General features: G+C 71.2%; 50 protein-coding genes, 1 rRNA gene and 1 pseudogene. 32 read left to right on the forward strand and 20 right to left on the reverse strand.

The window, feature by feature from the left end; genetic code table 11:
* The 7 genes and pseudogenes from rrf to recN form a co-directional block, all read left to right on the forward strand.
* Window positions 1–93, forward strand: a 5S ribosomal RNA gene (gene rrf, locus DFR74_RS31880); the annotation flags it as partial.
* An 878-nt stretch (window positions 94–971) separates the two neighbouring features.
* Window positions 972–1,949, forward strand: a pseudogene (locus DFR74_RS31885) (tetratricopeptide repeat protein); the annotation flags it as partial.
* A 717-nt stretch (window positions 1,950–2,666) separates the two neighbouring features.
* Window positions 2,667–3,548, forward strand: a complete 882-nt coding sequence (locus tag DFR74_RS31890; RefSeq protein ID WP_067511514.1) for an HAD-IIA family hydrolase — start codon at window positions 2,667–2,669, stop codon at window positions 3,546–3,548.
* A 13-nt stretch (window positions 3,549–3,561) separates the two neighbouring features.
* Complete coding sequence (locus tag DFR74_RS31895; protein ID WP_195126311.1) at window positions 3,562–3,864, forward strand: hypothetical protein; 303 nt, start codon at window positions 3,562–3,564, stop codon at window positions 3,862–3,864.
* A gap of 1 nt (window position 3,865) precedes the next feature.
* Window positions 3,866–4,687 carry a TlyA family RNA methyltransferase gene (locus tag DFR74_RS31900; protein ID WP_067511510.1) on the forward strand — a complete coding sequence of 274 codons (822 nt, stop codon included), beginning with the start codon at window positions 3,866–3,868 and terminating at the stop codon, window positions 4,685–4,687.
* A complete protein-coding gene (locus tag DFR74_RS31905) occupies window positions 4,684–5,661 on the forward strand; it encodes an NAD kinase (protein WP_067511509.1) in 978 nt (325 codons plus the stop codon). The genes DFR74_RS31900 and DFR74_RS31905 overlap by 4 nt, the downstream gene beginning before the upstream one ends.
* The gene (gene recN, locus DFR74_RS31910) at window positions 5,639–7,414 is read left to right on the forward strand and encodes a DNA repair protein RecN (protein ID WP_067511508.1); all 1,776 of its coding nucleotides are present in this window, start codon (window positions 5,639–5,641) and stop codon (window positions 7,412–7,414) included. Before DFR74_RS31905 ends, recN begins: the two co-directional genes overlap by 23 nt.
* A gap of 44 nt (window positions 7,415–7,458) precedes the next feature.
* On the opposite strand, the gene DFR74_RS31915 is transcribed toward recN, so the two are convergent.
* The 4 genes from DFR74_RS31915 to DFR74_RS31930 form a co-directional block, all read right to left on the reverse strand.
* Window positions 7,459–7,884 (reverse strand): SRPBCC family protein, encoded by a 426-nt coding sequence (locus tag DFR74_RS31915; RefSeq protein ID WP_067511507.1) that lies wholly within the window; start codon window positions 7,882–7,884, stop codon window positions 7,459–7,461.
* 94 nt (window positions 7,885–7,978) lie between these two features.
* Entirely contained in the window at window positions 7,979–8,203 is a 225-nt protein-coding gene (locus DFR74_RS31920; RefSeq protein WP_067511506.1) for a lipopolysaccharide assembly protein LapA domain-containing protein, read from the reverse strand.
* 147 nt (window positions 8,204–8,350) lie between these two features.
* Window positions 8,351–8,746 carry a nuclear transport factor 2 family protein gene (locus tag DFR74_RS31925; RefSeq protein ID WP_067511505.1) on the reverse strand — a complete coding sequence of 132 codons (396 nt, stop codon included), beginning with the start codon at window positions 8,744–8,746 and terminating at the stop codon, window positions 8,351–8,353.
* 66 nt (window positions 8,747–8,812) lie between these two features.
* Complete coding sequence (locus DFR74_RS31930; protein ID WP_084537933.1) at window positions 8,813–9,481, reverse strand: TetR/AcrR family transcriptional regulator; 669 nt, start codon at window positions 9,479–9,481, stop codon at window positions 8,813–8,815.
* 146 nt (window positions 9,482–9,627) lie between these two features.
* Between DFR74_RS31930 and steA the strand changes: the two genes are divergently transcribed.
* Both steA and DFR74_RS31940 read left to right on the forward strand, forming a co-directional pair.
* Complete coding sequence (gene steA, locus DFR74_RS31935; RefSeq protein WP_067511504.1) at window positions 9,628–10,842, forward strand: putative cytokinetic ring protein SteA; 1,215 nt, start codon at window positions 9,628–9,630, stop codon at window positions 10,840–10,842.
* A 9-nt stretch (window positions 10,843–10,851) separates the two neighbouring features.
* The gene (locus DFR74_RS31940; protein ID WP_067511503.1) at window positions 10,852–11,796 is read left to right on the forward strand and encodes a copper transporter; all 945 of its coding nucleotides are present in this window, start codon (window positions 10,852–10,854) and stop codon (window positions 11,794–11,796) included.
* Window positions 11,797–11,947: 151 nt separating this feature from the next.
* Here the strand turns inward: DFR74_RS31940 and DFR74_RS31945 are convergent, their stop codons facing one another.
* Window positions 11,948–12,793, reverse strand: a complete 846-nt coding sequence (locus DFR74_RS31945; protein ID WP_067511502.1) for an alpha/beta fold hydrolase — start codon at window positions 12,791–12,793, stop codon at window positions 11,948–11,950.
* A 76-nt stretch (window positions 12,794–12,869) separates the two neighbouring features.
* Here DFR74_RS31945 and DFR74_RS31950 point away from each other — a divergent pair, with 76 nt between their 5' ends.
* The 10 genes from DFR74_RS31950 (at window position 12,870) to der (ending at window position 23,473) form a co-directional block, all read left to right on the forward strand.
* Window positions 12,870–13,292: a MarR family winged helix-turn-helix transcriptional regulator gene (locus DFR74_RS31950; RefSeq protein ID WP_170160839.1), complete on the forward strand. Its 423-nt coding sequence runs from the start codon at window positions 12,870–12,872 to the stop codon at window positions 13,290–13,292.
* Between the two features lie 282 nt (window positions 13,293–13,574).
* Entirely contained in the window at window positions 13,575–15,296 is a 1,722-nt protein-coding gene (locus DFR74_RS31955) for a CTP synthase (protein WP_067511500.1), read from the forward strand.
* Complete coding sequence (locus DFR74_RS31960) at window positions 15,297–15,944, forward strand: NUDIX domain-containing protein (protein WP_113975381.1); 648 nt, start codon at window positions 15,297–15,299, stop codon at window positions 15,942–15,944.
* Between the two features lie 13 nt (window positions 15,945–15,957).
* Window positions 15,958–16,908 (forward strand): site-specific tyrosine recombinase XerD, encoded by a 951-nt coding sequence (xerD, locus tag DFR74_RS31965; protein WP_113975382.1) that lies wholly within the window; start codon window positions 15,958–15,960, stop codon window positions 16,906–16,908.
* Between the two features lie 470 nt (window positions 16,909–17,378).
* Entirely contained in the window at window positions 17,379–18,323 is a 945-nt protein-coding gene (locus tag DFR74_RS31975) for a ParA family protein (RefSeq protein ID WP_067511482.1), read from the forward strand.
* Complete coding sequence (locus DFR74_RS31980) at window positions 18,320–19,243, forward strand: segregation and condensation protein A (RefSeq protein ID WP_067511481.1); 924 nt, start codon at window positions 18,320–18,322, stop codon at window positions 19,241–19,243. The genes DFR74_RS31975 and DFR74_RS31980 overlap by 4 nt, the downstream gene beginning before the upstream one ends.
* Window positions 19,244–19,512: 269 nt before the next feature.
* Complete coding sequence (gene scpB, locus DFR74_RS31985) at window positions 19,513–20,181, forward strand: SMC-Scp complex subunit ScpB (protein WP_067511498.1); 669 nt, start codon at window positions 19,513–19,515, stop codon at window positions 20,179–20,181.
* Between the two features lie 9 nt (window positions 20,182–20,190).
* Entirely contained in the window at window positions 20,191–21,324 is a 1,134-nt protein-coding gene (locus DFR74_RS31990) for a pseudouridine synthase (protein WP_084537931.1), read from the forward strand.
* 65 nt (window positions 21,325–21,389) lie between these two features.
* The gene (gene cmk / locus DFR74_RS31995) at window positions 21,390–22,061 is read left to right on the forward strand and encodes a (d)CMP kinase (protein ID WP_067511497.1); all 672 of its coding nucleotides are present in this window, start codon (window positions 21,390–21,392) and stop codon (window positions 22,059–22,061) included.
* Entirely contained in the window at window positions 22,058–23,473 is a 1,416-nt protein-coding gene (der, locus tag DFR74_RS32000) for a ribosome biogenesis GTPase Der (protein ID WP_067511479.1), read from the forward strand. Before cmk ends, der begins: the two co-directional genes overlap by 4 nt.
* 197 nt (window positions 23,474–23,670) lie before the next feature.
* Here the strand turns inward: der and DFR74_RS36810 are convergent, their stop codons facing one another.
* Genes DFR74_RS36810 through DFR74_RS36820 form a run of 3 tightly spaced genes read right to left on the reverse strand, consistent with a single transcriptional unit; the run spans window position 23,671 to window position 24,463 of the window.
* The gene (locus DFR74_RS36810) at window positions 23,671–24,030 is read right to left on the reverse strand and encodes a hypothetical protein (protein WP_198161815.1); all 360 of its coding nucleotides are present in this window, start codon (window positions 24,028–24,030) and stop codon (window positions 23,671–23,673) included.
* Complete coding sequence (locus tag DFR74_RS36815; RefSeq protein ID WP_198161814.1) at window positions 24,009–24,254, reverse strand: hypothetical protein; 246 nt, start codon at window positions 24,252–24,254, stop codon at window positions 24,009–24,011. The genes DFR74_RS36810 and DFR74_RS36815 overlap by 22 nt, the downstream gene beginning before the upstream one ends.
* Window positions 24,251–24,463 carry a hypothetical protein gene (locus DFR74_RS36820; protein WP_198161812.1) on the reverse strand — a complete coding sequence of 71 codons (213 nt, stop codon included), beginning with the start codon at window positions 24,461–24,463 and terminating at the stop codon, window positions 24,251–24,253. Before DFR74_RS36820 ends, DFR74_RS36815 begins: the two co-directional genes overlap by 4 nt.
* A 156-nt stretch (window positions 24,464–24,619) precedes the next feature.
* Here DFR74_RS36820 and DFR74_RS32010 point away from each other — a divergent pair, with 156 nt between their 5' ends.
* Window positions 24,620–25,171 (forward strand): carboxymuconolactone decarboxylase family protein, encoded by a 552-nt coding sequence (locus tag DFR74_RS32010; RefSeq protein WP_067511496.1) that lies wholly within the window; start codon window positions 24,620–24,622, stop codon window positions 25,169–25,171.
* Between the two features lie 28 nt (window positions 25,172–25,199).
* On the forward strand, window positions 25,200–25,958 hold the full coding sequence (locus tag DFR74_RS32015) for an acyl-[acyl-carrier-protein] thioesterase (RefSeq protein ID WP_067511494.1): 759 nt from the start codon (window positions 25,200–25,202) through the stop codon (window positions 25,956–25,958).
* A 2-nt stretch (window positions 25,959–25,960) separates the two neighbouring features.
* On the opposite strand, the gene DFR74_RS32020 is transcribed toward DFR74_RS32015, so the two are convergent.
* Complete coding sequence (locus DFR74_RS32020) at window positions 25,961–27,472, reverse strand: putative glycoside hydrolase (RefSeq protein ID WP_067511495.1); 1,512 nt, start codon at window positions 27,470–27,472, stop codon at window positions 25,961–25,963.
* Window positions 27,473–27,634: 162 nt separating this feature from the next.
* Between DFR74_RS32020 and DFR74_RS32025 the strand changes: the two genes are divergently transcribed.
* Window positions 27,635–28,639, forward strand: coding sequence for a polysaccharide deacetylase family protein (locus DFR74_RS32025; RefSeq protein ID WP_228791791.1), 1,005 nt, complete (start codon window positions 27,635–27,637; stop codon window positions 28,637–28,639).
* 139 nt (window positions 28,640–28,778) lie between these two features.
* Here DFR74_RS32025 and DFR74_RS32030 read toward each other — a convergent pair whose 3' ends face one another.
* Window positions 28,779–29,648: an aminoglycoside 6-adenylyltransferase gene (locus tag DFR74_RS32030; RefSeq protein WP_170160841.1), complete on the reverse strand. Its 870-nt coding sequence runs from the start codon at window positions 29,646–29,648 to the stop codon at window positions 28,779–28,781.
* 411 nt (window positions 29,649–30,059) lie between these two features.
* On the opposite strand from DFR74_RS32030, the gene DFR74_RS32035 reads away from it, so the two are divergent.
* On the forward strand, window positions 30,060–30,773 hold the full coding sequence (locus tag DFR74_RS32035) for a hypothetical protein (RefSeq protein ID WP_195126305.1): 714 nt from the start codon (window positions 30,060–30,062) through the stop codon (window positions 30,771–30,773).
* Window positions 30,774–30,777: 4 nt separating this feature from the next.
* Here the strand turns inward: DFR74_RS32035 and DFR74_RS36390 are convergent, their stop codons facing one another.
* Window positions 30,778–30,927, reverse strand: coding sequence for a hypothetical protein (locus tag DFR74_RS36390; protein ID WP_170160842.1), 150 nt, complete (start codon window positions 30,925–30,927; stop codon window positions 30,778–30,780).
* A gap of 227 nt (window positions 30,928–31,154) precedes the next feature.
* On the opposite strand from DFR74_RS36390, the gene DFR74_RS32040 reads away from it, so the two are divergent.
* The gene (locus DFR74_RS32040) at window positions 31,155–32,363 is read left to right on the forward strand and encodes an alpha/beta hydrolase family protein (protein ID WP_147266013.1); all 1,209 of its coding nucleotides are present in this window, start codon (window positions 31,155–31,157) and stop codon (window positions 32,361–32,363) included.
* A 164-nt stretch (window positions 32,364–32,527) separates the two neighbouring features.
* Here the strand turns inward: DFR74_RS32040 and DFR74_RS32045 are convergent, their stop codons facing one another.
* Complete coding sequence (locus DFR74_RS32045) at window positions 32,528–33,994, reverse strand: SDR family oxidoreductase (protein ID WP_067511473.1); 1,467 nt, start codon at window positions 33,992–33,994, stop codon at window positions 32,528–32,530.
* Between the two features lie 157 nt (window positions 33,995–34,151).
* Here DFR74_RS32045 and DFR74_RS32050 point away from each other — a divergent pair, with 157 nt between their 5' ends.
* Entirely contained in the window at window positions 34,152–34,652 is a 501-nt protein-coding gene (locus tag DFR74_RS32050) for a DUF6764 family protein (RefSeq protein WP_067511472.1), read from the forward strand.
* A 19-nt stretch (window positions 34,653–34,671) separates the two neighbouring features.
* On the opposite strand, the gene DFR74_RS32055 is transcribed toward DFR74_RS32050, so the two are convergent.
* Entirely contained in the window at window positions 34,672–35,184 is a 513-nt protein-coding gene (locus DFR74_RS32055; RefSeq protein ID WP_232331831.1) for a MarR family winged helix-turn-helix transcriptional regulator, read from the reverse strand.
* Between the two features lie 65 nt (window positions 35,185–35,249).
* Here DFR74_RS32055 and DFR74_RS32060 point away from each other — a divergent pair, with 65 nt between their 5' ends.
* From DFR74_RS32060 to DFR74_RS37490, 4 genes are all read left to right on the forward strand, one after another.
* A complete protein-coding gene (locus tag DFR74_RS32060; protein ID WP_198161810.1) occupies window positions 35,250–37,310 on the forward strand; it encodes an MMPL family transporter in 2,061 nt (686 codons plus the stop codon).
* 83 nt (window positions 37,311–37,393) lie between these two features.
* A complete protein-coding gene (locus DFR74_RS32065; RefSeq protein WP_067511471.1) occupies window positions 37,394–39,259 on the forward strand; it encodes a cutinase family protein in 1,866 nt (621 codons plus the stop codon).
* A gap of 57 nt (window positions 39,260–39,316) precedes the next feature.
* Window positions 39,317–41,308 (forward strand): serine/threonine-protein kinase, encoded by a 1,992-nt coding sequence (locus DFR74_RS37485; RefSeq protein WP_084537928.1) that lies wholly within the window; start codon window positions 39,317–39,319, stop codon window positions 41,306–41,308.
* A gap of 18 nt (window positions 41,309–41,326) precedes the next feature.
* On the forward strand, window positions 41,327–43,291 hold the full coding sequence (locus DFR74_RS37490) for a serine/threonine-protein kinase (protein WP_067511470.1): 1,965 nt from the start codon (window positions 41,327–41,329) through the stop codon (window positions 43,289–43,291).
* Between the two features lie 18 nt (window positions 43,292–43,309).
* Here the strand turns inward: DFR74_RS37490 and DFR74_RS32085 are convergent, their stop codons facing one another.
* The 3 genes from DFR74_RS32085 to DFR74_RS32095 form a co-directional block, all read right to left on the reverse strand.
* On the reverse strand, window positions 43,310–44,734 hold the full coding sequence (locus DFR74_RS32085) for a molybdopterin-dependent oxidoreductase (RefSeq protein ID WP_411720455.1): 1,425 nt from the start codon (window positions 44,732–44,734) through the stop codon (window positions 43,310–43,312).
* 458 nt (window positions 44,735–45,192) lie between these two features.
* A complete protein-coding gene (locus DFR74_RS32090; protein ID WP_067511468.1) occupies window positions 45,193–45,846 on the reverse strand; it encodes a fasciclin domain-containing protein in 654 nt (217 codons plus the stop codon).
* A gap of 113 nt (window positions 45,847–45,959) precedes the next feature.
* Entirely contained in the window at window positions 45,960–46,547 is a 588-nt protein-coding gene (locus DFR74_RS32095) for a hypothetical protein (RefSeq protein WP_067511491.1), read from the reverse strand.
* Window positions 46,548–46,753: 206 nt separating this feature from the next.
* Here DFR74_RS32095 and DFR74_RS32100 point away from each other — a divergent pair, with 206 nt between their 5' ends.
* A complete protein-coding gene (locus tag DFR74_RS32100) occupies window positions 46,754–48,808 on the forward strand; it encodes a TerD family protein (protein WP_113975386.1) in 2,055 nt (684 codons plus the stop codon).
* A gap of 117 nt (window positions 48,809–48,925) precedes the next feature.
* On the forward strand, window positions 48,926–49,759 hold the full coding sequence (locus tag DFR74_RS32105; RefSeq protein WP_067511466.1) for a class I SAM-dependent methyltransferase: 834 nt from the start codon (window positions 48,926–48,928) through the stop codon (window positions 49,757–49,759).
* A 105-nt stretch (window positions 49,760–49,864) separates the two neighbouring features.
* On the opposite strand, the gene DFR74_RS32110 is transcribed toward DFR74_RS32105, so the two are convergent.
* On the reverse strand, window positions 49,865–50,626 hold the full coding sequence (locus DFR74_RS32110; RefSeq protein WP_067511465.1) for a class I SAM-dependent methyltransferase: 762 nt from the start codon (window positions 50,624–50,626) through the stop codon (window positions 49,865–49,867).
* A gap of 90 nt (window positions 50,627–50,716) precedes the next feature.
* Between DFR74_RS32110 and DFR74_RS32115 the strand changes: the two genes are divergently transcribed.
* Window positions 50,717–51,226: an OsmC family protein gene (locus DFR74_RS32115; protein ID WP_067511464.1), complete on the forward strand. Its 510-nt coding sequence runs from the start codon at window positions 50,717–50,719 to the stop codon at window positions 51,224–51,226.
* Window positions 51,227–51,443: 217 nt separating this feature from the next.
* Here DFR74_RS32115 and DFR74_RS32120 read toward each other — a convergent pair whose 3' ends face one another.
* The 3 genes from DFR74_RS32120 to DFR74_RS32130 form a co-directional block, all read right to left on the reverse strand.
* Complete coding sequence (locus DFR74_RS32120) at window positions 51,444–52,631, reverse strand: cytochrome P450 (RefSeq protein WP_084537927.1); 1,188 nt, start codon at window positions 52,629–52,631, stop codon at window positions 51,444–51,446.
* Window positions 52,628–54,553, reverse strand: a complete 1,926-nt coding sequence (gene asnB, locus DFR74_RS32125; protein ID WP_067511463.1) for an asparagine synthase (glutamine-hydrolyzing) — start codon at window positions 54,551–54,553, stop codon at window positions 52,628–52,630. Before asnB ends, DFR74_RS32120 begins: the two co-directional genes overlap by 4 nt.
* Before the next feature lie 264 nt (window positions 54,554–54,817).
* The gene (locus DFR74_RS32130) at window positions 54,818–57,127 is read right to left on the reverse strand and encodes an FdhF/YdeP family oxidoreductase (RefSeq protein ID WP_067511462.1); all 2,310 of its coding nucleotides are present in this window, start codon (window positions 57,125–57,127) and stop codon (window positions 54,818–54,820) included.
* Between the last annotated feature and the right edge of the window lie 102 nt (window positions 57,128–57,229).

Genomic DNA, 57,229 nt, shown 5'->3' on the forward strand with positions numbered 1-57,229 from the left:
ACGCCCGGACCCATTCCGAACCCGGAAGCTAAGGCCACCAGCGCCGATGGTACTGCACTCGACAGGGTGTGGGAGAGTAGGACACCGCCGGACAATTGTTCACGATAGGGGACCCAGAGATGGGTCCCCTATCGTCGTTTGGGCACCTTGCGGTGTCCGAACCAGGCCGCGTCCGTGCTCCGCCACCCCGCGCGTGCCACAATCTGTGCAAGTCGAACACCATCGAACACCCTGCGGGGACTCAGAAAGGGACCACCGTGTCGGAACACAACGACGGCCGGAAGCCATTCCGGCGGAGCGCTTCCGCCCCCGGCCGGCGCGACGCCGGAGCCGATCGACCGTCACGCGGCACCGGTGACAACCCGCGCGGCGGCTTCCAGCGCCGCGGTGACTCCGACGACCGGGGTGGATTCCGCGGCCGGAGCGAATCCGGCGACCGTGGTGGTTTCAAGGGCCGCGAATCCGGTGATCGTGGTGGTTTCCGTGGTCGAGACGATTCGAGTGACCGCGGTGGGTACCGCGGCCGCAGCGACTCGGGCGACCGCGGGGGATTCAAAGGTCGGAGTGATTCCGGCGACCGTGGCTACCGCGGGCGCGACGACTCCGGCGATCGAAGCTTCAAGGGTCGCGGTGACTCGGGTGACCGTGGCGGTTTCAAGGGTCGCGGTGACTCGGGTGACCGGGGTGGCTTCAAAGGCCGCAGCGATTCCGGTGACCGCGGCTTCAAGGGCCGCGGATCGGATGATCGTGGTGGTTTCAAGGGTCGCGGTGGCGACTCCGGCTCACGCGGATACGGGGCCGGTGAAGGCTCGGGTGGCGGCTACCAGCGTCGTGAGGGCTCGGGGGAGCGTGGCGGATTCAAACGCCGCGACGACTTCGAGCGCGGCGGACAGCGTCGTGACTTCGACCGAGGCGGCGACTCCGGCGCTCGACGCGACGCCGATCGCGGTGAGTCTCGTGACCGGCGTGATTCCGATCGCGGCGACTCGCGCGAGCGCCGTGACTTCGATCGTGGCGGCGATTCCCGTGAGCGGCGCGGAGACGACCGGGGTGATTCCGGGGAGCGGCGCGGCTACCAAGGCCGCGACGACTCGGGTGATCGCGGTGGTTTCCGTCGCGGCGGCGACCGGCCCGCGCGTTCCGGTGAAGGACGAGACTTCCAGCGCGGTGAGTCCGGCGAGCGCCGCGACCACGCCGGTCCGGACCGCAGGCGTGGCGGCGAAGGCGCCCGCGCGGGTGGTGGCCGGTCGATGGACCGCAAGCCGCCGCGCCCCGAGGAACCGGATCTGCCGGACGACGTGCAAGCCTCCGATCTGGACCCGGCCGTCCGCCGCGACCTGCTGAGCCTGGACAAGGGCAACGCCGAGACCGTCGCTCGCCACCTGGTGATGGCGGTGGACCTGGTCGACGACGACCCGCGACTCGCGCTGGCGCACGCGCGTGCCGCCCGGCAGCGCGCCGGACGCATCGCCGTGGTCCGTGAGACCGCCGGTGTGGTGGCCTACCACGCGGGAGAATGGGCAGAAGCGCTGTCCGAACTGCGCACCGCGCGCCGGATGTCCGGCGGCTCCGGCCTGCTCGCCGTGATGGCCGACTGCGAACGCGGCCTCGGCCGCCCCGAACGCGCGATCGAACTCGGCCGTAGCGACGAGGCCCGCGCCTTGAAGGGCGACGAGGCCACCGAACTGCGCATCGTGGTCGCGGGCGCCCGCATGGACCTCGGCCAGTACGACCAGGCCGTCGTCACCTTGCAGACCTCCGATCTCGACCCCGCGCGCACCGGCTCCTCGGCCGCCCGCCTCTTCTACGCCTACGCCGACGCCCTGGTCGCCGCGGGCCGCACCGACGAGGGCCTGCAATGGTTCCTCAACGCGGCCTCCGCCGACCTCGACGGCGAGACCGACGCCGAAGAACGCGCCGCCGAACTCACCGGCGAATCGGACGCCTGACCGCCTGCGCCGTCACTCGCTCCCGCGTGGTCGGGGCGTGAGTGCGCGGCGTCCGGTCCGCCGTACTCTCGAGGTCGGCGGGTCGGTGTCTGCCCGGGCGAATCGGCGCCGATCGCCCGCGTAGGCGCTCGCCGCGTGGGCGAAGTGAGTGCGCGGCGTCTGGGCTGCGGTACCTTCTCGACGTCGGTGGTTGCCGTGGCGAACCGGCCGGCCCGCCAGCTGCGTCCTTTCGCCCGCGTGGTCGAGGTGTGAGCGGGACGACATGAGGCTCTCGGCGTGGGTGGGTCGCTGTCCGCTGGCCTGGCGAATCGGACACCTGATCGTCCTAGTCGTCACGCTGCCTCGAGTGATCGAGCGTGAGCACCGGACGGCCGGGCTGCTGAAGCTCTCGACGTCGGCGGGCCGCTGTTCGCTCGTCTTGGCGAATCGGCCTGCCCGCCCGGTGCGTCGCTTACGCCCGCGTGGTCGAAGCGTGAGCGCGACGTGACGCTCTCGGCAAAGGCGGTCTTCGTCTGCTCGCCCTATGGAATTGCTCACGTGGCGAAGGGTTTTCGCGGACCGGAAGACGCGGTTTCGCGCGCAGGGGTGGGTTGTGTCGGTGCGCTGACGTAGGGTCTAGTCCTCGGCGGTGTGCCGGGGTGGCATCCGCGCGGTTCGGGTGGGCGGCGCATGGGCGTCGCGGCCGGCGGATGCGGGACTACGCGAGGTGGGAGAGTGGTGGATCGGCTACGGGATCGATACGGAGCCCTGCTGCTGGACCTGGACGGCACGCTGTACCGGGGTCCGGTGGTGGTCGACGGTGCGCCGGAGGCGCTGGCGGGCGGGGACGGGCAGCGGCTCGTCTACGTCACCAATAACGCCAGCCGCGGTCCCGGCGCGGTCGCCGCGCACCTGGCGGAACTGGGCTACCCGGCCACGACCGACGATGTCGTGACCAGCGCGCAGGCCGCCGCCCGACTGCTCGCCGAACGGCTCGCGCCCGGCGCGGACGTTCTGGTCGTCGGTACCGACGACCTGGTGGCCGAGGTGGACGCCGTCGGCCTGCGGCCCGTGCGGCGCTTCAACGGCGTCGTCCCCGCCGCCGTGGTGCAGGGCCACTCCCCGCAGACGGCGTGGCCCGACCTGGCCGAAGCCGCCTACGCCTTGCGCGCCGACGCCCTGTGGGTCGCCGCCAACACCGACCGCACCCTGCCCAACGAACGCGGCCTCGCCCCCGGCAACGGTTCGATGGTCGCCGCGCTGCGCGCCGCCTCCGACCGGGAACCCCTCGTCGCGGGCAAGCCGTACGCGCCGCTGCTCGAGGACGCGCTCACCCGCGCCGGCACCCGCGCGGCGCTGGTGGTGGGCGACCGCCTCGACACCGATATCGAAGGGGCCTGGCGCGTCGGCCTGGACTCCCTGCTCGTCCTCACGGGCGTGAGCACCCTCGAGGAGCTCGCCACCGCCCCCGACGAGCGGATTCCCACCTACGTCGCCGAATCCCTCGACGCGCTCAACCACCCGCCCGCCGTCGACGCCGAGGGCGCGCTCGCCGACCGCTTGCGCCGCAACCCCGGCCGGGCGGTGACGGTGCGGGCGTCCCGTTCCGACATCGGATAGCGTTGACACCACGATGACTACTCCGACGCCCCGCCCGCACGGCCCGGGAACACCCGGGTCCGGCCCGCACGCGCCCCGCCCGGGCGCACCGCTGCCCGGTCAGCACCTGCCGGGTGCGCAGGGCCGCCCGGAGCCCGCCGACCCGGACCGCGTGCGCGCCGAGATCGACGAGCTGCTGGCCGAGCTGAACGCGGGCCGCACGAGCGCATCGCCGGAGAGCGCCGAAGCGGGCACCGACATCACGCGCCGCGCTCACATCCTGGAGCAGGCGCACGACGTGCTGGTCCGCGCCCTCGCCACGGTGGACAAGATCTGAGGTGGCCAGGCGCGCGCGAGTGGACGCCGAACTCGTACGCCGCGGGTTGGCGCGATCGCGCGAACACGCGGTCGAGCTGATCGGCGCGGGTCGGGTCCTGATATCTGGAACCGTCGCCACCAAACCCGCGACCGCCGTCGAGGCGGGCACGCCGTTGGTGGTGCGCACCGAGCCCGACGAGGTCCGCTGGGCCTCGCGCGGCGCCCACAAGCTGCTGGGCGCGCTGGCGAAGTTCGGGCCGGAGGGCGTCTCGGCCGACGGGAAACGCTGCCTGGACGCGGGCGCCTCGACCGGCGGGTTCACCGACGTGCTGCTCAGCGAGGGCGCGCGCGAGGTGGTGGCGGTCGACGTCGGCTACGGCCAGCTGGTGTGGCGGTTGCAGAGCGACGAGCGGGTGCGCGTATTCGACCGCACCAACGTCCGCACTCTCACGCCCGAACTCATCGGCGGCACCGTCGATCTCGTGGTCGGCGATCTGTCGTTCATCTCCCTCACCCTGGTGCTGCCCGCGCTCGCGGCCTGCGCCGCCGACGGCGCCGATCTGCTGCCGATGGTGAAACCGCAGTTCGAGGTCGGCAAGGAGCGCGTGGGTTCCGGTGGCGTGGTGCGTGATCCGGCGCTGCGCGCCGAGGCGGTGCGCACCGTGGCCCGGGTCGCGGCCGAGCACGGCCTGCGCGCGCTGGGCGCGGTCGCCAGCCCGCTGCCGGGGCCCTCGGGCAATGTCGAATACTTCTTGTGGCTGCGCAAGACCGGGCAGAGCGAATACGACGACGAGCAGGTCGCGGCCCTCGTCGACCGGGCGGTTGAGGAGGGTCCACGGTGAACGCGCCGGTTTCCGGTGGCAGGGAGATCCTGCTCGTCTCGCACCCGGGCCGGGCCGAGATCATCGAGACCGCCCACCGGGTGGCGAAGATCTTCGCGGAGGCCGGTATCGGGTTGCGCGTGCTCGCCGACGAGGCGGGCAGCACGCGGTTCGATCCCGAACAGGACGCCGACGTGTCCGAACAGGGCGGCTACCCGGTGCGGGTGGTGGCCCACGACGACCGCGCAGCGGTCGGCTGCGAGATGGTGCTGGTCCTCGGCGGCGACGGCACCTTCCTGCGCGCCGCCGAATTGGCGCGGCCCGCGTCGGTGCCGGTGCTCGGAATCAACTTGGGGCGCATCGGTTTTCTCACCGAGGCCGAGGCCGAGCACCTGGACGAGGCGCTGGGCCAGGTGGTGCGCGGCGACTACAGCCTCGAAACCCGCATGACGATCGACCTGTCGGTCCGGGTGGACGACGAGGTGGTGGAGACCGGCTGGGCGTTGAACGAGGCCAGCATCGAGAACGCTTCGCGCATGGGCGTTCTGGAGGTGGTGCTCGAGGTGGACGGGCGGCCGGTGTCGGCGTTCGGCTGCGACGGCATCCTCATCGCCACCCCGACCGGGTCGACGGCGTACGCGTTCTCGGCGGGCGGGCCGGTGGTATGGCCGGAACTCGAGGCGCTGCTGGTGATTCCGAGCAACGCGCACGCGCTGTTCGCGCGGCCGCTGGTGACCAGCCCCGAATCCCGCATCGCGGTGGAATCGGTGGCCACGGGCCACGATGCGATAGTTTTCCTGGACGGCAGGCGCACCATGGCGCTGCCCAGCGGCGGCCGCGTGGAGGCCGTGCGCGGCGCCGAGCCGGTGCGCTGGGTGCGGCTGGATTCCGCGCCGTTCGCGGACCGGATGGTGCGCAAGTTCCAGCTGCCCGTGACCGGCTGGCGAGGCCGACGGCGAACGGAGAGCACACGTGCTGACAGAGATCAGGATTGACAGTCTCGGTGTCATATCCGCGGCCACCGCGCAGTTCCACGAGGGACTGACCGTCCTCACCGGGGAGACCGGCGCGGGCAAGACGATGGTCGTGACGAGCCTGCACCTGCTCAGCGGTGCGCGCGCCGACGCGGGCCGGGTGCGGCTCGGTGCGTCGCGCGCGGTGGTGGAGGGGCGGTTCACCGTCGACGAACTGAACGAGGCGGCGCGCGGCGAGGTGGCGCGGGTGCTGGAATCGTCGGCGGCCGAAGCCGACGACGACGGCAGCGTCATCGCGATCCGCACCGTCGGCGGCGACGGGCGTTCCCGCGCGCACCTGGGCGGGCGGGGTGTGCCCGCGTCGGTGCTGGCGGAGTTCACCGCGCCGCTGCTCACCGTGCACGGCCAGAACGATCAGCTGCGCCTGCAACGCCCCGAACAACAGTTGAACGCGCTCGACCAGTTCGCGGCCGACACCGTCGGCCCGCTGCTGCGCAAGTACCAGGTGCAGCGCCACGCCTGGCTCGACGCACGCAACGAACTGCTGGAGCGCACCGCGCGCAGCCGCGAACTGGCCCTCGAAGCCGACCGGCTCAAGCATTCGCTCCTCGAAATCGACGCCATCGCACCGGAACCCGGCGAAGACGCGCGGATCGTCGCCGAGGTGCGCAGGCTCAGCGATCTGGACTCGTTGCGCGAGGCCGCCGCCACCGCCCACGACGCGCTGTCCGGTCCGGCCGACACCCCGGACGACGGTGCGGGTGCGCTGGAAATGCTCGGCGCGGCGCGGGCGCGCCTGGATTCGGCGGAGGATCCGGCGCTGGCCGCGCTGGCGCCCCGGCTCGGCGAGGCGATCGCCGTGGTCGTGGACCTCACCACCGAGCTCAGCGGCTACCTGTCGGACCTGCCGTCCGATCCCGGTGCGCTGGATTCGCTACTCACCCGGCAGGCCGAACTCAAGAGCCTCACCCGCAAGTACGCGCCCGATATCGACGGCGTGATCGCCTGGGCCGAGGAGGCGCGCTCCCGGCTGGACTCGCTCGACGTGTCCGAGGAGGCGCTCACCAAGCTCGCGGCCGAGGTCGAGGTCGCCGCCGAACGTGTGCGCGGCGCGGCCCGCAAGCTCACCGCGGCCCGCACCAAGGCGGCCGGGAAGCTGGCGGCGGCGGTCAGCGCCGAACTGGGCGGTCTCGCGATGGGCAAGGCGCGCTTGGAGGTTCAGGTGCGGCCGGTGCCCGCCGGCGCGCAGGACAGCGCGCCGCTCACCGTCGACGGTGTCGAACTGCACGCCGGGTCCTCGGGAGTCGACGAGGTCGAGTTCCGGCTGTCGGCGCATTCCGGCGCGCAGTCGCTGCCGTTGAGCAAGAGCGCGTCCGGCGGTGAACTCTCCCGGGTGATGCTGGCGCTGGAAGTGGTGCTGGCCAGTTCCGACCACGGCGCGACCATGGTGTTCGACGAGGTGGACGCCGGCGTCGGCGGCCGCGCGGCGGTGGAGATCGGGCGCAGGCTGGCCCGGCTGGCGCGCACCCACCAGGTGATCGTGGTGACCCACCTGCCGCAGGTGGCGGCGTTCGCGGACACGCACTTGGTGGTGAACAAGTCCGACGACGGCAAGGGCAAGGTCAACAGCGGCGTGCGGGCCCTCACCGACGAGGAGCGGGTGGTGGAGCTGGCGCGCATGCTGGCGGGGTTGGACGACACCGAGACCGGCCGCGCGCACGCCGAGGAACTGCTGGAGACGGCGCGCTCCGAACGCGCCGCCGTCCGAGCCTGAACACGCGAAAGCCCCCGTCGCGCGGGGGCTTTCGGGCATTCGGCTCAGTTGGTGAGCGCCTTCTGCGCGCCCTTGAGGAACTGGTTGATCAGGGTGCGCAGGCCGATCTCGAGCGCCTTGCCCGGCACCGGCAGGCTGGGCTCCGACTCCATCGTGTAGGAGACGTGCGTGCCGCCCTCGGTGTCGCGGAAGGTGACGGTGCCGACGTGGCGCTTGACCGGCGCGCCCTTGATGATCTGGTACTCCAGCTTCTCGCCGGGCACCAGCTCGGTGGTCTCCTCCACGAAACCGACGCCCTTCACACCGACCAGGTACTGGGCGCCGACGCCCGTCGGAGCGGTGGCGCCCGGCTTCTTCAGCGTGAAGTTGACGACGGGCAGGTACGGATTGATCCCGTCGCGTTCGATGAAGAACTTGTAGACGGCCTCGCGCGGTGCGGCGATGACGACGTCGACGGTGCTGGTGGCCATGCGTGGTCTCCTGTTCAGCTGTCTGTGACAGGAAGTGTATAGGTATCGGGTTCCACCGACGCGCGCTACGTCGCCTCGGTCACCGCACCGCCGGTCAGCGGCGCTTGCGCATGGTGAGCACGCCCGCGAGCCAGCCGACGGCGAACATCGCGAGCAGGATCAGCCACATCGGTGACTGCACGCTGATCAGCAGGAATTCAATGGTGACCTTGGTGCGGTTCTCGATGACGAACACGATGGCCAGCACGGTGATGGCCAGGGCGGCCCACTGGGTGGGGGAGATGCGCGACAGGAACGAGCGGGATTCGGTGGTGCTCATCGGAGCGTCCTCTCTGCCGGCTACCGTGACGACACACCGTCGTCGGGCTGATCCCGGCGACAGGGCCGTCGCGGAGTTCTTGCGAATCTAGCCGACCGCGCACGGCGGCACGGGCGGATCGCCCGCGCCGAGATCCGAACGCAATGCTCAGGCGGTGTTCGTCAGGTGCGTGAGCACGCACAGCCAGCGGCCCGCGCGGCGGACGAAGACATCCGTGGTCCACTCGTCGAGGTCGAACCGCTGGTCCTGCCAGTGCGCGGTGTTGCGCACCCGCACGCTGAGCACCGCCGTGTCGCCGTACACGCGCACCCTCGGCTCGCCGACCCGCTCCATCATCGAATGGCTCAGCACACCGGACCGGACATTGTCGAGGAACCGGGTGCCCTCGTCGATCCCGTTCTGCCCCACGAACACCCAGTCGGGCGCCGCGAACGCCCCGATCCGCTCGGCATCGTTGTCCCGCAGCGCGACCAGCCATTCGTCATAGACCTGGATCAGCTCGCGCTCCACCGCCTCGTCCCGCGCATCACTCGTCGTCGTCATACCCCGACGCTAGGCCGGACGCGCACGACCGCGCTTGGAGAAATGGAACCGCACGGCCGCGTTCGGTCAGTGGCGGGGGAGGGTGCGGAGGAGGGAGCGGACAGTGGGGCGGAGGCGGGCGGGTGGGAAGCGGTCGGGGTCGGAGAGGACGAGGCGGCCGAGGGATTCGGTGAAGCCGATCATGACGTGGCCGATGAGTTCGACATCGGCGTTTGCGGGGCCGCCGCGCACGCGGAAACCGGTGCGCAGCATGTCGATATAGCGGGCGAGCAGGTCGTCGCGGGCGGTGGTGAGGACTTCGCGGTGTTCGCCGGAGGCGCCTTCGGTCGGCCAGAGGATGAGCCGCCAGCGCTCCGGGGTGGCGGCGACCGCGTCGAGGAAGGCCATGACGGCGGCGACGAACTGCTCGTCGGGATCGGTGTCGGGCGTGATCTCGGGCATCGCGGCGAAGACCTGCGCCATCCCGCGCGCGTGCTCGCGGTGCAGCAGCGCGCCGACCAGCTCCGGCGCCGTCGGATACATCGCGTAGAGCACGGGTTTGGCGACGCCGGCCTGTTTGGCGACCTCCTGCATGGTGAGCTGGCCCAGCCCGTCGCGACCGATCACGCGCAGTGCCGCGTCGAGCAGTTGTTCGCGCCGCTGCGCGGGCGGCAGGCGCGGGGTGTTGCGCCGGCGCGGGCGGCCGGTGGCGGGCGAGATGTGCCACACGCCCGCCGCCTTCTTCTCGATGCTCACCCCGAAATCATGCCTCGAGCGCGATCGGCGTCCCGGTGCCGTCCGGTCGGTTCGGTCCTGGGAATGCTGGTATCACAGTGACGAATGTGGCCCGTGGTTCGGCGCGCCTCCACCATTGGTTGAGAGTTTGGGCTCATCATCGGCCCATGAAGATGCTGGCGTTGTTGTCGAAGAACACCGAAACGCTGCCTGGTCTGACCGGGATAGCCCGGGTGGATCGCAACACCCGGCGTCTGCTCAAGCGGGTGGGTCCCGGCGATATCGTCGTGCTCGACGAGATGGACCTGGACCGCATGACCGCCGACCGGCTGATCGAGGCGGGCGTGGTGGGGGTGATCAACACCTCGCCGTCCATCTCCGGCCGCTACCCCAACCTGGGGCCGGAAGTGCTGGTGGCCAACGACATCCTGCTGCTCGACACCGTCAGCTCCGACGCGTTCAGCAAGATCAAGGACGGCAGCAAGATCCGGATCAGCCAGGGCGTCGTCTACGCCGACCGGCTCACCAAGAAGGAACCCGAGGCGCTGGTCGAGGGCATCGAGCTCACCGAGTCGGCCGTCGCGGACCGGATGATCGAGGCGCGCAACGGGCTGGCCGATCATCTGGAGGCGTTCGCGGGCAACACCATCGAGTTCGTGCGCACCGAGAGCGCGCTGCTCATCGACGGGATCGGCGTGCCCGAGCTGGAACTCGAGATGAAGAACCGGCACGTGGTGGTGGTGGCCGACGGGCCCGATCACGCCGAGGATCTGGACCGGCTCAAGCCGTTCATCAAGGAATACGCGCCGATCATGATCGGCGTCGGGCGCGGCGCGGACACGCTCATGAAGCGCGGCTACCGGCCCGACGTGATCGTCGGCGATCCCGAGGAGATCACCACCTCGACGATGAAGTGCGGCGCCGAGGTCATCCTGCCCGCCGACACCGACGGGCACGCGAAAGGCCTGGAGCGCATTCAGGATCTGGGCATCGGCGCCACCACCTTCCCGTCCTCGGGTTCGCCCGCCGACCTGGCGTTGCTGCTCGCCCACCACCACGGCGCCGCCCTGATCGTCACCGCGGGCGCGGCCGCCTCGCTGGACGACTTCTTCGACCGCGGCCGCCGCGACTCCAACCCGGCCACCTTCCTCACCCGGCTCAAGCTCGGCACCAAACTGATGGACGCCAAGGCCGTGGCCACCCTCTACCGCAACCGGGTGTCGGGCGTGGCGGTGGCGATGGTGGTGCTGGCCGCGCTGATCGCCGTGATCGTGGTGCTGCTCGCCTCCAATTCCGGTGGGGACGTGATGGATTGGGCGGTCGACACCTGGAATCGCGGGACGCACTGGGTGCAGGCCCAGGTCGACGCGCGCACCAACTGAGGGGACTCGATGATCTCACTACGTCAGCACGCGATCTCGATCGTGGCGATCTTCCTCGCGCTCGCGATCGGAGTGGTGCTCGGCTCGCAGACGCTCGCGGCCGATCTGCTCTCGGGATTGCGTGCGGACAAGACCGATCTGCGTCAGCAGGTGGACACCCTCGGCGACCAGAATCGCCGTCTCACCGACGAATTGAACGCCGCCGACCGCTTCATCGAGGGCGCGGGCGGGCGGATCCTCGGTGGTGCGCTCGCGCAGCGTTCGGTCGTGGTGTTCACCACCCCCGACGCCGACCCCGCCGACGTCGAGGCCGTGAGCCAGGGGTTGGCGACCTCCGGCGCGACGGTGACCGGTCGCATCGCACTGACCGACGCGTTCACCGACGCCACCGAGGGCGACCGGCTGCGCACGGCGATCACCAACGTGATCCCGGCGGGCGCCCAATTGCGCACGGGCGGCGTGGATCAGGGGAGTATCGCGGGGGATCTGCTCGGCATGGTGTTGCTTCTCGATCCCGCGAACGCGCAACCGCGCGGCACCGATCAGGAGCGCGCGCTGGTGTTGGAGACCCTGCGCGGCGGCGGTTTCCTCGCCTACGGGGACACGCCGGTGCAGCCCGCCCAGCTCGGTGTGATCGTCACCGGCAACGGGGCGAAGGCGGCCGAGGACGGTCAGGGCGCGAACCTCGCGCACTTCGCCGGTGCGCTGCGCGGGCGCGGTGCGGGCATCGTGCTCGCCGGACGAACAGGTGCGTCGGAGGGGTCGGGGCCGATCGCCGAGCTGCGGTCGGACGCGCAGCTGGCGACCACGGTCACCACGGTGGACAACCTGGACCGCGCGATCGGGCGCGTCACCGCGGTCCTCGGGCTGACCGAGCAGCTCAACGGGGGAGCAGGGCGGTACGGGACCGGGGACAAGGCCACCTCGTTGACGCTGGCCGCGCTGCCCAGCTGAGGGTAGTCGCCGCTGTCGATCCGGATCGGCCGGTTCGCGGCCGCCCCGAGAGCCGCCGACCAGTCGCTCCACTCGATCTCGGCCGTGGGCCCGGTCGACGGTGAGCTGGAGCCGGATCGTGCGGCTCGCGGTCGGGGTCAGTGGGCGATCGTCATCGGGTCGTTGCGCCGAGCTCGAACGCCCGCGGGGGTCGGGCCAACGCACGTAGGGCGGGGAGCACTGTCGGCCAGGTGTGGCGGGGGAAGACTTCGTGGCCGGTGTTCGGTAGCGGGATGAAGCGGGCGTCGAGTTCGGTGGCCAGGGCCCGGCCGTGGGGCAGCGGGAGGAACGGGTCCTGTTCGCCGTGGAAAACCACTGTGGGAGCGGTGATTTCGGGGAGGCGGTCGCGCCAGGGCGTGCCCGGGTCGATCAGGAACGGGTTGGTGAACTGGGCCTCGGGGTTCCCGGAGCGCGCGAGGACCCGGGTGGCGATGTCGCGCATGGCGGCCTCGTCGAAGTCGGCCGAGTACGGGCGTTCGGCCTCGACGATGTAGTCGATGGCGGATTCGGGGTCGTTCCAGTCCGGGGGCGCGGGCTCGGCCAGCGGGAGCGGGTCGGGCAGGTCGGGGGTGTCATGACCGGGGCCGCCGGGCGTGGACGCGAAGAGCGTCAGCGAGGCGACCGGGTGGTCGAGTGCGAGGAGCTGGGCGACGGCGGCGCCCCCGGACATGCCGAGAATGTGCGCCCGCCTGCCGTCGAGCAGGGCGGCGGCATCGGCGACAAGATCGCGCAGGGTGTGCGGCGGGGCGCCGGCGGGGGAGGCGGTGGAGCGGCCCGCGTCGCGGCTGTCGTAGCGGATGACGTGGAAGGTGTCGGCGAGCGCGGCGCACAGCTCGTCCGGCCAGGAGATCAGCGAGTGGCCCGCCGCGTGCAGGAGGAGCAGCGCGGGCAGGGCGGGGTCGCCCTCGGTCCGGACACAGAGCTCGACACCGTTGATCGGCAGCAGGCGCTCGGTCATGGGAACCACCTTTCGTTACATGTAACGAAAAAGCTAGCCCGGAAGTTGGTTACATGTCAACGGTATGCTCACATTCGTGGACCTCGATGTGAGCCGAGCGTGGACGGCCTACCGCCGCCTGCGTCTCGTCGTCGACGCGGAAGTGGCGCGTGACCTGGAGCGGAGCACCGCGCTGTCGATGCCCGACTTCGAAGTGCTCGCCGCCGTGGTCGAGCTGGACGAGCCGTGCCTGCGAGTCGCCGCGCTGGCCGGGCACCTGGGCTGGTCGCACAGCAGGCTCTCCCGGCAACTCGGCCGGATGGAGACCCGCGGACTCATCGACCGGGTGCCGTGCGAGCGCGACGGCCGCGGCGACGACGTCGTCCTAGGCCCCGAGGGCCGCTCCGCCTACGACGCCGCCGAACCCGTCCACGCCACCGCCGTCACCCGCCACTTCGGCGACCGCCTCGCACACGAGGACCTGGCGACTCTGATCGCACTGGGCTCCCGGCTGGAGTGAACGCGCGGCGACGGCCACGGATCAGCGCACCAGGCGCGCGATTCCGCAGCCGGGCAGGGCCGGCGCGTCGTACTGCTGGCTGTCGCCGAATGCCTTCGTGGACCTGGTTCCGGATGTGGATGTCCATCGGATGCGCGGCGGCGAGGGGTCCCGTTCGTCGCGGCCCGGTAGCGGCCCCGCTCACATCGGCCCGGCGCGTGCTCTGATCGGTGTTCAGCGATCGGGTGGCAAACGTGCGTGGCGTTCGTTCGCGGGGGTGGGTTCGTGTTACCGTGAAGACCCGTGGGTCAAACACGGATTCAGGCGCGAACCGATACGAAACATATCTTCGTGAGCGGTGGTGTCGCCTCCTCATTGGGCAAGGGACTGACCGCTTCCAGCCTCGGTCAGCTGCTGACGGCGCGGGGTCTGCGCGTCACCATGCAGAAGCTCGACCCGTACTTGAATGTCGATCCGGGCACCATGAACCCGTTCCAGCACGGTGAGGTGTTCGTGACCGAGGACGGCGCCGAGACCGATCTCGACGTCGGCCACTACGAGCGGTTCCTCGACCGCGACCTCTCCCGGGACGCGAATGTGACCACGGGGCAAATCTATTCGTCGGTCATCGCCAAGGAACGGCGCGGCGAGTACCTGGGCGACACCGTCCAGGTGATCCCGCACATCACCGACGAGATCAAGAACCGCATCCTCGCCATGCGCGGCCCCGACCTGCAGGGCCAGGAACCCGACGTGGTGATCACCGAGATCGGCGGCACTGTCGGCGACATCGAATCGCAGCCGTTCCTCGAGGCGGCCCGCCAGATCCGCCACGACGTGGGCCGCGACAACGTCTTCTTCCTGCACGTCTCGCTGGTGCCGTACCTGGCGCCCTCGGGCGAGCTCAAGACCAAGCCCACCCAGCACTCGGTGGCCGCGCTGCGCAATATCGGCATCCAGCCCGACGCGCTGATCCTGCGCTGCGACCGCGAGGTGCCCCAGGGCCTCAAGAGCAAGATCGCGCTCATGTGCGACGTCGAGGTGGACGCCTGCATCTCCACCCCCGACGCGCCCTCCATCTACGACATCCCGAAGGTGCTGCACCGCGAAGGGCTCGACGCCTACGTGGTGCGCCGCCTCGGCCTGCCGTTCCGCGACGTGGACTGGACCGTGTGGGGCGATCTGCTCGACCGCGTGCACTCGCCGCGCGAGGTGGTCGAGGTCGCGCTCGTCGGCAAGTACGTCGACCTGCCCGACGCGTACCTGTCGGTCACCGAGGCGCTGCGCGCGGGCGGGTTCGCCTCGCGGGCGAAGGTGCAGATCCGCTGGGTGCCCTCGGACGAGTGCGAGACCGAGGCGGGCGCGGCGGCCGCGCTGCGCGACGTGGACGCGGTGCTCATCCCCGGCGGCTTCGGCATCCGCGGCATCGAAGGCAAGGTCGGCGCCATCCGGTACGCGCGGACCCGCAAGATCCCGCTGCTCGGGCTGTGCCTCGGATTGCAGTGCGTGGTGATCGAGGCGGCGCGCTCGGTCGGCCTCACCGAGGCCAATTCGGCCGAGTTCGAGCCAGACACCCCGCACCCGGTCATCTCGACCATGGCCGACCAGGAACAGGCCGTGGCCGGTGAGGCCGACCTCGGCGGCACCATGCGCCTGGGCGCGTACCCGGCTGTGCTCACCAAGGGCTCGGTCGTCGCGCAGGCCTACGGCGAGGAGCAGGTGTCCGAGCGGCACCGGCACCGCTACGAGGTCAATAACGCCTACCGCGACAAGATCGCGGGCAGCGGTCTGCGGTTCAGCGGCGTCTCCCCGGACGGCCACCTGGTCGAGTTCGTGGAGCTGCCCGCCGACGTGCACCCGTTCTTCGTCGCCACGCAGGCCCATCCGGAACTCAAGTCCCGGCCCACCCGCCCGCACCCGCTGTTCGCGGCGCTGATCTCGGCGGCGCTGAAATACAAGCTGGCCGAACGACTTCCGGTCGACATTCCCGGCGAGGAACTGGCGGGCGCGGAGCAGGACGCGTAGATGAGCACCGACGGGGGACGGCACGAGTTCGAGACGGTCGGCAGCCGCGTCGTGTACAGCGGGGCCATCCTCGCGCTGCGGCTGGACAAGGTGGCGATGCCCGGTGGGCGGATCGCCGAACGCGAGGTGATCGAGCACCACGGCGCGGTCGCGATCGTCGCGCTCGACGAGGCGGGCGAGGTGGTGCTCATCGACCAGTACCGGCATCCGCTGGGCACGCGGCTGCTGGAACTGCCCGCGGGCCTGCTGGACGTGCAGGGCGAGGACCCGCTCGAGGCGGCCAAGCGGGAACTGGCCGAGGAGACGGGACTGGCCGCGCGGGAGTGGTCGGTGCTGGTGGACGTGGCGCTCTCGCCGGGATTCACCGACGAGGCGCTGCGCGTCTACCTCGCGAGCGGGTTGAGCCAGACCGAGCGACCCGAACCCGAACACGAGGAAGCCGATATCCGGCTGGTCCGGATGCCCGTCGCCGAGGCGGTGCGGGCGGCGCTGGAAGGCCGCATCGTCAACGCGACGGCGGTGGCCGGAGTGCTGGCGCTGGCCGCCGCGCGGGCCGGTGACCAGCCGCTGCGCCCGGCCGACGCGCCCTGGCCGGGCCAGCCCACCGCGCTGCTGGAACGCCAGGCGCGGCAGCGGTCCGGGGACTGACGGCGGGCCGCGGGTGCTGGCGCGCGAGATCGACGCCTACCTCGACCATCTCGCGGTCGAGCGCGGCGCGGCGCGCAACACCCTCGGCGCCTACCGCCGCGACCTGCACCGGTATCGGGATTTCCTGACCGGTCGCGGGGTGGCGGGGCTCGACGGCGTCCGCGAGACCGACGTCGCCGAGTTCATGGTCGCGCTGCGCGCGGGCGGTCCCGACCATCCGCCGCTGGCGGCGAGTTCGGTCGCGCGAGCGCTGATCGCGGTGCGCGGCCTGCACCGCTTCGCCGCCGCCGAGGGCATCACCGCCACCGACGTCGCGCACGCCGTGAAACCGCCCGCGCCCGGTCGCCGATTGCCCAAGGCGCTGCCCTACGACCAGGTGTTGCGGGTGCTGGAAGCCGCGGGCGGTGGACCGGTCGCAGACGACGCCACGGCGGCGACCGACGGGGGACCGCGCGGCTTGCGGGACCGCGCGCTGCTGGAACTGCTGTACTCGACGGGCGCGCGCATCTCCGAGGTGGTCGGGCTCGACGTGGACGACATCGACGCCGAGGACCGCGCGGTCGTGTTGCGCGGCAAGGGCGGTAAACAGCGCATGGTCCCCATCGGACGCCCGGCCATGGCCGCCGTGGACGCCTACCTCGTGCGTGGCAGGCCGGTGCTGGCCGCGAGCGGGAAGGCCACCGGTGGCGCGCTGTTCCTCAACAATCGCGGCGGCAGGCTGTCGCGCCAGAGCGCGTGGCAGGTGTTGCAGGACGCGGCCGAACGCGCGGGCATCACCGCGGCCGTGTCGCCGCACACGCTGCGGCACTCGTTCGCCACCCACCTGCTGGACGGGGGCGCGGACGTGCGTGTGGTGCAGGAACTGCTGGGGCACGCGTCGGTGACTACCACGCAGATCTACACGCTGGTCACGGTGAACACGCTGCGCGAGGTGTGGGCGACGGCCCATCCGCGCGCGCACTAGCGAGTTCGTCGCTCGCCGGGATCGACGCCCATCCGCGCGCAGCAGCCGGCGATCGCTCGGTCGACGACCCCGAAACACCGCTCGCGACGGCCAACCCCGAGGTATCCACCGCCGCGCGCGAGGAGTTCCGCACCGCGCGCGCACCGGGCATTGTGGCCGGTTCGAGTACTTCCGGCGACTCGGGCGGATCGCGCCGCGAGGCGAGATGGGACGGGGCGGAAGGGCTCCACGGCCGAGTCGGCGTCCGGTGCCGGCGAGGGACGCGGTCCGACGCCGGAACGGGGCGCGAACTCGCCGTCGCGTGTCCGAACACCGGTCTCGTGCCGCGAGGCGGTAGCGTCTAATCGAGTGCTGGACCGTACGAAAGCGAGGTCGGGCCTGATCGGCCTCGCCTAGGCTCGGCGAGGCAACGGGCGCACACGTACAAGGAGCAGCGGATCGTGACGACAGCCGGAGCGGCGGAGCCGCCGATGGGTGCTGGGGCGCAGCCGCTTTCGGGCCCCGGACAGGGACCGTTCTCGGACGCCGCGGCGGAGACGCTGTGGGGCGAGGGCGGCGAACCCCTACCCGACAACACCGAACTGGGACCGACCGGACGGCCGTTGCGCCTGGTCCCCGACCCGCCGCCGGTCGCCGAACACGGTGACGCGCTGATCGTCGCCATGTGCAACCAGAAGGGCGGCGTCGGCAAGACCACGTCCACCATCAACCTGGGCGCCGCGCTCGCCGAATACGGCAGGCGGGTGCTGCTGGTCGATCTGGACCCGCAGGGCGCGCTGTCGGCCGGCCTCGGCGTGGCCCACCACGACCTCGACCAGACCGTGCACAACCTGCTGGTCGGCGGGCGCACCTCGATCGACGACGTGCTGATGCGCACCAAGGTCGAGAACATGGACCTGCTGCCCAGCAATATCGACCTGTCGGCGGCGGAGATCCAGCTCGTCAACGAGGTCGGGCGCGAACAGACCCTCGGGCGCGCGCTGGAACCGGTGCGCGACCGCTACGACTACATCCTCATCGACTGCCAGCCCTCGCTGGGCCTGCTCACCGTCAACGCGCTGGCCTGCTCCGACGGCGTGATCATCCCGATGGAATGCGAGTACTTCTCGCTGCGCGGCCTGGCCCTGCTCAACGACACCGTGGAGAAGGTGCGCGACCGGCTGAACCCGCGGCTGAGCCTGTACGGCATCGTGGTCACCATGTTCGATGCCCGGCTCCTGCATTCGCGCCAGGTGATGGCGCGCGTCGTCGAAGTATTCGGCGACCTGGTGTACGACACCGCCATCGCGCGGACCGTCCGGTTCCCCGACGCCAGCGTCGCCGGTGAACCGATCACCACTTGGGCGCCGAAATCCGGTGGCGCGGAAGCGTATCGGGCGATGGCACGGGAAGTCATCCACCGGTCCGGCCGGTGAGCGGGACCGACCACCCCGCGCCAGAGACCACGCTCACGCCCGACGGCCCGGATTCCGCCACGGCGCCCGGGGATTCCGCCACGCGGGAACAGTCGGAGGCCGGATTCCGGCTCAAGCTCAGCAATTTCGAGGGTCCGTTCGATCTGCTGCTCACCCTGATCAGCTCGCGCAAACTCGACGTCACCGAGGTCGCGCTGCATCAGGTCACCGACGAGTTCATCGCCTACACCAAGGCGCTCACCGCGAGCATGAACGAACAGAGCGGGTTGCGCGCGGACAAGATCCTGGACCAGACCACCGAATTCCTCGTCGTGGCCGCCACCTTGCTCGACCTGAAGGCCGCGCGGCTGCTGCCCTCCGGTGAGGTCACCGACCCCGACGATCTGGAACTGCTGGAGGCACGCGACCTGCTGTTCGCGCGGCTGTTGCAGTACCGGGCGTTCAAGCAGGTCGCCGAGCTGCTCGGTGAGCTCGAAGCCGTCGCGCTGCGGCGCTACCCGCGCGCGGTGTGTCTCGAGGAGCGTTTCGCGGGTCTGCTGCCGGAGGTGACGCTCGGCGTCGACGCGGCCGCGTTCGCCGAGATCGCCGCCGCCGCGTTCCGCCCGCGGCCCACCCCGACCGTCGGGCTGGACCACCTGCACGCGCACGCCATCTCCGTCGCCGAACAAGCGGCGCTGGTGCTGGAGCTGCTCAAGGCCAAGGGGCCCGGCGGCTGGACCACGTTCGCGGAGGTGGTCGCCGACTGCGAGGTGCCGGTGCAGATCGTCGCGCGCTTCTTGGCGCTGCTCGAGCTCTACCGCGGCAAGACCATCGAATTCGACCAGCCCGACCCGCTCGGGCCGCTCGCCATCAGCTGGATCGGCGACCCCGGGGACGGGACCGCCGCCCAGCCGGTGACCATCGAGGAGGACTACGGGTGACGGAACCACCGAACCCCACCGACGACAGCGACGACACCCGGGAGTCCGGTGCAGACCCGGGCGGAGCGTCCGCCGAGCTCGGCCACGTGTCCGCCGACTCGCCCGAGGACACCGGCGACTCGCCGGAAACGCGCGCGGAGTCGGGCGACCGGCCCGCGAACCCGACACCCGCCGAGGAGACCGCGACACCGGGCGACACGGACGATCCCGCGCCGGCGGACCCCGGGGCAGATCCGGACACCGCGAACGAGACACCCCCGCCCCCCGGCGTGTCGGTGGACACATCCGGCACCGCCGCGACCGAGCCGCCCGCCACCCTCGACGACGACGAGTTCCGCTCCGCGCTCGAGGCGATGTTGCTCGTGGTGGACGCTCCCGCCCCGGTAGAGCAGCTGGCGGCGGCGCTGGACGACACCACCGAGCGGGTGGCGGAGGTGCTGCGCACGCTGTCGGCCGAGCTCACCGCGCGCCGCAGCGGCATCGACCTGCGTTTCGTCGGCGACGGGTGGCGCTTCTATACTCGGACCGAGTACGCGCCCTATGTGGAGCGTGTGCTGCTCGACGGCGCCAGGACGAAACTGACCAGGGCGGCGTTGGAGACATTGGCGGTGGTGGCCTACCGCCAACCGGTGACCAGGACCAGGGTGAGCGCCGTCCGCGGCGTGAACGTCGACGGTGTGATGCGCACACTGCTCGCCCGCGGCCTGATCGCCGAGGCCGGGGTCGACCCGGAGACGAACGGCACGTTGTACCGCACGACCGAACTGTTCCTGGAACGGATCGGGCTCGCGTCACTGTCCGATCTGCCACCGCTGGCGCCCCTGCTCCCGGGCGTCGACCTGATCGATGAGATCAACGAGAGCCTGGAGACCGATCCCCGGTACACCAGGCTGAGGAAACCCGCCGAGTCCGACCTGGACCTCGGCTCCGAGGATTGACAAGGACATATGAATACGCCCGCTCGCCGAGATGGCACACCGGATCGTAGGAAACACGGCGCACCCCACACCAGGGGCGTCGCCCACCGCACCGCGGGAGTCCGCGGCGGCCGCGGCGCCCAGCGTGGCGGCCAAGCCCGCGGCGCCTGGGAGGACGAACCCCGGCGCGGCCAGGGTGGCGCCACCCGCCGTGACCAGCCCCGCCGCGGTGACCAGCCCGAACGCGGCAGGCCCGCCCGGGTCCAGCCGTCGCGCGGCACGACCCCGGCGCCCACCGCCCGCAAGGCGAAGAACCCCCGTCCGCAGCGCCAGACGCCCGTCACGCCCGTACTGAGCAACGCCAAACCGGCGCGCCGCCAGCACGTGGAGCCGGTCACGACCGACGGCCCCAAGAAGCTCCCCTGGGGCGAGGGCGAGCGGTTGCAGAAGGTGCTGGCCAAGGCCGGTGTGGCCTCGCGCCGCGCCGCCGAGGAACTGATCGCGCAGGGCCGCGTGGAGGTCGACGGGTCGATCGTGCGCGAACAGGGCCTGCGCATCGACCCCGCGACCGCCGTGGTGCGCGTGGACGGCACCCGCGTCGTGGTGCGCGAGGAACTGGTGCACGTGGCGCTGAACAAGCCGAAGGGCTGGCAGTCCACCATGTCCGACGATCTGGGCCGCCCCTGCGTCGGCGATATCGTCGCCGAGCGGATCGCCGCCGGTCAGCGCCTGTTCCACGTGGGGCGTCTGGACGCCGACACCGAGGGCCTGCTGCTGCTCACCAACGACGGCGACCTCGCGCACCGGCTCATGCACCCCTCCTTCGAGGTGTCCAAGACCTACCTCGCCACCGTCAACGGCGAGGTCAACAACAAGTTCATCGGCAAGCAGCTGCGCGACGGCGTGGAGCTCGACGACGGTCCGGCGAAGGTGGACCGCTTCCAGGTGCTCGACCTGGGCGAGGGCCGCTCGCTGGTGAAGATCGTGCTGCACGAGGGCCGCAAGCACATCGTGCGCAGGCTGCTGGCCGAGGTCGGCCACCCGGTGATCCGGCTGGTGCGCACCCATATCGGCCCGGTGGCCCTGGGCGATCAGCGGCCCGGCACGCTGCGCGTGCTCGGCCGCGACGAAATCGGCAAACTCTACGAGGCGGTGTCGTTGTGAACGGTGTGGAGATTCCGGTCGAGGTGCCCGCGGCGCTGTCGGGCGACGGGCCGCTGGTCGTCGCCATGGACGGGCCGTCGGGCACCGGCAAGTCCAGTGTCTCGCGCCGCCTGGCGACGCGCCTGGGCGCGCGCTACCTCGACACCGGCGCCATGTACCGGGTCGCGACCCTGCGCGTGCTGCGCGCGGGCGTGGACCTGACCGATCCCGAGGCGATCTCGGCCGCCGTGCGTGAGCTGCCGCTGACCATCGGCACCGATCCCGGGCGCGAGGTCATCGAACTCGACGGGGAGGACGTGTCCGCCGAGATCCGCGGCGACGCCGTCACCAAGGCCGTGTCGGCCGTGTCGGCGGTGGCCGAGGTCCGCGAACTGCTCGTGGCGCGCCAGCGGGAGCTGACCGCCTCGGCCGGCCGGATCGTGGTGGAGGGCCGCGACATCGGCACCGTGGTGCTGCCGACCGCCGACGCCAAGATCTACCTGACCGCCTCGGCGCAGGCGCGCGCCCAGCGGCGCAATCAGCAGAACATCTCCGAAGGCCGCGGTGACGACTACGCGGCCGTGCTCGCCGACGTCCAGCGCCGCGACACCCTCGATTCCACCCGCGCGGTCTCGCCGCTGCGTCCCGCCGCGGACGCGGTGCTGGTCGACACCAGCGAGCTGGGCATGGACGAGGTCATCGACGAGCTGTACCGCGTTGTCGCGCAGCAGATCTCGACGACGGGAAGGGTCAAGTGAGCGAGGACGTACTCGCCGGCGACGGCGTGTGGAGCGACGAATCCGACTGGGAGATCGTCGATTTCGAGGGTGAGCACGAGGGTGAGGAAGTGCTCGCCATGCCGACGCTCGCCGTGGTCGGCCGCCCGAACGTGGGCAAGTCCACGCTGGTGAACCGCATCCTGGGCCGTCGGGAAGCCGTGGTGGAGGACATCCCCGGCGTCACCCGCGACCGGGTCTCCTACGAGGCGAACTGGTCCGGACGCCGATTCCTGGTGCAGGACACCGGCGGCTGGGAGCCCGACGCCAAGGGATTGCAGCAGCACGTCGCGCGCCAGGCCGAGCTGGCCATGCGCACCGCCGACGCGATCCTGCTGGTGGTGGACGCGACGGTCGGCGCCACCGCGACCGACGAGGCGGCGGTGAAGTTGTTGCGCCGCTCCAAGATTCCGGTGATCCTGGTCGCCAACAAGGTCGACGATCCGCGCGTGGAGTCCGAGGCGGCGACGCTGTGGTCGCTGGGCCTGGGCGAGCCGCGCATGGTGAGCGCCGCGCACGGCCGCGGCACCGGTGATCTGCTCGACGACGTGCTCGCGGCGCTGCCGGAGACCCCGCGCATGGACACCGGCGGCGCCGGACCGCGCCGCGTCGCGCTGGTCGGCAAGCCGAACGTCGGCAAATCCAGTCTGCTCAACAAGCTTTCGGGCGACGAGCGGTCGGTCGTGCACGATGTCGCGGGCACCACAGTGGATCCGGTGGACTCGCTCGTGGAGCTCGGCGGCAAGGTGTGGAAGTTCGTGGACACCGCGGGCCTGCGCCGCAAGGTGTCCAACGCCAGCGGCACCGAGTTCTATGCCTCGCTGCGCACGAAATCGGCGCTGGAGGCGTCGGAGGTGGCGATCATGCTGATCGACGCCTCCCAGCCGATCACCGAACAGGATCTGCGCGTCATCAGCCTGGTGGCCGATTCCGGTCGCGCGCTGGTGCTGGCGTTCAACAAATGGGACCTGGTCGACGAGGATCGCCGGTACCAGTTGGAGAAGGAGGTCGACCGGGATCTGGTGCGGGTGCCGTGGGCGCAGCGGGTGAACATCTCCGCCCACACCGGGCGCGCCGTGCAGAAGCTGGTGCCCGCCATGGAGACCGCGCTCGAGTCGTGGGACAAGCGCATCCCCACGGGCCGGCTGAACAACTGGCTCAAGGAGGTCATCGCCGCCACCCCGCCCCCGATGCGCGGCGGCCGCCTGCCCCGGGTCCTGTTCGCCACTCAGGCCTCCACCCGCCCCCCGACGTTCGTCCTTTTCACGACGGGCTTCCTCGAGGCGGGCTACCGCCGCTTCCTCGAACGCCGCCTCCGCGAGGAGTTCGGCTTCGACGGATCGCCGGTGCGCATCTCCGTGCGCGTGCGCGAGAAGCGGGATCGCAAGAAGTAGAACGGGATCGGTGCGGGCCGGATCGGAGTAGACCGATCCGGCCCGTTCTCGTTCATCGAAGCAAGGCGTCGCGGTCGGCGGCCCGATCGGAGAGGTCGATCGCCGGGGCGGTCCGGGGTCGCGCAACGACCTGCGGGGTGCGTCCCGGGGCGTCGAGCGGTGTTGATGCCGCACCCAGCCGGTTGCGCCGGGCCCGTTCAGAGGTCGCGGACCAGCGCTTCGCGCAGTCGCGCGTAACCGGGGCCCAGGCGGCGGATTTCGCGCGCCAGGGTCGCGTCGTCGCCTCGCGCCAGGGGATGCTGGAGACCGCCCACGATGCGGGCCTGAGCCAGCGCGACAGCGGCGGCGCGCTCGAGTCCGAGGCGGGCCAGGCTGGTCGACGCGTCCGCGAGGCGGCGCGCGCCGACACGAATGCCGAACGCCCCCAAGAGGTCTCGGGCGTCCTCGGACAAGCCGGATTCGACCAGCTCGGCGATGTGGTCCGCCGAATCCGCCGACGTGGCCAGGTGGTCCACCGCGCGCGGCAGCGTGTCGGTCAGCGCGGCGTCGATCGGCACGTCGCGGACGCGCTCGAACGCGGTGCGCAGGACGAAAGGGGCGGGGAGTAGGCGATGTCGTCGGCGCGCCACGCCGTCAGGAAATCCTCGGCCGGGATCGTGGCGAACGGGTGCCCCTGCGGGTCGTGGAGCAGGACCGTGCGCGGCCCGGCTTCGAGCACCACGACGTAGTGGTCCGCGCCGATCGGTGCGGGGCGACCGGGCCGGTAGGTCAGCAGGCTCATGTCGACCGGGCCCACAGCGCGGGGCCGTGCGCGGTGGCATCCCGCAATCGCGCCAGCGCGTCCTCGGCGGTGCCGCCTTCGGTGCGCGCGCGACGCCGCCCGAGCGAGGCGACCGCGGTGTGCCGATCTCCGGAAGTCAGCCGACCGGATCGAAGGACGGCTGCGCTTTCGATCTGCGCGCCGAACGACGAACCGGTCAGCGTCTCCAACACCCCGACCGGGGGCGGTGTCGCCGACCACCCTCGCGAGCGAGTTGCTGTAGCGGTGTGTGTCCGTGGTGTCCTCGCCGCTGTGACGTTTCTCTACTACAGGGGGTCGTTGTGAGGCGTAGCATAAAGCCGACGACGACGTCAGGGAGGGTGATCATGCGGGCTGTGAAGCGGATTCGGACCTACGGCAAGGCGCTGCGGCGGGCGCGGAAGAATCGATCGGACTTGTTCGGGTGGCTGGGGCGCAGGCCGCTGGTGCTCGCGAGCACCGTGACGCACGAGACCGCGCTGCTGTTCTCCAACCGGCTCGAGCCGAATCTCAAGGAACTGGCCGAACTCAAGGTCGCGGGCATGGTGAGCTGCGAATTCTGCCTCGATATCGGCTCGGCGCTGGCCCTCTACGGCGGGCTCACCGAGCGTCAGCTCGCCGATCTGCCCCGCTACCGCACCAGCGACGCCTACAGCGAGGTCGAGAAGGCCGTGCTCGCGTTCGCGGAGGCCGCCACCGCCACCCCCGCGGTCGGCGAGGATCTCGCCGAGCGACGCGAAGAGCTGCTGAAATATCTGACCAAGACCCAGGTCGCCGAACTGGCCGCCACGATCGCGTGGGAGAACCAGCGCGCCCGGCTCAACCAGGCGCTCGGCGTGCGCCCCACCGGCATCGCCGACGGCCTGGCGTGCGCGCTCCCGGAGCCGCGTCCGGCCTGATCGGCCGCGGGCTGGCATGATCGCCGTCATGGTGATTCCCAGCGCCTTGCCGGAAGGCCCGCTCGAAGGCACCCCGTTCCGCACCGGATGGCCGGTGCGGATGGCCGACACCGACCGGGAGCGTCGGCTGCGCCTCGACGCGGTGGCCCGCTACCTCCAGGACATCGGCTTCGACCATCTCGACGCTGTGCCCGACGGCGAGAACCACCGCGGCTGGGTGGTGCGCCGCACCGTGATCGACGTGCTCAAGCCGGTGGTGTGGGGCGAACGCGTCGAACTGGAGCGCTGGTGCTCGGCGCTCTCCTCGCGCTGGTGCAACATGCGCGTGCGGATCAGCGGCAGCGCCGGCGGTCTCATCGAAACCGAGGGCTTCCTCATCCATTTCGGCATGGAGAGCGGAGCGCCCGCCCGCATGAGCGACGCCTTCATGGCGCCGATGCTGGCCGCCACCACCGAACACCGCCTCCGCTGGAAGGCCGCCCTACCCGCCGCGCCGCCGGCCGAGGACGCGCCGGGCGTCGAGGAGCTGACCTTCCCGCTGCGCGTGGCCGACATCGACATCCTGGATCACGTCAATAACGCCGTCTACCTCGGCGCCCTGGAGGAACTCCTGGCCCGGCACCCCGACCTGCTCGCGGCCTCGCACCGCGTCGTCGTCGAATACGCCAAGCCGTTGCGGCCCGGCGACGACGTGCGCCTCCGCGCGCGGCGCGAGGGGTCCACGCTCGACGCGTGGCTCACCGTGGACGGCGAACCGCGCGCCGTCGCCCGCGTCGAACCCCGCTGAGTTCACAGGTTGTAGCGCACCACCGGACTCCACAGAATCCAGCTGTCGATCCCCGCCGCCGCGGTCGCGTCGATCTGGGCGCGCACCTCGGCGGGACCGTAGTGCACACCGAGGCTGAAATCTTGTAGCCACGGAACGACTTTCGCGCCCGTGCCCTCGGTCTTCGCCCGGAAGTCCCGTAGGGAATGCAGCACGATGTCATACGGCTGGGCGTTGGGGGAGGCCACGCCGTACTCGCCCGGATTCCAGTGCGACGGATAGATCATCGGCGCGACATAGTCCAGGTGCGCCGCCATCGCCGGGATGTCCTGGGCGATCTCGTGCGGGCGGGTGACGGCGATGCCGTAGACGGCCGCGCTGAGGAACGCGCCCGCGTCGTTCACCGGTGTGCGGCTCTCGCGCAGGAAATCCACGATCGCCGCCGACGGTTCGGTGGTGAGTCCGGGAAACGCCATGGACGACAGGCGGCCGTCGGGCCTGCGGATATAGTCGTACATGATCTCGTCGAACCCGAGCGTGGCCGCCTCCACCGCGAGATCGACGTTGTAGCCACGCACTTCGGGCCGAGCCATGTTGGTGAACGCGATCGGCCCGTACCCGCTGGAATACGGTTGCCCGGAAGGGTTCTGGACCACCCAGTCCTGGCGCCCGGTGCGCCACGCCCATTCGGCCAGCGTCGGATCGCGGAACACCACGATCCGGCCGATCACCCGCAGCCCCATGTCGTGGAGCACCCGCAGCGCCGCGCGGGCGTCGTAAATGCCCTCGGCGGCACCGGATTCGCGCGCCAGCGGCACCTGGGAGTCGTAGCCGACCACGCCGTCCTCGTCCTTGATGTCGAGCTGGACGGTGTCGATCTTCCCGGCGCGGGCCAGTTCGAGCACGCTCTCGCGCAGACCCTCGTGCGACCAGGCGTGCGCGGTCACGTGCACGGCCCTGATCCGCGGTACCTCGACCAGTCCGCGCAGGGGCAGCCGGGTGGTGTTGCCCGCCGCATCCACCGCGACGAGTTCCGTCCCGCTCGGTGCGCGCGACAGCGCGATCTCGAACGCGCCGTCCGGGCCGGGCTCGACTGTCACGCCGCCGATCGAAACACGCTGCGCGCCAAGGGCGGAACCCCGCACCGTCACCGGTTCCCGGTACGAGCGCACCGGTGCCTGCTGGGCCAGTTCGACCGTCGGCGGCGTGGTGTCCACCGTGAACGAGACCCGCGCGGACGGTCCACCGCCGAAGAGGCCGCCGGGGATCTCGGCGGCGAGTTCGTGTGCGCCATCGGACAGTTCGCCGGGCCGGACCACGATCCCGTCGCCGTCCACCGTGCCCGAGACGGGCGTGCCGTCCAGCGTCAACCGCACGTCGGCCGGATCGTGCCCGCCCGCGTCGACGCGCACGGCCATGTCCGCGAGCGCGGCGGCGCCGACGTCGCCGGCGGGCAGCCCGGTCACGGCGAGACGTTCGGAGGGGCGCGCCGCGATGATCACGGACACGACGAGAATCGAGAGAACCACGGTCATCGCGATCGCCGCGATGCGCCGCCGGGTATCCGGCACCCGTTTGAGCAACGCCCACACCAACTTTCGTGTCGAGTGCCCCTACTATTCACAAAACTCGGTGCGGAGACGGGCTTTTGCGGGCATATGTCTCCGAATCGAATCCCTGGCGCGTACCGTGAGCCGATGGCAAGGCATTCGATGCCCGTGCGACGGCTCGCGATGGTCACCGCGACGGCCGCCGCGCTCGCGGGGTGCGTCGGCGGCGAGGCCGCCGAACCGCCGTCGGCTCCGGCCACCGCTCCCGCCACCACGGCGCCGTTCGACCCGGCGGCGGTGGGCGCCAACGAACTCGGGCTCGTGCCGGTGCTGATGTATCACCAGATCACGCCCGACCCGGCGGGCGAATACGACCAGACTCCGGAGGAGTTCCGCGCCGAACTCGCCCGCCTGTACGCGGAGGGGTATCGGCCGGTGACCACCGCCGACTACGTCTCGGGTGCCCTCGATCTGCCCGCGGGCACGCATCCGGTGGTGCTGACCTTCGACGACTCCACCCTCAGTCAGCTCCGGCTGACCGAATCCGGGGCGCCCACACCGGATTCGGCCGTGGGCATCCTCGAAGAGTTCGCCGCCGCCCATCCCGGGTTCGCGGCCACCGCCTCGTTCTACGTCAACGATGAGCCCTTCGGGGGCGATCCGCGCGCCCTCGCCTGGTTGGCCGACCACGGGTACGAGATCGGCGCGCACACCGCCACACACGCGAACCTGGCCCGGTTGGACGCGCACGGAGTGCAACGCGAAATAGTCCTCAATATCCGTGCCATCCAAGCCGCCACCGGAGGTGCTCCGGTGCGCACCATGGCCTTGCCGCTGGGTATCGCCCCGTCGGAGCCCTGGCTGGCGAGCGCGGGAGCGTGGGACGGCACCACCTACACCTTCGACGCGGTGCTGCTGGTCGGCGCGGAACCCGCTCCGTCACCGTTCGGCGCGTTCGACCGCGGTGGTGTGCCGCGCATCCGTTCGGGGCGCGGCGAAGTCGCCTTCGATTCCGGCTACTGGCTGGACCGGCTCGCCGCCGACCCGGCTGCCCGTTACACCTCCGACGGCAACCCCGACCGGATCTCCTTCCCCCGCAACCTGACCGGTGAGCTCGGCGCGGCCTGGGCCGAACGGGCCCATCCGTACTGACGGCTCTCGGTTCCGGTGCTACCGACCAGGTGCCGCGCCGATCCTGCTCGGACTCGCGCGTCCGAGATCCTGTGCCGACGACGGGGTCGAACCGGTTTGGAACGCCGACTTTCCGGGACGACGGGGGCAGAGCCACGCGTCAGTGCCGTGCCGAGTCCAGGGCGACCCAGCGCGCCCGGTGCGCGTCCAGGATCCCGCGCACGCCCGCGACGGTTTCGGACCGGCCGGAAAAACCTTGCCGCGCCGCGACTTCGGCGGACACGTCGGCGAACAGCGCCACCGTCGCGTCCAGCGCGCGCCAGGAATCGTGCGCGTCGAACCGGCCGAACACGTCGTGCAGGCGGTGGATGAGCCCGGCGGGCAACCATTCCGGCATGTGGTGGCCGAGGTACCACGGGTCGCGCGGTTCGGCGGGGTCGGTCACCGCGTACCACTCCAGCATGCGCAGCAGGCATTCCTTCATGGTGTTGTCGCGGAACTTCGCCACCCACAGTTCGCCGCGATTCAGGTAGATCGGCACTTGTGTGGCCTCGAACCAGAATTCGTCGGTCACCTCGCGGAACTCGGCGGCCGACGGCGGGTCCGGGACCGGCCGCGCATCGCGCGGCGCGGGTAGTCGCGCGGCGATGCCCGTGCGATCCAGGTGGACCAGATAGCCGCGCTTGTACAGATCGTCCAGCCCGTCGCGGGCCATGTCCGCCAGGCGTTCCTCGCCGGCGATCGTGAAATCCACTTTGCGCCCACCGGCGTAGACCACCAGCAGGGGAGCGGGCCACGGATCGTCCTCCTCGAACATCACCCGCAGCAGCACCGACCCGAATTCGCCGATCCAGTCCGGTGTGTCGTGCAGGTCGCGCCAGTGCGGCGTGATGATCTCCAGATCCAGATCGGAGTACTCGTCCACGCGTTCGCCGCGGGCCCGCGAACCGGTCTGGATCAGCGCGGTGATCCGGTCGTCGCCGCGCGCCCACGAGACGATCGCGGTGAGCAGGGCGTCGGCGTCCTCCATGGACATGACGCTACCAAGGGGAAGGATCCGGGCGAGCCAGCTGGGATCCGGGCTGAAGCCGGGGGACCGGGATCCCAGCTGACCTGCTCCGCGATGGCGGGCCGCGTTGGGGGCGGCGCGACCCGTCCTGCAACCCCGGAGCAACCGAGGTGTCCCCATCGTAAGCCGAGGAGTTGCTGTCACCGGGCGAATCGCGGCGATGACACCGTCTCGTGACCAAACGGGCCCGACGTGGCCGATGACACGGTGTTGCGCCGCGTCGCGCGGGTATCCGACACCTGTGTTCCCGGCGCGCGAACCACGCCGCGGACCGGCGGAGGTGGACCGGGTGGCAATGTCGGGGCACACTTCGTGGTCGAGGGTTTTTCGGAGGCCCCGCGCGGGCGCGGGCGGCGAGGGAGGTCGTGGTCGATGATTCGGGAACAGATGGACAAGATCGTGCTGTCGGCGATCGACAAGGGCGCCCGGTGGCAGGTGCCGATCGCCGAACGCTACGGCGAGTGGCTGCGCACCTCGCGCCCGGAGGATTCGCCGGAGCGCATTCTGCAACGCGCCCAAGGGCATTACCTGCTCGCGGTGACCGCCAGCGGTGTCGCGGTGGGCATGTGCGCGGCGGTGCCGGGCATCGGCTTCTTCACGGGTCTGGCCGCGATGGGCGTGGAGACGGTCTTCTTCGTGGAGGCCTCGGTCCTCTACGCGCTCACGGCGGCGAACGCGCACGGCATCGACCCCGACGCCGTCGCGCGCGAGACCGCGCTGGTGTCGGGGATCGTATTCGGGCCCGGCGGTGTGCAATTCGTGGGCAAGCACACCGCGAACGCCGCCAAGGACTGGGCCAACCAGCTCGCGAACCGGATTCCCGGCGTGTCCAGCCTGGGTGACGGCGCGGTGAAGCGACTCGTGGTGCGATCCATCGCGACCCGCAGCGTGCTCGCGTTCGGGCGCGTGGTGCCGGCCGGTATCGGCGCCGTCATCGGCGCCACCGGCAACCGGGTGCTCGCCAGGAGCGTCATCGACAACGCGCGCAACGCGTTCGGACCCGCTCCCGCGCAGTGGGATTCGGGCGAGAAGTCCGTCCCCGGCGCCCCGGGGACGAACGGTCACAAAGTGCTGGACCCCCGCTGACCCGTTACTGCCGCGCCGCCCCGCCGTGCGTGTCCTGGCCCGTGCCCGAGCCGAACATGACCCGCTGCCACCACGGTTCGAGGCGGCTCGGTTCGGGCCAGATCACGACGGCGGGATCGGGTTCGGACTGCTCGGTTGCGGCATTGTCGATCATGCTCGTCTCCTCGACAGGTGGGCCGGACACGCCGCGCACGTCGAGGGGCGGCTCCGAGACTTCCTGTGCCGGAAGGTGAGACTGGACAGGAGGTCAACCCACTTCGTACTCCAGGTGCCGACAATTTTAGCCGCCCATTGTGACGGTGGGGGAAACTTTCCGGGACCGCGTTGGTAAGCCCCCTGGCGTGCGCGGGCCGCCGATGGGACCGTGGAGAGGTGACCCTCGTGACCGGACGGCAGCGCTCGCTCGTCGCACTGCTCGCGGTATTCCTACTGCTCATCGGTGGTTCCGCCTGCGCGACCGAACAGCGCCAGGAACGGTCTGTCGCGGCGCGCGGCGAGGTGGTGTCGGTCGCGCCGATCCTGCGCATGACCACCGACGATGTCACCGCCTACCTCGCCGAGCGCACGATCACGACACCTGTTCGTAACGGCGTGGACGTGTATCGGGTCGTCTATCGCACCGTCGACCCGTTCGGTGCCGACACCACCGCCAGCGGTGTGGTGGTGCTGCCGCGCACCGAGAGTCCGACGGTGCGGGTGGTGAGTTACGCGCACGGCACCATCGTCCGCAAGGACGAAGCGCCGTCGGCCGACGGCGAGAACGATCGCGCGCGGGCCATCCTCTTCGCCGCCACCGGCTACGCGGCCGTCGCGCCGGACTACCTGGGGTTGGGCGAGGGGCCGGGCACCCACCCGTACGCGCACGTGCCGACCGAGGCGAGTGCGTCGGTGGACCTGCTGCGTGCCGCGCGCGCCGTGGCGGCCGACGAGGGCCGGGCCCTCGATCCCGGAGTGCTGGTGACGGGGTTCTCCCAGGGCGGGCAGGCCGCGATGGCGCTGGCTGCGGATCTGCACCGCGATCCTTCCTCGGGATTCACGCCGGCCGCCGTCGCGGCCGTGGCCGGGCCGTACGCGATTCGCGAGGTGCAGACCCCGGCCGCACTGGACGGGCGGATCACCCCGCGCACGGCGGCCCTGTACATGGCGTACTGGATCACCGCGATGAACCGGGTCCACCACTTCTACGACGACCCGGCCGAGGCGTTCCTGCCGCCCTATGACGGCCGTGTGGAGGCGCTGTTCGACGGCGAGCACGACATCGTCGCGGTCGCCACCTCCCTGCCCGCCTCGCCCCAGCAGTTGCTCACCCCCGCCTACCTGGACTGGGCGCGGGAGCCGTCGGGCGCGGCGCTGCGCGCCATGGCGGAGAGCGACGCGGTGTGCGAGTGGACCCCGGCCGTGCCGGTCCGCCTCTACGCCTCGCAGGCCGACCGCAGCGTGCCCGCCGCCAACACCGAGGCCTGTCTGCGCACCCTCGGCGGTGACCGCGCGGAGGCGGTGGATCTGGGGCAGGTGGATCACGGCGGGAGCGTGCTGGTCGCGCTGCCGCGCATCCTCGAGTGGTTCGGCGAGATCGCCGCGCCGTTGTGAATGCCGCGCGGCTCTCGGCCGTGCCGCCGGTGGTCTGGCGATCGTTTCGATCGGAGCACGGCGATCCCCGCATCCGGGCGATCCGGATCCGTTGTCGCTCAACTGTTTCGCGCCCGCCGATCATCGTCCGCCGCCCGAGCATCGTGGGCCGCGCGGCGAGCCGGTCACCGTGGCGCCCGGGTGAGCTCCGCCTTGGCCGTGATGTTGCGGACCATCCCGCCGAAGACGACCGCGTGGAACGGGGTGACCGCGAGCCAGTAGAGGTGGCCCGCCAGTCCGCGTGGTTCGAACAGCGCCGTCTGGCGGTAGACGGATCCGCCGCCGGGCGCCGGCGTCGCCGAGAGCTCGAGCCAGGCCCGGCCTGGCAGGCGCATCTCGGCCCGCAGCCGCAGCACATGGGGGCGTTCCAACGTCTCGACGCGCCACCAATCGAGGGCTTCGCCGCGGCGCAGCCGGTGTGGGTGGCGTCGCCCGCGTCGCAGGCCCACGCCGCCCACGAGCCGGTCCAGCCAGCCGCGGACCGCCCAGGCCAGGGGAAACGAATACCACCCGTGCTCGCCGCCGACCGACTCGATCACCGACCACAGGGTTTCGGGGGCGGCGCGCGTGGGTTGTTCTCGGACATCCCGGTACAGCGATCCACCCGACCACTCGGGGTCCGACGGCAGCGGGTCCGACGGCGCGTAAGCCGGGCCCGCGTCCGACCAGCGAGTCGGGACGTCGAGATCGCGAATCCTGGTCAGCGCCAGTTCGATCGCGGTGCGGACGGGGATCGGCCCGGCGGCGGGGCCGGGGATGATCCGGGAGATGGTCTCCTCGCCGCACACCACGTCGTTGATGAGCGATTCCATCAGCGGCACCGCGAGGGCGCGCGGCACGGGCGTCACGAGATTGACCCACTGGCCCGACAGCCACGGGGTCAGTAGCGGAACGGGGATGATGACGCGGCGCGGCAGACCGGCGACCTCGGCGTACGTGCGCATCATCTGCTCGTAGGTGACGATGTCGGGGCCGCCGATGTCGAACGCGCCGCGCCGATCGGCCGCCACGTCGGCGCTGCGGACGAGGTAGTACAGCACGTCGCGGACGGCGATGGGCTGAACCCGGTTGCGGACCCAGCGCGGCGTGACCATGACGGGAAGTCGTTCGGTGAGGTAGCGCAACATCTCGAAACTGGCCGAGCCGGACCCGATCACGATCCCCGCGCGCAACACCAGCGCGGGCACCGGCCCGGCCAGGAACACCTCGCCCACCTCGGCGCGCGACGCGAGGTGGCGCGACAGCGGCTGCCCGGCGGGTGCGATGCCGCCGAGGTAGATGAGGCGAGAGACCTGGGCCCGCGCGGCGGCCGCGGCCACTCTGGCCGCCGCATCCCGATCGATCTGCCCGAAATCGGCCCGGTCCAGGGCGTGCACGAGGTAGTAGAGCACCTCTCCGCCCTCGACGGCTCGCGCGACGTCCGCGTCACGGGTGACGTCGCCGCGCACGATCTCCACGCGGTCGCCCCAGGGCGAGTCGGCGAGCTTGTCCGGATTCCGGGCGACCACGCGCACCTGATGACCCGCGCGCAGCAACTCCGGGACCAGGCGGCCGCCGATGTACCCGCTGGCCCCGAAGACAACGCATCGCATCCGAGTACCTCCGCTGTGGCAGATCGCATCGTTTTTGCATCGAAATAACGGTATCGTAGGGAGGCGCAGCCGGTCCACCGCGCCGTTCGACGCGATTGCTGTCTCATAGTGGCCACGGCTGGACGGGTCATCGTGGATCGATCGCAGGAGGAATGTCATGAATCATCAGGTTTCGGCGCGCCGCGTGTTCGCGCCCCTGGTCGGCGCGGGCGCGGCCCTTTCGTTCGCGCTGATCGCGGTGCCGGTGGCCGGAGCGCAGCCGGTGGCGGCATGTCCGGCGCCCGGGGCTTCGGCGGTGTCGGTCGACGCGGGGGCGGCGGTTTGCGCCGCGGAGAGCGTGGGCGGTGCCGCGGCGGCCGCCTACGGCCTGGGTGGCAGTGCCAGCGCCGACGCCGGTCCGGCCAGCCTGTCGCTGGCGGTCGCCCAGAACGGCGGGACCGCCGCGTCGAGTTCGGAGTTCCTCTCCGGTCCCGCGGCCATCGCGCTCGGGCCGGGAGCCGTCGTGACGACCCTCGGGGTTCGGCCCGGCCTGTCCATCGGCATCGCCGGACCCGGCGCCACCGTCACCGTCGACGGCGTCGCCGCGCCGACCTGTGCGGGCGGCTTCGGCTTCGCGGGCGATTTCCAGACGATGCAGGGGTGCTTGTCGATGAGATGAGCCCGAGAAGACCCGCGACTCAGGCCCGATCGCGCAGATCGTCGAGGTGGGCGCGCAACGCGGTGATGACGGTGGTGAGGACCTGATGCGCGGTGCGCAGGTCGTCGTCGGAGAAGGACGACATCGCCGCGCGGGTGCGGCGCCCCAAGGGCAGGAAGAAGTCCTGGGCCGTGGCCATGCCGTGGTCGTCGTGGTGCAGCAGGACGCGGCGGCGGTCGGTGGGGTCCGGATCGCGGCGCAGGTGCCCGGATTCGATCATCCGCTCCACCTGGTAGGTGACCGCCGCCGAGGAGAAGCCCATCAGCTTCCCCAACTCGCCCGGTGTGATCGGCTCGCCCTCGAACTCGGCGGTGGCTACGTGCAGCAGCGCGCGGAAGTCGTTGGGCCGCAGATCGTTCCTGCGCGCGAAGACGTGGCCGAGTTGGTCGGAGACCGCGGTGAGCGCGCGCAGGTCCGCGGCGATCTCGGATTCGATCTCCGCGCGCACTGTCGCGTCCGCGATGTCCGGCCCGGGTCGATGCGGTTCCGTCACCGCGACAGCCTAACGGAGTACAAACTTCAGTTGCTTGATTATTAAAAAACTGAGAGAGTTGCCGCGTGACTCTGTGGGATAGATACGCCTCGTTCGTCACCGCGCACCGATCGTGGTGGTTGCTGGTGGTGCTGGGGGCGGTGGCGTTCGGCGCCATCGGCCTGGTCGGTGAGAACGAGTCGGCCGGTGCCGCGCCCGATTCGCTCCCGCCCGCGAGTCAGTCGGCGCGGGTCGACCAAGTGGCGAGCGAGTTCCCCGGCGCGGACACCGCCTCGGCCGTGGTCGTGGTCACGCGCCTCGACGGTGCCACACTCACCGAGTCCGATATCGCCGCCGCCGAGGGCGCCATCGCTCGCACCGGCGCCGATATCGCCGCCGCGCGAGTGCGGATGGCCCCGGACGGAGTGGCCGCTGTCGGCACCGTCGCGGTGCCCGCCGAACTGAACGGATTCGCGCTCACCGACGAGATCGCGCGGATCCGGGCCGCGGTGGGCGACGGTCTGCCCGCGGAGCTGAAGGCGCAGGTCACCGGTGGTCCGGCCTTCGGCGCCGACATCGCGGATTCGTTCTCGGGCGCGAACACCACGCTGTTGCTGGTCACGGCGCTGGTTGTGGCGCTGTTGCTCATAGTCACCTATCGGTCTCCGGTGCTGTGGCTGATCCCGCTGCTCATCGTCGGCTTCGCGGATCGGCTGGCGACGAGTGTGGGGACGGCGCTCGCCTCGGTGACGGACCTGAGTTTCGACGGTTCGACCTCCGGCATCACCAGCGTGCTGGTCTTCGGTGCGGGCACCAACTACGCGCTGCTGCTCGTCTCCCGCTATCGCGACGAGCTGCGGGTGGAATCCGACCATCGAGTGGCCCTGCGCCGGGCCTGCCGCCGCGCCGGGCCCGCCATCCTGGCCAGCAACCTCACCGTCGTGGTCGCGCTGTCGATCTTGCTGTTGGCGACGCTGCCGAGTACGCGCAGCCTGGGCGCGTCGGCTGCCGCCGGCTTGCTCGTGGTCGTGGTGTTCGTCCTGCTCGGGCTGCCCGCGGCGTTGGCGGTGTGCGGGCGCGGTGTGTTCTGGCCGTTCGTACCGAGGGTCGGCGGTGGCGATCACGCCGAACAGGGTGTCTGGCACACGATCGCGACGCGCGTGGTGCGCGGGCCGGTCGCGGTGGTCTCGGTCGCCCTCGCGGGATTGGCGGTGTGCGCGGCCGGACTGTTCACCGTCGACGTCGGATTGTCGCAGACCGAACAGTTCCGTGTGCGGGCGGAATCGGTCGACGGATTGGCGACCCTGTCGGCGCACTTCCCGGCCGGTTCCGCCGACCCGGTCGTGGTCGTGGCTCGCGGCGACGTCGCGGCGCGGGTGGAGCGTGTGCTGGCCGAGACGCCCGGCGTGCAGCAGGTGAGCGGGACGGGCGAGACGTCGGGCGGACTGTCGCGGTGGGCGGTCGTGATCGACGCGGAACCGCAGTCCGACCGCGCCTTCCGGCAGATCGAGACCTTGCGCGAGCGGCTGGCCGACGTGCCGGGGGCGCACGCGTGGGTGGGTGGCAGCGACGCGGAGGCGCTGGACACGGACGCGGCCGCGAGCCGGGACCGTGCGGTGGTCATCCCGCTGATCCTGGCGGCGGTGCTGGTGATCCTTCTTGTCCTGCTGCGCGCCGTGCCCGCCGCTCTCGTGCTCGTCGCGGTGACCGTGCTCAGTGCGCTGGCGGCGCTGGGGGTGGGTACGTGGGCGAGTGTCCACCTCTTCGGGTTTCCGGCGGTCGACACCGGCGTGCCGTTGTTCGCCTTCTTGTTCCTGGTGGCGCTGGGGGTCGACTACTCGATCTTCCTGGTGGTCCGGGCGCGCGAGGAGACGCCGGGGCACGGCACCACCCGGGGCATCGTCCGCGCCGTCGCCACCACCGGCACCGTCATCACCAGCGCGGGTCTGGTGCTCGCGGCGGTGTTCTGCGTGCTGGGTGTGCTGCCCCTCATCACGCTCACCCAACTCGGGATCGTGGTCGGATTGGGCATTCTGCTGGACACCTTCGTCGTGCGGACGGTGATCATCCCGGCGTTGTTCGCGATCGTCGGCGATCGGATCTGGTGGCCGAGCCGTCCGCGCCGCGCCGTCGCTCTCCAGAAGTGAAATTTGAGCGTTTCAGCCCGCGTGCGGCCTTCGTGCTGGTGAAATGGGTGTGCCCATGATCACATCGCTCGGGAGGTGCCCCGATGGAGCGTGCGCGCACACCGTGCCGGTGGCGGCGCCTGCTCGCCGGACTGGTGCTCGCCGTCCTGGCGGCGGCCGGGCACGCGACGGCCGCCGCCGAGCCCGCGCGGGAGGCGGGGTGTCCGGCCGTGGCGGGTGTCTTCGTGCCCGGCACCTGGGAGACCACGCCGAACGCCGATCAGCACGCCGCCGTCGGCATGCTGGCGCCGGTCGCGCTCGCGTTGGCCGACGAGCTCGGTGAGGGTTTCGCGTTCCGCTTCCCCGCGTACGCCGCCACCGCATTCGATCGGATGCCCTACGGCGACAGCAAGGCGACCGGGGTCGAGGCGGCGACCTCGGCCATCGAGGAGTTCGGGAGGAACTGTCCCGCAACACGATTCGTGCTGGCGGGCTACAGTCAGGGCGCTGACGCGATGGGAGATGTGGCGGCCCGGATCGGCTGCACGGGCGCGCCCATCGCCGCCGACCGCGTCCTCGCCGTCGGGTTGGTCGCCGACCCCCGCCAAGGAACCGGCGGCGCCACGCTCATCGGCCCCCCGGTCTCGGGGCCGGGCATCGCCGGACCGCGTCCCGGCGGATTCTGCGCGGTCGCGCCCGTGACCACCCAGATCTGTGCCGAACAGGACAGGTACTGCTCGGCCGACACCAGCGCGCATCCGTTGCTGGCCGGGCTCGGGCGGCTGCTCTCCCGACCGACCGCGTCGGGGGCGTCCGAACCCGGCGATCCGGCCACCGCCGCCCTGTACAGCACGTTGATCACCGACTTCGACGACGTGCGGCTGGCCGAGTTGCCGACCGACGTCGGGTGGCTGGCCACCGAGGCGCCGCACGCCGCCGCCGCGCACCTGGCCGCCGTCGCGGGCGGGGTGGCGGCGACACTGCGCCCGCTACGCGACATGGCCGCGTGGGCGGGGGATCACGCGTCGGTGCGCGCTGAGTTGACCGGTGTGGCCGGGGCGATTCTCGATGCCGCGAGCGGTTCCGATCTCGACACGGCGCTACGCGCGCTGGCTACGATCGTCGCGCGGAGCGAGCGGCCCGGCGCATTCGACAGCATCGCGAACGCGCAAGCCGCCAACCATGTTTCGGTGAGCATCGCGCCGCTGGTGGAGACACTTGCCGCTCGGCCGGGCGCCGAACTCGACACCGCCGCACGCGCTCTCGCGGACAAGTGGCCTGCCGTCCTGGTGGATCGCGTCGCCGGGGTGGCGGCGCGCGGTCTGGAGTTCGCGGCGAACACCACTGCCATAGTGCACATCCTGAATCGTGCGGCGGGCGCTGTCGGCGGCGGGGACCTGGCCGCCGTCGTGCGGCACGTGCACGACCTGTTCGCGCAATTGGGCCAGGCGTTCGAACCATTGCTGGCCACGGTCGGCGCGGATCTGCGCGAGGTGTCGCGGCTGCTCGGGCTCATCCCCGACGAGAGCGGCGCCACCCGGGTCGCCGCGCAACTGGTGCGCGCGCTCGCCGAGATCGACGCCGCCGCCCTCACCGGACAGGTCGACCTGCTCGAGGCCGATCTGTGGCGGCTGGCCGACGCGGTCGGTCGCGGCGCGCCGCCCCTCGACATCGCCGCCCAGGTGACGGCGCTGCTGCCCACGCTGTTCGGTTTCGTGGGCCTCGCCGTCGACAACCTGACCGGGGCGGCGGGCGCCGAACTCCAGCGCGTCGCGAACACCCTGCTCGGCGCGGCCGGTTCCCAGGACCCGGACTCGGTCGCCCAGCTTCTCGAAGAGGCTTTGAGCACAGCGCTTTTCGTCACTTCGGGAGCGCACCAGAGCTATGGGACCTACGTCGTGGACGCGCAGGGGCGCACGGCCGTGCAGTGGCTGGGCGACTGGTTCGTCGACCGTGCACGGGAGGGGTGAGCGGGCGCCGCCGCCGGGACGGACTGTCCGGTACGCTCCCCAGTCAGGGAGGAACGGATGGTGTCGCTGAGTCCGGGGGACGAGTTCGCGGGGTACCGCATCGTGCGGCGGATCGGTGGCGGCGGCATGGGCGTGGTCTACCTGGCCGAGCACCCGCGCCTGCCGCGCCGCGACGCACTGAAGGTGCTGGACGCCGAACTCGCCGCCGACGCGGAGTTCCGCGCGCGCTTCGAGCGCGAAGCCGAGCTGGCCGCGCGGCTCGAACACCCGAATGTGGTGTCGATCTACGACACGGGCACCGAGGGCGATCTGCTGTGGATCTCCATGCGCTACGTCGACGGGGCCGACGGGGCGCAGCTGCTGGAACGAGGACCGTTGCCGCCCGTCCGTGCGGTGGGGATCGTCGCGGCCGCGGCGCGCGGGCTGGACGAGGCGCACCGGCGCGGGCTGCTGCACCGGGACGTGAAACCGGCCAACATCCTCATCTCGCGCGCCGACGACGGGTCCGACGCGGTGCGCATCACCGATTTCGGCATCGCCCGCAGCATGGAGGCGTCCACCTCGCTGACCTCCACCGGCGGCGTCCTCGCCACCTTCGCCTACGCCGCCCCGGAACAGTTGGCCGGCGCGCCTCTGGACCACCGCGCCGATGTCTACTCCCTCGGTTGCACGCTGTACCAGTTCCTCACCGGCTCCGCGCCTTTCACGGGACGCGGCCCGGCCGCGGTGATGCACGCCCACCTCTACGAACCACCCCCGCGCCCTTCGGCCACCGTGCCCGGTGTGCCACCGGGCTTGGACGACGTGATCGCCCGAGCGATGGCGAAGAATCCGGGTGCGCGGTTCGGAACCTGCGGTGAGCTGGCCGCCGCCGCCCAGCGGGCGTTGGCCGGGGGAGACGGGCGGCGGTCCGGTGGACAGCTGATCGCGGGGTCGGGCGAGCGGGCGGCCGGCTCGGCGTCGCCTGAATATCCGTCTGCGGGGCATCAGGCGCACGGGCATCCCGGTGGCTCGTCGACCGGTGGGCACGGAGTCGCCGGGCAGGGTTCAGGTGGCCCGCACGCGGCCGGAGCGCAGCAGCGTCCTGGACCGCCGGAGAGCCCCTCGACCGGCGGTGCACCCGCAGGTGGGTGGGGTGCGGGCGGTCCTCGGTCCGGCGGGCCGGTCGCCGGGTCGCATTCGGGGCCGTCGACCGGGCAGTGGGCCACGCCGGGTGGGTATCTTCCGGGTGGACCGGCCGCCGGTGGGCAGGGGTCCGGTGGGCCGGCCCGGTTCGGCGGACCCGCGGCCGGTGCGGCCTCGTTCGCTGCGCCACCGAGTGGTGGGTTCCCGGCGGGTGCCCAGCTGACCGGTGGGCTGTCACCGGGTATGCGTCAGGGCGGTGGGTTCCCGGCGGGTGCGCCGCTGAGCGGTGGGCAACCTTCGGGTGGGGGAGTGCAGCGGGTGGCGATCTTGGTCGGGGCGGTGGCGGCTGTTGTCGCGTTGGTGATCACGATCGCCGCGGTGGCCGTGTGGCTCGACGACGACGGCGATGTCATTGCCACGCCGACGAGCGAAAACCCTTCGACCACCGCGCAATCCACCACCGCGCAATCCACCACCACGCCGCCGACCACAACAACCTCGGCGGCGGCCGCGTGGGGTGCGGCGGCCTACATCGTGGAGGCGTTCCCGGAACTGCTGCCCGCCGATCCCGAAGGCACCGGCTACCTGGGCATGAGGTGTGGTTTGAACGATGACGAGGGTGCGTGGCTGCACTGTCCCTCCGACGTGGACGACGGGATCAGCGTCAATATCCGCTGCGACCCGTCGGGCCGGCGCGTCGGGTACTCCACCGACGCCACGGGTCTGGCGGGGACGCGGGAGGAGCGGTGGACGCGCCCGTCGGGGAGCGGGATGGTGCGCTGGGCCAGCGATTCGATCGCTGGGTTCGGCCTGCTGGACGTCTCGTTCGACGACGCCGACCGCCATTTCTGCGTCGTGTCCGCGTCGGGCGGCCGCGGCGGCCAGGATGTGTACGACCGCTGGTGGGTCGGCGCGCCGATCTGACGACGAGGGACGAGAACCATGGCGCTGGAACCGGGAACCGTGTTCGCCGGGTATCGCATCGAACGCATCCTGGGGTCCGGTGGGATGGGCACCGTGTACCTGGCGCGGCACCCGCGCCTGCCGCGCTCGGTGGCGCTGAAGGTGCTCGACCTCTCCGCCGGCGCCGACGGCGATTTCCGCATCCGATTCGAGCGCGAGGCGGAACTCGCTGTGCGCCTGGATCACCCGAACGTGGTCGAGATCTACGATCGCGGGCAGGAGGGCGACCGGCTCTGGATCTCCATGCGCCGCGTGGACGGCAGCGACGTGTCCGACCTGATCCGGCGCGGCCGCGCGGAACTGCCGCCCCGGCGCGCGGTCGACATCATCGCGCAGGCTGCGGCCGGACTGGACGCGGCGCACCACCGGGGCCTGCTGCACCGTGACGTGAAACCAGCCAACCTGCTGGTCGCGGTGGACGACGAGGGCCGCGACCAGGTGTTCGTCACCGACTTCGGTATCGCCCGCAGCCGCGACGACGCCGCCGTCACCGCCAGCGGCGTGCTCGTCGCGACCCTGGCCTACGCCGCGCCCGAACAGATCAGCGGCGACGACCTCGACCACCGCGCCGACATCTACTCGCTCGGCTGCACCCTCTTCCACATGCTCACGGGCACAGTGCCTTTCGCCGGGCCGTCACCGGCCGCCGTGGTCTCGGCACACCTGTTCAACCCGCCGCCCCGCGTGACGGCACACGATCCGTCGCTGCCGCCCGCACTGGACGAGGTCATCGGGAAGGCCCTGGCGAAAGACCCCGCCGACCGATACGCGAGCTGCCGCGATCTCGCCGTCGCGGCGCAACGCGCACTGCCGCCCGCCGATGCGGGACGAGCGGGCTATTCGACCGGGTCGCAAGAACATTCGCCGGGTGGAGCTGGGAATACAGGCCAGCACTCTGTGGGCGGTGGCGCTGCGATGGGTGGCCCGGCTTCCTCTCGCGCGGAGGCATGGTCGACCCCGGCAGCACACGGTGGTGCCCAGCCTGCCGGGGAGGGCGGCGGCCCAGGCATCCACCAGGGAGGGATCCCCGCCGGGCCGGTCGATCCGCCGGGCGCGCGACACGATTCGGGCGCGCGCACTGGATCCGCGCGACGCCCACCCGATTCCGGTGGCGTTGCTGCGACACCCAACACCGGTGCCGGGTCGCTCCAGCACGTCCGGCCCGGCCACGGCGGCGCTGATCCGGTGTCGTTCACCGGGACCGGACCGCAGCACGTACCGCCCGGCTCGTGGGCGGCCCCGCCGGGCGCTGTGCCGCTCACACAGTCCAATAGGAATCAGCCTGCCCCACAGCAGGTTCCAGCGCCCAACCGCCACCGCACCGCGTGGATGGTGCTGGCGGCGGGCGTGGGCGTCCTCGTCATCGCCTTGGTCGCGGCCGTGGCGATCCGCACGGCGGGCGGCTTCGGCGACCGGGCGGACGGTCCACCCACTCCGTTGACCACGACGGCCGCCACCTCGGCCCCTCCCACGGCCACCGCACCGTCCACCACCACCACGAAGGTGGTCGCCCCGGCGTGGGGCCGCAACGGTGAACTCGTCGGCCTGTTCCCCGGCCTGCTGCCCGACACCCCCTCCGGCCGCGGCTTCAACGGCGCCACCTGCACCGGGCTGGACGTGCTGAACAACGGCGGCGCCCCGGCGGTGGAATGTCGCCAGGACAACGGAATCCACTGGTATGTCTGGTCGTTCCGTGCCGGCGATCCGCGCCGCGACTCCACCTTCCGCACCAATATCGACAACGACACCACCCGCGAGGAGGACTGGTCCCGCGACTCCGGCACCGGCAAGGTCCGCTGGACCTACTATCCGGGCGGCAACGCGGGCCTGCTCACGGTCCGCTTCGACGACCCCGGCCGCGCCTGGATCATCGTCGACGTCAGCTGGGACCACCACACCGGACAGGATCTCTACGACCAGTGGTGGTCGAACGCCCCGATCTGATCACGAGCGCAACACTTTTCACTGCACGGTGACAACCCGCGAATGCCACCCGGTCGCCCCGTCGGGGAACGGTGGCGTGCGCTCCTCGGTCTGCACCGCTCCCGTGCCGTCGGTCGCGCGCACGCGCAGGGTGTGCGTGCCGGGGGTGGCGTCCCACCGCCAGTACCACTGTCGCCAAGTGTCGGTGGAGTATTCGGCCGCGAGGGTGGCGGGCTGCCACGGGCGATCGTCCACCTGGACCTCCACGGCGGTGATGCCGCGCCGTTGCGCCCAGGCGACCCCGGCCACCACCACCTCACCGGCGGGCACCTTCCCGAACGAGCCGGGAACGTCGATGCGGGAGGCGGTTTCGATGGGCGCGCGGTCGGCCCACCCGCGGTCGGTCCAATAGGCGGTGGCGCGGTCGAAGCGCGTCAGCTCGAGGTCGACCACCCACTTGGTCGCGGACACGTAGCCGTAGAGTCCGGGGATCACCAGGCGGGCCGGATACCCGTGCTGGATCGGCAGGGGCTCCCCGTTCATGCCGATCGCGAGCAACGCGTCGCGCCCGTCCAGGATCGCGGACACCGGTGTGCTCGCGGTGAATCCGTCGATGCTGCGGGACAGCAGCATGTCGGCGTCGGGCCGCACCCCGGCTTCGGCGAGCAGATCGGCCAGTGGATACCCGGTCCACACCGCGTTGCCCGCGAGGTCGCCACCGACCTCGTTGGACACGCAGGTGAGGGTGACCATCCGCTCGACGGCGCGGCGCCCGCGCAACGCCTCGAAGTCGTAGACCACCTCCCGCTCGACCATCCCGTGCACGCGCAGCCGCCACTCGCCGCTCGGCAGCGCGGGCAGGCGCAGCGCGGTGTCCACACGGTAGAACTGGTTGTTCGGCGTCACGAACCGCGTCACCCCGCCGACCGGCGCCGTCGCCTCGACCGGCGGGGGCGGGGCGGGTGCGTCCACGGCGGGCAGGGCGAACACCTCGCGGTCGCCGACGGCGTCGCGCAGCCGCTCGGTCAGCCACCGCCCGCCCGCCGCCGCGCCGAGCGCGAGCACACCCACCCCGGCCGCCACGCCGAGGAACTTCCGTCGCCCCGGCGCGGTCGGATCGGTCTCGGCCGCATCCATCAGCGCGCGCAGCGCCAGCGCGCCCGCGACAGTGCCGACCAGCGCGGGGAGAGCGAACGACGGCGTGGCGGTGGGCCTTTGGAGCGCCGCCACGAGTGTCACCGCCCCGAGCGCCGCGAGCAGGGCCACCCCGGCGAACCGCCGACGACGCTCCAGCAGTCCGGCGACGGCCGCGCCCACCACCATGACCACAGCCATCGCGAGGAACAGCACCGCTTTGTCGTTGGCGCCGAACTGCCGGATCGCGAAGTCCTTCAGCGGCCGCGGCGTGAGATCGACCATCGTCGACCCGAGCACGAGGAACGGCGACGCGTCCGGATCGACCATCGCCGCCACGAGATGCCCGACCCCGAGCACGGTGGCGGCGCCCAGCACACCGGCCCCGGCCGCCGCGAACCGGCCCGGACCCGGTTCCTCGGTCGCTGGTGGTTCGTCGTGGACGAGTGCTTTCACCGCCATACCTCCGCACGTACGCCCGGCGCGGCTGTCGTGTTCTCCAGCCTAGGCACTTTCGCTGGGTTCGGCCTTCTACGCCGGTACCGACGGTCAGGTGTAGACCTACCGTTGGCGTATCGATCGTTCTCTGTCGGCATACGGTGCGTTCGTTCCGCTCGCGGCACACGGCTGGCCCGGTCGCTTGTGGTTGCTTCGGGCGCGGGAAGGCGGGTGCCCACCCGAGCCGCGGCACGTATCTGTGCGCGCGGCCCGGCGCGGGGCGCGTTCGGCGGGATCCGATCGAGGCTCGATTGCCTCGACAAAGCGTTGCTCACCCAGCGTTTGCTACCTCAGGCCGGCGGCATCAGCACGGTGTCGATCAGATACACCGTGGCATTCGCGGTCTGCACTCCACCGCAGATCACCGACGCGTCGCCGACGGTGATGGTGTCGCCGGAGCGGGTCACGGTCACCTCGGACCCCTCGACCGTCTCGTGGCTGCCCGCGATCCGATCGGGCGCGATCTGGCCCGGCACCACGTGGTAGGTCAGGATGCCGGTGAGGGTCTCGGAGTCGGTGCGCAGCCCGTCGATGGTCTCCGGCGGGATCTTCTCGAACGCCGCGTCCACCGGCGCGAACACGGTGAACTGCCCGCCGTTGAGGGTGTCGACGAGGTTCACCTCGGGGTTCACCTGGCCCGACACGGCCGCGGTCAGCGTGGTGAGCAGCGGGTTATTGGACGCGGCCACCGCGACCGGGTCCTGCGCCATCCCGCTCACCGAGCCCGCTCCGGTCGGCACCTGCTCGGCGTAGGCGGCGCAGCCCGGTCCCACCAGGTTCGCGGCCGCGCCCATCTCGGTGGTGGTCATCGTGGTGGTGGGGGCGGCGGTCGTCGTGGTGGCGCTCGCCTCGCCGTCGGATCCGTCGTCGGTGCAGCCCGCCGCACCCGCCACCGCGGCGGCCAGCACCGCGGCCGTCGCGAGCGTGCGTGTCATGATCGTCATAGCTTCTGTCCTCCGTCGCGCGGCCTCGGGCCGCCTGGATGAGTTGACGGAAGGGACTTCGCGCAGCACCGCGCGGCGGTTTGGTCGAAACCCGCATCGAATATGAATCGAAACTAGGCGTTCTCGCGCGCCCGCAGGTAGGCGATCCCGCGCGGCGACAGCCGGTAGCCCACCCCGAGGCTGTGGGTGAGGCCGAGGTTCTTCAGCTTGCGCACGTCGATCTTGAACCGGTCGGGCTCCCGGCCCAGCCGCTCGGCCAGATCCGGCGCGCGGGTCGCGGGCATCTGCTCGATGATCCGCAGCGTCGCCAGCGTCCACGGCCCGTCCGCACCGGACCGATCCATCCGCTCGAGCTTGCCACTGATCGCGGCGACGTCCTCGGCGGACAACTGATCCGCGTGCGACAGTTCTTCTCGCGGGTCGGGGCCCTCCGCCACCCGGATCCGCAACATGTACACCGGGGCACCTTCCTCGCCCCGCAGGTCGGCGACCATGTGCGCCACCGACCGGTATCCCGCCGCCCGCACGTCCGCCAGCCGCACCCGCTGCGGGTCCACCTCGGCCATGCTCTCCACCACGATCCGCCCCGCGCCGGTGCGATACGTCCCGCCCGCCGACGCCTGCCGGTGCCGCCACCGCCGGAACAGCACCGTCACCGACCCGTCCCGGATGCCCGCCCAGCGCTCTTTCTCGATCAACATCGCCACACCTCCGAGGGATCGACCGGACCCCCGAATCCTGTCACGGCCGAACCGGGGAACGGTCGGTTTCCTCCCCGCCCATGCCCTAGTTCTCGGCGGAGGCGGCCCCGCGTGCCCGCCCCAGACCGTAGCGTGCTCCGGAAGCTATTCCGGCGTGGTGCTTTTCGAATCGGGGTGTGTGCATGTCGAGGAACGGTGACGGTGCGGTGGCGTGTCCGGCGTTGTCGAAGGGGCAGAACGTGCCGCTGCCCGCCGACGTGGACCGCGTCGACGTCGTCCTCGGCTGGACCGAGACGGAGGTAGAGGTGGACGCCTCGGCGCTGCTGCTCGGCGCCGCGCGCACGGTGGCCTCCGACGCCGACTTCGTCTTCTACAACCAGCCGGAGTCGTCCTGCGGTGCGGTGCGCTTCCTCGGGGTGAGCGCCACGGAAGAGGGCGCGCAGGCCCGGATCGCCGTCGACCTGGGAGCGCTCCCCGAATCGGTGCACACCGTCGCGCTGGCCGGGAGCCTGTCCGCCGGGACGTTCGGCGCGCTCGGCAAGCTCACCCTGCTGGTCGTGGACGCGGCGGGGCAGTCGCTCGCGGAGTACGTCACGGCCGACGCGACCACGGAGTCGGCGTTCGTCTTCGGCGAGGTGTACCGGCGCGACGGCGCGTGGCGGGTGCGCGCGGTCGGCCAGGGGTGGGACTCGGGTCTGGCCGGGCTGGCGACGGATTTCGGTGTGGCGGTGGACGACGATCCCGTCGAGGACGTCGAGAATGATCTTGCCCGGGAAGTCGAACATGATCCTGCCGGGGAAGTCGAAACTGCCGCTCGGGCAACGGAAACCGCAGCCGAGGCAACGGAGCCCGATTCGTCGAGCGCGCCGGAGCCCGCCCGCCCCGCGGCGCGCATGCCCACCCGCGCCCGGGGCATCCGCACCGCCAAGAAGGCCGTGAAGAAGGCCAAACCGCCGGAATTCAAACTGGCCGAATCGGAGACGTGGCAGCCCGCGCGCCTGTTCTCCGTGGTCGGCGTGGGCGCGGGCGAGGAGCAGGAGCGCCGCGCCACCTCGGCGCTGCTCGCGACCATGCAGGCGGTCCGGCCCTTCGCGCGAGCGCTGTGCGCTCGAATGGGCGCTCCGGCAGGTGCTTTCGAGGCGTACGTCGAGGTGCAGTACGAGCGGGGCGAGACGAAGGTGATCCCCGACGCCGTGCTGAAAGTGATGCGAGGCAGCCGGACCTGGACCGGATTGCTCGAGGTGAAGACCGGCAACGGCAAACTCCGCCGCGACCAGCTGGAGAGCTACCTCGACGTGGCGCGCCGCAAGAAGTACGACGTGGTGGTGAGTCTGTCCAACGACGTGCCGGCCGGGCCGGGCGAGCTGCCGGTGGAGGTGGACCGCCGCAAGCTCGCCAAGGTCGAGTTGCGGCACCTGTCGTGGGCTGAGGTGGCGCACGAGGCTCGGATGCTGTTGTCGCACGGCGGTATCGAGGAGGATCTGCACGCGTGGCTGCTCAGTGAATTCCTGCGCTACCTCGACCACCCGCGGTCCGGCGCGACGGAGTTCGTGGACATGGGGCGGCACTGGGTGGCGGTGCGCGACGCCGTGACAGCGGGGACGCTGCGCGCCGGCGATCAGAAGGCGCTGGCGGTGGCCGACACCTGGGTGTCACTGTCCCGCCATCTCGCGCTGCGGCTCACCGCCGAACTCGGCGTCACCGTCAAACACGTTCTGCCGCGCAAACATCGGGCCGATCGCGCGGCCCGCAACGCCGCGGTCGCCGAGCGGCTCGCGGCCGACGGCGTATTCGAGACCGTGTTGCGCATCCCGGACACGGCGGGCGATCTGATCGTCGCCGCCGACGTGCGCACCAACAAGGTCCGCTGCCGCACCACCCTCGACGCCCCCGACGAGGGCACGGCGGCGCGGCGCGTTTCCTGGCTGGTCAAACAGCTCGACGGCGCACCGGTCGATCTCACCGTCGAAGCGGTGTTCTCCGAACGCGGCAACGAGGCGTGCGAACTCCTCGACACCGTGCGCGCGAATCCGAAATCGCTCACCGAGGGACGCGGCGGCACGCTCACCTCGTTCTCTCTAGAGCGCACGTTCCCCATGGGCAGCCGCCGGTCGGGCACCGCCGCGAGCTTCATCACCAGCGTCACCGCCGCCACCGACACCTTCTACGGCACGGTCGTGCAGCCGTTGCGCGGTTGGGTGCCCGCCGCGCCGAAACAGGCCGAGCAGCCGCGTCCGGAACCTGTCGCCGACGAGGAGTGAGGCCCTGGGTTCGCGCGGCCGACATCGGAGCCGGAGGTTATTGCCGGTACAGCAATCTTCTTGCCGATACCGCAAGAAATCGTGCCAAGAACTGCCTATCCGTCCTAGCGTGACGGCATGCCGCACGCACACTCACCCCGCCACCACGATCAAGCCGACATCCTCGACCTGGACGCGGAGGTGCTGGCCGAGCACACCGCCGCGATCATCGCCGGTCTGCCGGTCACGACCGAGCCCCGGCGGATCGTCGATCTGGGCAGCGGGACCGGGGCGGGCACCTTCGCCCTGCTGGACCGTTTTCCCGAGGCGCGGATCGCGGCGGTCGACGCGTCGGCCGAGCACCTGCTGCGCCTGCGCGAAAAGGCTTGCGCGCGAGGCGTGGACGGGCGCGTGGACACGGTGCGGGCCGATCTCGACGCCGCCGAGTGGCCCGCGCTCGGCACGCCCGATCTGGTGTGGGCGTCGGCCTCTCTGCACCACCTCGCCGACCCGGACCGCGCGTTGCGCAGGGTGCACGACATCCTCGCGCCGGGCGGGCTGCTGGCGGTGGTCGAGCTGGCCGGATTCCCCCGATTCCTGCCCGCCGACGCGCCGGAGGACCGGCCCGGCCTGGAAGACCGCTGCCACGCGGTGAGCGACAGCCGCCACAGCGAGCACCTTTCCCATCGCGGCGCCGACTGGGGGCCGATCCTCACGGCCGCCGGCTTCACGGTCGACAAGGAACGCGCGCTCACCGTGCGCATCGACGGCGCCCACAACCCGGCGGTCGGCATCTACGCCCTCAACGGACTGCGCCGCCTCCGCCACAGCGTGTCCGACGCCCTCGACCCGGCCGACCGCACCGCCCTCGACCACCTGCTCGACACCGACGGCCCCGGCAGCATCCTGCGCCGCGCCGACCTCACCCTGCGCACCGAGCGCAGCGTGTGGGCAGCGCGCCGCACCGGGTGAATGCGTCAGCTGACGGCCTCTGCGGGTCGAGAGCGCGGTCTCGAGCCCACCGCACCGACGTGATCGCGCCTCGGCGACCGCGTTCACCGCCCCGGACCTGGACGCTCAGCGCGGGTCGGGGATGGCCCGGATCGCCAGGAACCCCGACGGTTCCCGCGAAAGCCGTTCGTAGCGTTCGGGATCGACGTGCGCGGCGGCCGCGGTGGGACGCGGCTCCAGCACACGTTCGAGCAGGAAGCCGGTGGCGCGCAACTCCTCGCAGGTCCGTTCGAGTGGGGCCAGCCAGTACCGCATGCGCCACCCGCGACTCCACACCTCCTCGATCACGCGCGGTTCGAAGTAGTTGCCGCCGTGGCGCAGCCAGTCGCCCGTGGGGTGCGGGCGCGAGAGGACCAGTGCGCCGTCGGGGCGCAGCACGCGGCGCAGTTCGCGCAGCATCGCGACCCGGTCGTCCACGTACTCCAGCACCAGGGCCAGGAGCACCGCGTCGACGGACGAGTCCGCCACCCAGTCCAGCGGTTCACCGAGGTCGTGCACGCGAAAGTTCCCGCCGGGCACTCGTTCCCGGCTCAACTCGACCATCCGCGCGCTCTGGTCGAACCCGCTCACCCGCGCGCCGCGCGCGGCCAGTTCCTCGGCGTAGAGGCCGGGACCGCACGCCGCGTCCAGGACGTCGCGGCCCGCCACGTCGCCGAGCAGCGCCAGGCACGCGGGCCGGTCGTAGTGCGCGTTGTAGAAGCCGTCGCGCGCGTGCTCCAGGTACTCGTCGGCGAAGACGTCATACTGGGCCTCGGAACCCACCGCCTCGCCGAAGTTCGGCTTCGGCGTGGGCGATTCTCGCTGACTCGGTTCACTGCGTCGGCTCATCACTCGAGTCTGCCCGACGGCGCGCCAGGGTTGGATTCACGCCGAGCGCAACCGTCGCCCCGCCCGCCCGGCATTCCTACCGTGCGAAGGATGACCACATCGCTGTCGCTCAACGCCATCACCGACGCCACCGCGAAGGCGGTCGCCGACAATCCCGCGAACGCCGTCGTGGTCTTTCGCGCGAGCGGCACGCCGGAGGGCGCCGTCGGCAGCGCGATCAGCGCGGGTTCGCACACCCTGCGCGTGGACGAACCCCCGGCGCTCGGCGGCGAGAACACCGCCGCCAACCCCGTCGAGCACTACCTCGCCGCCCTCATCTCCTGCCAGGTGGTCACCTACCGCTTCTGGGCGGAGCGCCTCGGCATCCAGGTCGACGATCTGGCGATCTCCGCCGAGGGTGATCTCGACGTGCGCGGCTTCTTCGGCCTCGACGACACCGTGCGCCCCGGTTTCCAGCAGGTCCGCGTCACCGTGCGCGTCACCGGCCCCGAATCCCCGGAACGCTACGAGGAACTCCAGCGCGCCGTCGACGCCCACTGCCCGGTCCTCGACATCTCCACCGGCACGATCCCGGTCCATACGACGCTCGAAACCGCCTGACCTCAACGCAATGCGTCGTACGGGGCATGTCCCCGTGTTCGTCGCCCGGGGCACGTTCCCGTGCTCGAAGCTGTTCCCGTCGGAGCGGCGCGGCACGTATCGAGTCGCCGCCCGCACTCGCGGTCGATGCCCTGACGCCGGTGGCCCCAGGCGCGGCGACGGCACCTGCCAACACCTACACCGCGTCCGGGTGTTGCGGCGTCCCCACGAACCCGCGTCAGCGCAGCCGGATGTCCAGCGTGCGATAAAGCGGGACGAACGCGTTGAAACGGTAACGGCGGCGGGTGATCTCCCACGGCCGGCCCGCGGCGAGCAGCACCTCGAGGAAGCGCGTCATCTGCACGTGGGTGAGCGCGGCGCCGAGGCAGAAGTGCTTACCGCCCCCGAACCAGAGCTGCCGGGTGCGCGCCACGTAGCCGAGGTCCAGGTCGAACCGGCCTACGGAATTGTCGATGTACCAGGTCATCACCTTCACGCGGTCGCCCGCGCGCAGATGCTTCCCGCCCAGTTCGACGTCGCCGACAACCCCGCGCCCCACCACGGGCATCGAACTCGTCACCCGCAGCCCCTCCCGCACGGCTTCGGGGATCAGGCCGGCGTCGCCGAGGAGCCGGTGCTGGTCGCCGGTGTCGTGCAGCAGCGCGACGAGCCTGCCGAGCGTGCTGGCCAGCGTGACGGTTCCCGCCACCACGAGCAGCACGGTGAACCCGCGCGTCTGCTCGAGCGTCAACCCCAGCTCGCGGCACCGGCCGATCACGGTATCCGGACCGGCCGAGTCGTAGGCCTGATCCACGGTCGCGCCGATCAGCGCCGACAGCGCGCGCCCCTTGCGCTGATTGCGCGCGGGTACCCGTGTGGTGGACCAGTTGCCCTTGCCGAGGTCGGCCAACCGCTCCATCGCGGCGAAGTACTCGACATACGGTGCGGCGGTGCCGGTTTCGCGCGGCAGCCCGGCGATATCGACCATCGCGCTCGCCGTGAACACCTTGCCGAACTCGGCGATGTCGACGGTGCGGCCCGCCGCCAGATCGGTGCGCAGCCGCTCGAGTAGCACGCCCGTCGACGTCTCCACCAGATGCTCCGAGGCGGGCCGGGAGAACAGATCGCCGAGCCCCGCCCGCAACTGCTGGTGCGCGGGGCCCTCGAACCGGTCGGCGGCGAAATCGCCCAGCATCTGCGACCACCAGTGCCCCGACGCACCGTCGGCCGCGATGCTGAAATGCTCACTGTCCCGGTGCACTTCGCGCGCGAGCTCCGGATCCGACACCACCCAGCCGAATTTCGGCACCTTGCGGATCGGCGCGGTCACCGCCCCCAGGGGCGCGAGCAACGCCAGCCCCGGCTGCGCGGCGGCGTGCAGGGCCAGTTCGTGCCATTCGGCGACGCGGGGCAGCGACGGGATCACGACGCCGCTCCCGCGATAGCCCCCGACGCGAACCGCTCGGCGCTGAACTGGTCGACCACCAGGTGCGTGCACAGGATCGCCATCGACGCCCACTCGGCCGTACTGCCCGCCCAGGTGCCCGGCTGATCCACGGCGGTGCGCCAGATCCGTTCCGTCACTTCGGGATCGAACAATCCGTAGCGGCGCACGGCGTCGCGGGAGAGGTGGTCGGCGGCGAGGTCCGCACCGGGGCCGCTGAGGTACCAGGCGCCGACCGGTGTCATGAACGGCTTCTTGCGCCGCCGCACGATCGGCTTGGGCAGCAGCGGTGCCATCGCCCGCTTGAGCACGTACTTCTCGGTGCCCAGGCGCACCAGCATGCCCGGATCGATCTCCGCGCAGACGTCGAGCACGTCGCGGTCCAGGAACGGCACCCGCACCTCGATGCCGTGCGCCATCCCGAGCCGGTCGGAGATCGGCAGCACCCAGTGCGGCAGCCGCGTGTGGAACTCGAAATGCATCTGCCGGTGCAGGGTGGTGTGCTCGGGCGGGCGCGGAAGTGCCGACGGCTCAGGAAGATCCGTGAGCACGGCCGGTCGCGCTGTGCCCGACAGCGCGCTCCACAGGTACACCCAGGGCGGCATCTGCCCGTACTTATCCGTGTATTGCCCACGGCGCGTGGCGAGGTCGACGATGTGGCGGTCGATGCCGCTGGGCGCGCCGATCCACTTCGTCGCCTGCCGCCACACCATCGGTTGCAGGAAGTCCAGACGCATGGTCTCCAAACGCGAACTCAGCCGCATCAACCGGTAGAAGTCGTACCCGGCGAGCAGTTCGTCGGAGCCGTCGCCGCTCATCGCGACCTTGAGTCCCCGGTCGCGGGCCAGCGCCGTCAGGTCCAGGAAGGGGGAGGCGACGCCGCCGTACCAGAACGGGGATTCGAAGTGCCACATGCTCTTCGGCAGCAGCTCACAGGCCCGCGCCCCGGTCATCTCGGCCTCGTGGTTCGGCACCCGCAGCGACTCCGCCACCAGCCGCGACATCTCGGTCTCGTCGTGGATCGCACCGTCCAGCCGCACGCTGAGCGTGGTCAGCGGCGCGTCGCAGCGCCGCGCGGCGACGGCGGCGATGGCGGAGGAATCGAGCCCGCCGCTCAACGCGATACCGGCCTCGACCTCGTCGGGAACGCGTTTGGCCACCGCGGCGGTGAACGCCTCGTCGAACGCCTCGACCGCCGCGCGGCCGGTGAGCAGCGGCGCGTCGGGATCGGGGCGCTGAAAGATGCTGAAGTACCGCCGAATTCGCACACCGTCGGCATCGGCGGTGAGCACGGTCCCGGGTTCCAGATCGCGCACGTCGCGCCAGAAGGTGCCCGGCGCGATCGTGTGCCCGTAGAACAGGCAGTCGCTCAACCCCTGCGGGTCGATCTCCGGTGCGCACACCCCGGCCGCGAAGATGCCCTTGATCTCGGACGCGAAGGTGATCCGGCTGCCACGCCGGTGGTAGAAGAGCGGTTTGACGCCCACGCGGTCGCGGGCCAGCGTCAACCGCCGCCGCGCGGCGTCCCAGATCGCGATGCCGAAATCCCCGTCCAGATGGTCGGCGAACCGCTCCCCGTACTCCTCGTAGAGGTGCGGGATCACCTCCGCGTCGCTGTCGCTGCGGAACCGGTGCCCGCGCGCCGCCAGCTCCCGGCGCAACCGCCGGTGGTTGTAGATCTCGCCGTTGAGCAGGGCGCGCACCCGGCCGGTCTCGTCGGCCACGGGCTGCGCGCCGTGGGCCACGTCCACGATGGACAGGCGCTGGAAGCCGAGGGCGATGTGCCGGTCGTGCCAGGTGGTGTGGTCGTCGGGGCCGCGGTGGCGCTGTATCGCGCACATGGCCGCGACGGGGCGCGGGTCGACCGGTTCGGTGAAGTCGGCGATGCCGCAGAGGGCGCACATATCGGGGTTTTCCGTTCAGTCCTGGCCGGCGGGCGCGACAGCGCACTCAGCTCGGTGCGGGCGGCATCCATGGCGCCCGAGAGTCGGCGGATCGGCGGGAGTTCGTCGGCCGCGCCGAGCACGATCAACCGCGTGCCCGGCACATCCGGCCGGGCCGACTCTAATCACGGATCCGCACTACGGCGAAATCGGCGTAAACAATTCTGCGCCGGAAACCAATTCGACGCCGATACCTTGTCGCGCAGTATCAAGAAGACCGGGATTTCATCCCACCGGACTGGGTTCGATGCGGACCGTGAGATTCTTCATGATCGGCTGATCGCTCTGCGTGCTGTAATCGCCGATCGCGCACAGCACGTTCATCTCCGGCATGTAGCCGGCGGCACACCCGGGCGGGATGTCGTAGGGAATCGCCTGGTAGCGGTGCAGGGAGCGAGTGGTGCCGTCGCGGGCGATGCTGGTGATGTCGACCTCGTCGAATTCGGACAGACCGCGCTCGCGCATATCGTCGGCATTCATGAAAACCAGTGTGCGCAGGTTCTTCACACCGCGATAGCGATCGTTCTCGGAGTAGATGGTGGTGTTCCACTGATCGTGCGCCCGCATCGTGGCAAGGGTGAGCGTGCCGGGTTCGCGCGTGCCGTCGGGCAGTGGCGCGGCGGAGAACTCGGCGCGGCCCGAGGGCGTGCGGAACACCAATTCCCGTGCGGGCTGGCGGATCCGGAACCCGAGCGGCAACCGTACGCGGCGGTTGAAATCCTCGAAGCCGTCGAACACCTCGGCCATGGTGTCGCGGATCCGGTCGTAGTTCTCGATGTAGTGCTCCCACGGCGTGGGGCTGTCGGGCAGCGCGGCGCGCGCGATCCCGGCGATGATCGCCGGTTCGGAGAGCAGGTGCGGGGACGCGGGCTTCTTCATCCCGACCGACAGGTGCACCATGCTCATCGAGTCCTCCACCGAGGTCGCCTGCACGCCGCCGCGCTGCACGTCCTTCTCGGTGCGGCCCAGGCACGGCAGGATCAGCGCGCGCCGGCCGTGCACCAGGTGGCTCCGGTTGAGCTTGGTGCTCACCTGCACGGTCAGCTCACACCGGCGCAGCGCGTCGAACGTGTAGGCGGTGTCGGGCGCGGCGATCGCGAAATTGCCGCCCATACCGACGAATACGCGCACCCGGCCCGCGTGCATGGCGTCTATGGTCGCGACCGTGTCCATACCGTGTTCGCGCGGCGGGTCGATCCCGCACACGAGCGCCAGCCGGTTCAGGAAGTCCTGGCTCGGGCGGTGATCGATGCCGCAGGTGCGGTTGCCCTGCACATTGCTGTGCCCGCGCACGGGCGAGGGACCCGCGCCCTCGCGACCCAGATTGCCGCGCAACAGCAGCAGATTCACGATCTCGCGGACGGTGTCGACGCCGTGCTCGTGCTGCGTGACGCCCAGGCACCAGCTGACGATGCTGCGGTCGGCGTCGCAGTAGATGCGCGCGGCCTTGCGGATCTCCTCGGCGCGCACACCCGAGCGCTGTTCGAGCTCGGCCCAGGTGGTCGCCTCGCACACCGCGCGGTAGTCCTCGTAACCGGCGGTGTAGCGCTCGATGAACTGGCGGTCCAAAGCCTTCGGGTTCGCGGCCGACTCCTCGAACACGGCCTTGGCGATGCCGCGCAGCACGGCCATATCGCCGCCGATGCGCGGTTGCAGGTTGAGCGTGCTGGTAGGGGTCGCGCGGAAGGTGGCCATCTTCACGAAGTCGTGCGGGATGATCGCGCGCCGCGCCGCCGCCTCGACCAGCGGGTTCACGTGCACGATCCGCGCGCCGCGCCGGTAGGCCTCGACCAGGGCGGTGAGCATGCGCGGCGCGTTGGAGGCGGCGTTCACGCCGAAGATGAACAGCGCGTCGGCGGTCTCCCAGTCGGCCAGGTCGACGGTGCCCTTGCCGGTGCCCAGCGCCGCCTGCAAGGCGCGCCCGCTCGCCTCGTGGCACATGTTGGAGCAGTCGGGCAGGTTGTTCGTGCCCAGCTCGCGCGCCAGCAGTTGATACAGGAAGGTGGCCTCGTTGCCGAGGCGGCCCGAGGTGTAGAAGGCGGCCTGGTTCGGGTCGTCGAGTTCGCGCAGCGTGCGCCCGGCCAGCTCGAACGCCTCCGGCCACGAGATCGGGAGGTAGCGGTCGGTGGCGGGGTCGTAGCTCATCGGCTCGGTGAGCCTGCCCTGGTTCTCCAGCTCGAATTCACTCCATCCCGACAGCTCGGTCACCGTGTGCCGGGCGAAGAACGCCGCGTCGACCCGCTTGTGCGTCATCTCCCACGCGACGTGTTTGATGCCGTTCTCGCAGATGTCGAGGTGCAAGCCCTTGGTGTCGTCGGGCCAGGCGCAGCCGGGACAGTCGAAGCCGCCGTTCTCGTGGTTCATCTTGAGGATGGCGCGCGGCCCCGCGATGCCCTCGCCCTCCTTCGCCAGGAAACGGGTGACGCTCTCGGCGGCGCCCCACCCGGCGGCGGGGTGGTGATAGGGATGGAATTCCGGCCTGCCGTCGTCGGACTCGTGGCCGGTATCGCGATCTTCGACGGAACCTCTGGTCATCGCCGCACCCTTCGCCAGGCCGCCGCGAGGGCGCGCGGCAGCGGGTCTTCGTGACACATCGGAAATCGGGCTGCTGCACCGAATGGTAGTCCTCGTGCTCCG

This window comes from Nocardia puris (genome assembly GCF_003315035.1).
Taxonomy (GTDB): domain Bacteria; phylum Actinomycetota; class Actinomycetes; order Mycobacteriales; family Mycobacteriaceae; genus Nocardia; species Nocardia puris.

Excerpts from the sequence above, each read along its gene's own strand:
- DFR74_RS31895 (WP_195126311.1), top strand. The coding sequence starts at position 3,562 with ATGACTACTCCGACGCCCCGCCCGCACGGCCCGGGAACACCCGGGTCC.
- DFR74_RS31915 (WP_067511507.1), bottom strand. The coding sequence starts at position 7,884 with ATGGCCACCAGCACCGTCGACGTCGTCATCGCCGCACCGCGCGAGGCC.
- DFR74_RS31920 (WP_067511506.1), bottom strand. The coding sequence starts at position 8,203 with ATGAGCACCACCGAATCCCGCTCGTTCCTGTCGCGCATCTCCCCCACC.
- DFR74_RS31925 (WP_067511505.1), bottom strand. The coding sequence starts at position 8,746 with ATGACGACGACGAGTGATGCGCGGGACGAGGCGGTGGAGCGCGAGCTG.
- steA (WP_067511504.1), top strand. The coding sequence starts at position 9,628 with ATGAAGATGCTGGCGTTGTTGTCGAAGAACACCGAAACGCTGCCTGGT.
- DFR74_RS31940 (WP_067511503.1), top strand. The coding sequence starts at position 10,852 with ATGATCTCACTACGTCAGCACGCGATCTCGATCGTGGCGATCTTCCTC.
- DFR74_RS31945 (WP_067511502.1), bottom strand. The coding sequence starts at position 12,793 with ATGACCGAGCGCCTGCTGCCGATCAACGGTGTCGAGCTCTGTGTCCGG.
- DFR74_RS31960 (WP_113975381.1), top strand. The coding sequence starts at position 15,297 with ATGAGCACCGACGGGGGACGGCACGAGTTCGAGACGGTCGGCAGCCGC.
- DFR74_RS31975 (WP_067511482.1), top strand. The coding sequence starts at position 17,379 with ATGGGTGCTGGGGCGCAGCCGCTTTCGGGCCCCGGACAGGGACCGTTC.
- DFR74_RS31990 (WP_084537931.1), top strand. The coding sequence starts at position 20,191 with ATGAATACGCCCGCTCGCCGAGATGGCACACCGGATCGTAGGAAACAC.
- cmk (WP_067511497.1), top strand. The coding sequence starts at position 21,390 with ATGGACGGGCCGTCGGGCACCGGCAAGTCCAGTGTCTCGCGCCGCCTG.
- DFR74_RS36815 (WP_198161814.1), bottom strand. The coding sequence starts at position 24,254 with ATGAGCCTGCTGACCTACCGGCCCGGTCGCCCCGCACCGATCGGCGCG.
- DFR74_RS32010 (WP_067511496.1), top strand. The coding sequence starts at position 24,620 with ATGCGGGCTGTGAAGCGGATTCGGACCTACGGCAAGGCGCTGCGGCGG.
- DFR74_RS32015 (WP_067511494.1), top strand. The coding sequence starts at position 25,200 with ATGGTGATTCCCAGCGCCTTGCCGGAAGGCCCGCTCGAAGGCACCCCG.
- DFR74_RS32020 (WP_067511495.1), bottom strand. The coding sequence starts at position 27,472 with ATGACCGTGGTTCTCTCGATTCTCGTCGTGTCCGTGATCATCGCGGCG.
- DFR74_RS32025 (WP_228791791.1), top strand. The coding sequence starts at position 27,635 with ATGGCAAGGCATTCGATGCCCGTGCGACGGCTCGCGATGGTCACCGCG.
- DFR74_RS32030 (WP_170160841.1), bottom strand. The coding sequence starts at position 29,648 with ATGGAGGACGCCGACGCCCTGCTCACCGCGATCGTCTCGTGGGCGCGC.
- DFR74_RS32035 (WP_195126305.1), top strand. The coding sequence starts at position 30,060 with ATGATTCGGGAACAGATGGACAAGATCGTGCTGTCGGCGATCGACAAG.
- DFR74_RS36390 (WP_170160842.1), bottom strand. The coding sequence starts at position 30,927 with ATGATCGACAATGCCGCAACCGAGCAGTCCGAACCCGATCCCGCCGTC.
- DFR74_RS32045 (WP_067511473.1), bottom strand. The coding sequence starts at position 33,994 with ATGCGATGCGTTGTCTTCGGGGCCAGCGGGTACATCGGCGGCCGCCTG.
- DFR74_RS32050 (WP_067511472.1), top strand. The coding sequence starts at position 34,152 with ATGAATCATCAGGTTTCGGCGCGCCGCGTGTTCGCGCCCCTGGTCGGC.
- DFR74_RS32065 (WP_067511471.1), top strand. The coding sequence starts at position 37,394 with ATGGAGCGTGCGCGCACACCGTGCCGGTGGCGGCGCCTGCTCGCCGGA.
- DFR74_RS37485 (WP_084537928.1), top strand. The coding sequence starts at position 39,317 with ATGGTGTCGCTGAGTCCGGGGGACGAGTTCGCGGGGTACCGCATCGTG.
- DFR74_RS37490 (WP_067511470.1), top strand. The coding sequence starts at position 41,327 with ATGGCGCTGGAACCGGGAACCGTGTTCGCCGGGTATCGCATCGAACGC.
- DFR74_RS32085 (WP_411720455.1), bottom strand. The coding sequence starts at position 44,734 with ATGGTCGATCCGGACGCGTCGCCGTTCCTCGTGCTCGGGTCGACGATG.
- DFR74_RS32090 (WP_067511468.1), bottom strand. The coding sequence starts at position 45,846 with ATGACGATCATGACACGCACGCTCGCGACGGCCGCGGTGCTGGCCGCC.
- DFR74_RS32095 (WP_067511491.1), bottom strand. The coding sequence starts at position 46,547 with ATGTTGATCGAGAAAGAGCGCTGGGCGGGCATCCGGGACGGGTCGGTG.
- DFR74_RS32105 (WP_067511466.1), top strand. The coding sequence starts at position 48,926 with ATGCCGCACGCACACTCACCCCGCCACCACGATCAAGCCGACATCCTC.
- DFR74_RS32110 (WP_067511465.1), bottom strand. The coding sequence starts at position 50,626 with ATGAGCCGACGCAGTGAACCGAGTCAGCGAGAATCGCCCACGCCGAAG.
- DFR74_RS32115 (WP_067511464.1), top strand. The coding sequence starts at position 50,717 with ATGACCACATCGCTGTCGCTCAACGCCATCACCGACGCCACCGCGAAG.
- asnB (WP_067511463.1), bottom strand. The coding sequence starts at position 54,553 with ATGTGCGCCCTCTGCGGCATCGCCGACTTCACCGAACCGGTCGACCCG.
- DFR74_RS32130 (WP_067511462.1), bottom strand. The coding sequence starts at position 57,127 with ATGACCAGAGGTTCCGTCGAAGATCGCGATACCGGCCACGAGTCCGAC.